The following is a 57113-nucleotide window of genomic DNA, read 5'->3' on the forward strand; positions in this document are numbered from 1 at the left end:
TGCATCGACCGCGTGAATCCGCCTCGGCCGATGCCGACACCAGTTCCCGGTGATCGGCCGACCAATAGTCGTTCGGTGCGTGTCAGCTCGGGGTCAGGTCGGTATCAGTCGGGCTGGCGACAGTACTCCTGTGAACAGCACAGCATTGGCCGCTTCCGGGCTACGGACGGCATACGCGGACAACCTGATCCTCGGTGGCGATTCGGTGCTGCGCGCGGAGTGGCTCGCCCGCGTGGGGCGGTTCCTGCGCGGGGATCACGCGTTCGCGCAGTTGATCCGCTTCGCGCTGGTCGGCGGGGCCAGCAATATCGCCTATGTGCTGCTGTTCCTGGTCATGAACGGGATGGGCACGATGGTCGCCAATATCGCCGGCTCGATCGTGAGCACGGTGATCGCGAACGAACTGCACCGGCAGCTCACTTTCCAGGCGGCTGGGCGGGTCGATTGGTTCACCGCGCAGTGGGAAGGCGGTGGACTGGCTCTGGTCGGCCTGCTGATCAGTACCGCGGCGCTGGCCGGTCTCGAATTCTGGGCGCCAGGTCTCGGTGCACTGGCGCAGACGGGTGCCGTGATCGTCATGATGGCGGCGGTCGGCGGTATTCGGTTCGTGGCGCTGCGTGGTTTCGTCTTCTGAGGTAGGGCGACCCATCCGGGCTGCTGTCGGATCCGAATATCGGGAGGTGCGGAGGATCTTCCGCGGGCAGCGGCGGGCGTTGGTTCCGGGAGGATCGGGAATGTCGGACAGGGTTTCTCGGCGTCGATTGTTGAGCACCGCTTTGGCTGCCGGTGCCGTCGCTTCCGGGGCGGTCGCGAGTGGTTGTGCGCCGGCGTCGACCGAGAGCATCGGCGGTTCCCGTGACCGTAGTGAGTTGCTGGCGCGGGAGTTGCTGGGGGTCGATGAGAATGGTGCCGACCTGACGTTGGCTTATTTGAAGATTCTCATCGACAGCGGTTTACCCGCTACTGATCGGCGTAAGAAGGTCATTGTGGTCGGGGCCGGTCCGGCCGGGTTGAGTGCCGCGAATCTGCTTGCCGAGGCGGGGCATGCGGTTACGGTGTTGGAGGCCAACGGGAATCGCACGGGTGGGCGGGTCAAGACGTTTCGGGGAGTCTTTTCCGACCCCGCTCTGCATGCCGAAGCCGGGGCGATGCGGTTGTCCAGTGTGCATCCGATGGTGTTGGCGTTGGCGGACAAGCTCGGTGTGCGGCGGAGGCCGTTTTACAACTCCGATGTGCTTGCGGAGACGGTGACGCCGTCTACTCCGTCAGTGTTCTACCGGTCGTTCACCGGCGAGGAGTGGTCCAACGGGCCGCGGACGCAGTATGTGGCGCCGCCTTCGGCCGGGCGCAGTTTGCTCAAAGTCAACGGAATGACCGTTACCCGTGGGGAATACGCGGCTGATCCCGGCGTGGTGCACGCGGGCTTCGGTTGCGATCTGCGGGAATCCAGCGGCGCGGTTATGGATACCGTGCTGCGCCAAGCCTCGGCGCTGTCCGATCAGTCGATCGAACGTCAAGTCGAGAGCTGGACCCGATTGCTGGGCAGGTTTGAAAACCATTCCCTGCGTGGATATCTCATCGACCAGGGGTGGACGAAGGAACGCATCGAGGCCGTCGGCACGCTCGAGAATATGACCGCGCGGATGCGGCACAGTGTTGTCTTCCCGCTTGTCGACCACACTTTGATTCCATCCGATGCCACTTATTGGGAGTTGACGGGTGGCATGGCGTCGCTCACCGATGCGCTGGCGCAGCGGCTCGGGCCGTCGATCCTGTTGGGTAAGCGCATGATTCGGCTGGAACAGGCCGGGCACGGGGTGCGGGTCTGGACGACCGCGGAGAGCGGCGACGAAAGCTCAGACGGACGTCCGATCGATCCAGTCGAGTCGTTCGAGGCCGACTACGCGATCGTGGCGATCCCGCTCGCCGCGGCCCGGTTCTGCGCTTTCGAGCCGCCGCTGTCGTATGACAAGCGGTGGGCCATCATCGAGATGCACCACGATGCGGCGACAAAAGTGTTGCTGGAGTTCAGAAGTCGGTTCTGGGAGCAAGGAGAGAACGGATTTCGCGGTGGGCGCTGCACCGTCGATCTGCCGAGCCGGTCCATGTATTTCCCCTCGCACGTCGAGGGCTCGGACGGCGGTGTGGTGCTGGCTTCCTACACCCTGGCCGAGGATGCGATGCGGTGGGATTCGCTCACCGAGGGCGAGCGGGTCCATTTCGCGTTGGCCGGCATGCGCGAGTTGTTCGGCCCGCAGGTCGACACCGAATTCACCGGAGTCGGCATCACCCAAAGCTGGGTGCGCGCACGGTATGCGCTCGGCGAGGCGGCCATGCCGACTCCCGGCCAATTGCACGACCATCATCTCGCGACCCGCGCGGTCGAGGGCCGGGTCCATTTCGCCGGCGATCACACCAGTCTGAATACCGCTTGGATCGAGGGTGCGCTGGAAAGCGGAGTCCGCTCGGCCCTCGAGGTCCATCAGCGCTGATTCCCACGGCCGCCCTGCATTACCGAGTTTTCCCGATCCACATCGAAGTACGCCACCGACGGTTCGCCCTGGGGTCGAATACCGCGGGTGGTCGGCTCGCGGTCAGGGATCAGCTGGAGCGTTCTACGCGGGTGAGCCATTCGGTGATTAGGGCGCGCAGGACGTCTGGTTGTTCGTGGGGGAGGGCGTGGCCGGCGTCGTCGATCACGGCTAGGGAGGCGTGGGGGTAGTGGTTGATCAGGTCGGTGGCGGCGGCGTAGCCGACGGTGGCGTCGAGGCGGCCGGCGACGATTACGGTCGGGCCGGCGAAGGGGGGCTCGTCAGTGGTGGTGAGGGACCATTGTTCGCCGATTCGGTCTAGGGCCGCGTGGTCGAAGAGTTCGGCGCCGGGGATTACGTAGCGTTCGTATCGGTCGAGCATTTCCGGGGTTTGGATGACGAAGTAGCCGCGGAATTCGTCGTCGCCGAGGTCGCCCGATCCGACGACTACGCGGTGCTCGGGGAGGTCGCGGGATTCCGGCAGCAATGGGCAGATGAGCGCCAGGCCAGCGACTTGCGCGGGGCGTTTCGCGGTCATTCCTTGGGCGAAGTACGCGCCTGCGGAGTGGCCGATCAGCAACGGTGCGGAGCCGGCGCTGACCTCGTCGGCGAATCCGAGGAGGGTGTCGACGACATCGTCGGCGCTGCGCAGTGATTCGGGGGCGGGCGTCCGGCCCATCCCCGGGAGGTCCGGATAGATCCGCCGAAACCCTTCCGTGCCGTCGAAGGCCTGCTCGAAGCAAGCCTCGGACTCGCGGTGATCGACACCGGCGCCGTGCAAAATAACAACAGGTCGGCCGGTCCCGTGCGCTACGTAATGCACCGTCACCTGGCCCACTCGGGTTTCCATGTCCGCAAGCTACCTCGCCGTAAGCGTTTGCTGCCAACGGAATTTCCGTTGGCAGCAAATCTGGGGTGTCGGCGAGGTATGCGGTCCGGGCCGGTAGCGCGGGTCGCGCCCGCGCTACCGGCGTGCTCCGCTGAGGACTAGTTCATTCCGGTGATGAACTCGCTGAACAAACGGTTCGCCGAACCGGATTCGAACAGGCGCTTGAAGTCTGCTCGGGCGATCTGGTGCCGGAACTCGCCCTGATAGGAAACGTCGCCGGCGTTGTGCACCAATTCGGTCCACCAGGCGGCGAATGCTTGGTAGTTCCATACGTGATCGAGGCACGTCGACGAGTAACCGTCGAGCAGGCTCGAATCGTGATCGTTGGCTTGGTAATGGACCAGCGCTTCGGCGAGTACCTCGGCGTCGTGCAAGGCAAGGTGCATTCCTTTCGCGCTCATCGGCGGGACGATGTGCGCGGCGTCGCCGAGCAGATACAGCCGCCCGTAACTCATCGGGCTGTACACCACACTGCGTAGCGGCACCAGTTGCGTATCGACGATCCGGCCCTTGTTCGCGACGGGTTCGCCGAAGCGGGTTTCGAGCTCGGCCCAGATGTTCTCGTCGGTCCACTGTGCCGTGGAAGTGTCGAGCGGGCACTGCAAATAGAATCGACTCGCGTGTGGGCCGCGCGCGAATTGCCCCGCGAATCCTCGCGCATGCAGCGACATCATGGACTGGTGCGTTGGCGGGACCTCGGCCAAGATGGTCAGCCACGCGTATCCGTATTCGTGGGCGTATCGCGTGAGCGCCGCGCGCGGGATGGCCGCCCGGCTGACGCCGCGGTCACCGTCGCAACCTGCGATGAACTCGCAGGTGATCGCGTGGTCTGTGCCTGCGCTGTCACGATAGTGAACGCGTGGATGTTCGTCGATGTTCTCGACGGAGACATCGGCATCGAAACGCAGATCGCCGCCGTCGCTGACGAAGACGTCGATGAGGTTGCGCACAAGGACCTGCTGCGGGCAGAAACGCCCGTCGTTGTAGTCATCCGCGGCGAATTCGAGCGGTCGTGTCTCGCCGTCGATGCGGAAGTTCATCACGAGTTGCAATGGCGCGCCGCCGAGCACGCGGTCTTCGAGCCCCCACTTGCGGAACATACGTACTCCGCGAGTGTCGACGACCCCGGCACGTTGTCGCTGTTCGACGTATTCGCGACTGCGCTTTTCCACGATGACGCAATCGATTCCGCTGCGCAGCAGGAAGTTTCCGAGTGCCAGCCCGGAGACTCCCGCTCCGATGATCACTACGGTGGTGTTCTCGTCCGCTATGGACATTATGGGGTTCTCCTCGATGTAAGCATGGCGCTATTCGCAATCGGCCGTGGCGCGAAAGTTTCTGCGAATCAATGGGATTCGACGCGGCGGAATACCAATACGGTATGCGCGCACCGGGCCTGCTCACCACCGGCATCCTGTCACCTGATACCGGAAACCCGCCAAGTTCTAGCGCGCCGCCCGTTGTAGATCGCTCTGGTAGCGGCCGGGAGTCTGGCCGACGATGGCGGTGAACGCCTCGATGAAGCTGGTCGGGTTGGACCAGCCGCAGGCCAGCGCGGTGCTGGAGACCGACCGTCCGTCCAGCAGATGCACCAGCGCGTGCTGGATGCGCAGCAGCGTTCGCCACTGTTGGAAGCTCATGCCGAGCTCGGCTTGGAACAGGCGGCTGAGCGTGCGTTCGCTGGCGCCTGCCGTGCGTCCCAGCTCGGCCAGTGTGGCGGTGCTGCCCGGGTCGGCGTGCAGCAGGTCGGTGACGGTACGTAGCCGGTCATCGCGTGGTTCGGGCAGGTATACGAACTGTTCGGGGATGTCGGTCAGTTCGTCGATCACGATGTGGCGCAACCGTTCTCGCGCGCCGGGCTGGAACGGGCGGTCGGTGGTGAGGGCGACCAGCGCTTCCCGCAGCAAAGGAGTCACCGCGAAGACGGTCGGTCGATCCGGCAGCCTGCCGCACAATTCACGGGGCAGGTGGAGAATGCGGATCTCGGTTTCGCCGTGGGCGCGATGGCTGTGCGCGAAACCTGCCGGGGTCCAGGTGAGGCGATCCGCCGGCGATACCCAGGTGCCGAATTCGGTGGTGGTAGCGAGCACGCCGGTCGACGGGTAGAGCAGCTGTCCCTGGCGGTGCCGGTGCACGGCGACATGCGTGCCGTGACCCATCCAGCCCCGCTTCGTCGAGGTGAATTCGAGGTCGGCAGATATCTGGCGGGTTTCCGGCATCTCGCGCCAAGTTACCAGAATTGCGTTCGCGCAGAAGTTCTGGGCGAGGGTGTTATTGCGGAGCGGGTCCGTCCGGCCGTGGCGAATCGGAGTCGCCGGAGTCGTTGCTGGGTCCGATTCTGCGCGGCCTGCCTCGGCGCCGAATACCCGCGGCCGGGGAATCGTCGCGGGCTCGTTTGCGCCGCACCGCGCCGAGATCGATGACGCTTCCGTCGTGCTCCAGATCCGGCACCTGGTCGGGATCGGCCGTCCACCACCCGGTGTCTTGCTGGAGTTCCGAGCGCAGCACGGGCCTGGTCGGCGGCGCCTCGTGGATGGCGTCGCCTTCCGTGCGCCAGGTTTTGCGGGGACGCTCGCCGGGTTCTTCGGTCATGCGCCGCGGGCTGCGCGGCAGCCGGGTGAGTTTCGCTGCGCCCTGATCCGCCTCGGGGGAACCGGCCTCGGCAGCCTTGAGACCTTCCAGCTTCCTACGTAACCGTTCCACCGCATCGAATCTGTTCCCGCCGGACCCCGGCACTATCGCGTCACTCACGTCCGCATTCTCCCTCAGGACGTTTACACGTGCGCCGTCGCCCACGTGACGAGTCAACGATAACCGGCGAGATCAGCGTCATACAGGTGGGCTGCCGAGCATGGTCGTGCCGTTCAGGTGATGAGGTCGGCGAGTCTCATGATTTCGTCGAGGTCGTCATGGGCGCACGTGCACATGGCTGAACATGCCGACCGCACCGCGATCGGGGTTGCGGGATATACGGGACTGGCTCGTCCTGGCCGCGCTCGCGGATGGGAAGCAGGCGAATCAGCGGGGGCTAACGACTACTGCGGAGGCGCTGGCGGAGGAAGAGTGCTGCGCGGTCCAGGGCTTCGTCGGCCTCGTCGAGGACGCCGGCGAAGGACTGGAAGATGTGGGGGACGTCGGCGGTGATGTCCAGGATGACGTCTACGCCGGCCTCGCGGGCGCGGGTGGCCAGGCGGGTGGTGTCGTCGAGGATCATTTCGTTGGTGCCTGCTTGCAGGAGCAGCGGGGGGAAGCCGGTGAGGTCGGCGAGGATCGCGGGGCTGAGCAGGGGTTGGTTCGGGTCTTGGCCGGCCAGGTACATGGCGCCGGTGCGGTCGAGGCTTTCGCGGGTGAACAGCGGGTCGAGATCCGCTTTGGTGTCCATGCTTTCGCCGGAGCGGGTCTGGTCGAGGCCGGGGGAGAAGGCGACGACCGCGGCGGGCATGGGGAGGTCCGCGTCGCGGGCGGCGAGGCAGGCGGTGACGGCCAGTCCGCCGCCTGCGGAGTCGCCGGCGAACGCGATGGACGAGGGGTGTTCGCCGTTGTCGAGCAGGGCTCGGTAGGCGTTCAGTGTGTCGTCGATGGCGGCCGGGAACGGGTGTTCGGGGGCGAGCCGGTAGTCGAGTGAGTAGGCGCGGAATCCGGTGCGGGTCACCAGGTTTGCGGTGAGTGGCAGCGCGGTGTCGGGGGAGCCGTAGACGAATCCGCCGCCGTGGAAGTAGAGGATGGTCCCAGCGCGTGGGTTGTTGTCCGGTTCCACGAGCACGGCGGGCCGATTGCCCAATGTTGTGGTCTGAGTGCGGATTTCGGTCGGCACGTGCATCTGGGCCATCAGCGCGCGGAATCCTGCTCGGATCTCCGCGACTGTTCCGGAACCGGCGGGACGCGGCTGCCGTAGTAGTGCGTCGATCTTCGTGCGTTGCTCCCTGCTCATAATCCACCTTCCTGAGAAGTATCTTCCGGTACACTATATGCCATGGCATATAAATCTGTCGATCTGCCGAGCTTGTTCGCCGATCTCGTCCGATGCGAGACGCGGCTGTACAACGCGCTCAGCGATCGCCTGCGCGAACGGCACGGGATCGTCGCCTCGCAGTTCGAATCCCTGCGCTTCCTGCGGGATCACCCGGCGGCGCGGGTGGCGGATCTGGCCAGCGAGTTCGCCGCGGGCGTCGGGGCGATGAGTAAAGGGGTCGACCGCTTGGAGAAGCAGGGATGGGTGGTGCGGCAACCGAACCCCGCGGATCGCCGGTCGTCGGTACTGGCGTTGACCGAGGACGGTGCGCGGCTCGTGGAAGCGGCGGAGGAGACCTTTACCGAGCGGTTGACCGAATTGCTCGGCACTGCTTCTTCGTTATCGATTGTCGCGCAAACTCTTTCGCAGTTGCGGCAGGTGCTCGAGCGTGATCAGGTCGGTCTGCCCGCGGGCTGAGCGGACTTGTGGATTCGAGCGCGCGTTATCGCAGGTCGGCTGCGTATGCGCCTGGTCTGAGTCAGGTCCGGCGCATGAATGCCATGGTGTAGTAGACGTGCTGGATGTTCCGTTCGAGCACGGTGACCAGCTGCCAGCCCTGCGATTCGAGCAGTTCGATGCCGTTGACCAGGTGCACGACCGGTTCGAAGATCGCCCGCTGGAAGCCGTCGGCGTGGTACGAGTAGCCGCTCGTTTGCGGCGAACTCAAAACGAGGTTGCGGCCTGGATACGAGCTCAGGTCCACTACGCCGTTCAACACGGCGATCACGTCGAAGATGGGTCCGGGTGCGGGAGCATTCACGTTCCCATCGTCGTGCATGCCCGGCCCGCTCGGCACAATCGGGCTTGCGTCTCCCTCTAGGGGAGACAGGAGGGTTGGGGAATGGACGACGACACGCTCTTCACGATCGGGGCCCTGGCCGAATGGACCGGGTTGACGGTCAAGACGATTCGGTTCTACTCCGACAAGGGGATCGTGCCGCCGACCGAGTACAGCCCCGGCGGGTACCGGCTCTACGACGCCGACGCCGCAGCACGACTGGAACTGGTACGCACACTGCGCGAACTCGGCATCGACCTGCCCACGGTGGCGCGGGTGCTGGCGCACGAGACGTCGGTGACCGCCGTCGCCACGGCGCATGCCGACGCACTCGACGTACAGATCCGGATCCTGCGCACGCGGCGCGCGGTACTGCGAGCGGTAGCCGAACGGGGTTCCCAGCGAACGGAGATGGACCTCATGCACAACCTGATGCGCATGTCGGAGGCCGAACGGCACCGGCTGATCAACGATTTCGCCGACGCGGCGTACGGCGGCGTCGACGCGAACCCGGCCATGGTGGAGCTGGTACGCACCAGCATGCCCGAGCTGCCGGACGATCCGACGACCGAGCAGATCACGGCGTGGATGGAACTCGTCGAGTTGGTGCAGGACAACGACTTCCGCGAGGCGGTTCGGGCGATGGCCGAGTATCAGGCGCGGGAACGGGCCGATGGTGATACCACCGGCTTGCATCACGGGCTAACCGAGGCCGTTCGGACCGAAGTCGGCCAGGCGATCGCCGACGGCGTCGAAGCCGAATCCGCCGCGGCCGCTGTGGTTGTCGACGCATTGAGCGCTCGGTATGCCGAGACGTTCGGAAAGCCCGACGACTCGCGATTGCGTCGCTGGATGCTCGAGCGGCTCGAGGTCGCGAATGATCCTCGCGTGGAACGCTATTGGCGTCTGGTTTCGGCGATCAACGGCTGGCCCGAAATGCCTGATCTAGCACCAGTATTCACCTGGTTCACCGCTGCGTTGCGTGCCCATCGGGGTGGCTGAATCATCCGGTACTCGCTTGGTGGGGCAGCGTAAGCCACGCGGAAGGTGTGGCAGCGGCACGGAATTCCCGCCGGGTGCGGAGCGCCTGGTCGAGCCGTTCGGGTTCTGGCGGCAGTGCTTCAGGCGCTGCCGCCGGATCGACGTGGCCTCCGTGTACTCGTCGAAGAGCTTGTGCGGCAACGTCGGTCTTGTGGCCGAGGCCTGCAACGTCGAGCCGGTTACGGATTCTTGTGGGGGAGGGTCGGGGTGATTCGGGTGTTGCGGACGTGTTCGTAGACGACGGAGGTGCGGACGTCGGCTACTTCGGGGCGTTCGGTGAGTTTGTCGATGACGAAGGCGTAGAGGCTGTCGTTGTCGGGGACGGCGACGTGGATCAGGAAGTCCTCGGTGCCGGTGGTGACGAAGACGCCGAGTGTGTCGGGGAGGCTGCAGACCCATTGGCGGAAGCCTTCGATCATGCGCCGGGAGGGGGGTCTGATCCGGACGGCGATCAGTGCCTGCACCGGGCGGCCGATGGCGGGGAGGTCGACATCGAGCAGCGCGCCGCGGATCACTCCGCGCCGGCTCAGGCCGCGGGTGCGTTCGAGCGCGGTGGTGGGGGAGACGCCGACCGCGGCGGCGATGTCGCGATTGGTGCGCCGTGCATCCGACTGCAATTCCCGCAGGATCGCCTTATCAAGTTCGTCCATGTCCACCGAAACACTCCTCGAGCCGAACTAAATACGGAGATGATTGCAGCTCATTGAACCATTGCGTACCTTCCATCGAATCAGCCGTATGAAGTTGGGAAGGTGTGGCGAATGTCGGATCAAGCGAACACAGCGGTGGGTTTCGCACCGGAGGAGGTCAGGATCGATGAACCGACTCGCGCGGCCCGCCTGAAGTGGGTGGTGATCGTCGACGCGGACCTGCCGCCGGGACGGGCGATCAACGCGGCGGTATGCGTCGCGGCGGCGACCGGTGCGGCGGTCTCCGGTTTGCTCGGACCCGACGGGAAAGACGGTGCCGGCCAAGTACATCCCGGTCTGCCGTGGGCGGGGTGCACCATCTTGGCCGCCGGGAGCGCCGAACTCCGCGCGCTGCGCGATCGAGCCGCCGCGGGTGACGGCACATTCGTCGTCGACATGCCGAGCCAGGCCCAGCACACCCGCGTGTACGGCGAATACCTGGACGCACTCGCCAACGCCGAACAAGAGCGCATGGAGTACTACGCGGTCGGGATCATCGGACCGCGAAACCGCATCGACAAACTCGTCAAGAAGCTTCCGCTGGCCGCATAACTCGCCTCCGCCACACCGACCTGCTGATCCTCGTCGCACGTGTCGGTGGGTATCGGTAGCGTCTGGTGCTGTGGAAACAGGGGAACGTATCCAAGAGCTCGCGGAGCGCATCGTGGCGCTGCGCGACGCCTACTACCAGGGCTCGCCGTTGGTCGCCGACGCGGACTACGACGCGATCGAGGACGAGCTGCGCGGTTTGATCGAGGCGCATCCGGACCTCGCGCCCGATCCGAATCCGCTGGAGCAGGTCGGTGCGCCCGCGGTGCTGCACGCGCCGATCCGGCATGCGCGGCCGATGTTGTCGCTGGAGAAGGCGACCAAGCCGGAGCAGGTCGAGGCGTTCTTCAACCGCTTCCCCGGACAGTCGGTGGTGGTGATGCCGAAGCTCGACGGCCTGTCCCTGTCTCTGGTTTTCGAGGACGGACGGCTGGTGCGAGCCGTGACCCGCGGTGACGGCACCACCGGTGACGACGTGACCATGCTGGTGCGCGCGCTGGTCGACGGCGTTCCGGACCGTATCGATGTCCCCGGGCGGGTGGAGGTGCGCGGTGAGGCGGTGATGCTGCGATCGACGTTCGTCGCCTACAACACCGCGCATCCGGACAAGCCGCTGATCAACCCGCGCAACGCCGCGGCGGGCACGCTGCGGGCGAAGGATCCGGCCACGGTCGCCGAACGGCGCTTGCAGTTCTTCGGATTCGACTTGGACGCCGCCGACGATCACGCTGCCGACGATCTGGAAGAGGGCCTGCGGGCGCTCGGGATCGCGGGCGCGCAGATGCGGCACTGCGCCGACGCCGCGCAGGCGCAGGCGGCGATCACCGCGATCGAGCAGGGCCGCAACGACTTGGACTACGACCTCGACGGCGCGGTGCTGCGCCTCGCCGACCGAGAGGCCTACGCGGCGGCCGGAACTCGCTCGAACTCCCCGCGCGGCGCACTGGCGTTCAAGTTCGCCGCCGAGGAGAAGACCACGCTGCTGCGTGAGGTGATCTGGGACGTCGGCAAGACCGGCAAGATCGTGCCGGTCGCCTGGCTGGAGCCGGTGTTCGTCGGCGGCACCACGGTCACCAAGGCGACGCTGGCCAACCAAGAGGTGATCAAGGCGCGCGACATCAAGGTCGGCGACACCGTGCTGGTGCGCCGCGCCGGCGACGTGATCCCGTTCGTGGCCGGCGTCCTCGATGCCGCCAAACGCACGGGCGAGGAGCGCGAGATCGTGTCGCCCACCGTCTGTCCGTCGTGCGAGCAGCCGGTGACCGAGCAGGGCAACAGCCGAGAACTGTTCTGCACCAACGTTTCCTGCCCCGCGCAGACGGTGCGCAGGCTGATCCACTGGGCGTCGCGGTCGGCGGCCGATATCGACGCCATCGGTGGCGTGTGGATCGAACGCCTTGCCGAGGCGGGCATTCTGGAGAACCCCTCGGACTTCTACACGCTCACCAAGGAACGCCTGCTCGAGTTCGACCGCATCGGCGAGATCTCCGCCGCCCGGATGATCGAGTCGATCGATGCGAGCCGTCAGGTCGGCCTGCGCCGCGCGCTGATCGGGTTGGCCATCCCGATGGCTTCGGACGGAACCGCCGCCCGCCTGGCCCGCGCCGGATTCGGCTCCCTCGAAGAGGTCGCCGACGCGGGGGAGGAGCGACTCGTCGCGGTCGACGATATCGGCGCGAAGGTCGCTGCCTCCCTGATCGCGCACCTCACTCGCCTGCGCCCGGAGCTCGAGCGGTTGCGCGCGGCGGGTGTCTCTCTGGACGTGCGCGCCGAAGACCTGCCGCCGGTCGTCGCGGCCGGTGCGCCCCTGGCCGGCAAGACCGTAGTGATCACCGGTGCGATCAGCGACCCACGCTCCGGCGAGAAGGTCGCCCGCCCGACCTTCCAGCGCCTGTGCGAAAAGGCCGGCGCGACAGCGGCTTCCTCGGTCTCGGCGAACACCGACATGCTGATCACCGGTGCCGGAGTCGGTGACAGCAAGTTGACCAAAGCGGAGAAACTCGGCGTCGAGGTCATCGATCAAGGCGAGATCTGGACCCTGCTGATCGCCGCCAACATCGTCTGACCGCGGCGACTGCTCAGGCGGTCTCGGCCTGAAGGGCGGGCCCGAGGAGTAGTCCACCGTCGATGACGTACTCCGACCCTGTGACGAACGACGCCTCCGAGGACGTGAGGAACAGGAGAAGCCGGGTGACGTCGGTCGGCTCGCCGAGCCGGGGGATGGCGAACGGCTCGGGTGAGTAGAAGTCGGAGATTGGCGCGGTGGCGCCGGCTGCTGGTTCGTGGATGAAGGGGGTCGCGATCACGCCGGGGTGGATGGTGTTCACCCGGATGTGGTCGCGGCCGAGCTCGAGTGCTGCGGTTCGGGTGAGGCCGCGCACGGCCCACTTGCTGGCGACGTACGGCGCGTAGTGCGCCGTGCCGCCCAGACCCATGATCGAGGCGATGTTGACGATGGCTCCCCCTCCGGCGCGGCGCAGAGCGGGGGCCGCGACCTTGATGCCGAGGAATGTCCCGGTGAGATTGACGTCGAGGATGCGCGACCACGTTGCCTGGTCCGTGTATTCGATTGTGGCAGGCGGGTTCTGCACGCCCGCGTTGTTGACGAGCACGTTCAGGGCGCCGAAGGCACTTTCGGCGAATTGCACACCGGCGGACCACGAGCTCTCGTCGGTGACGTCGAGGCGGACGAAGCGAGCGCGGGTCCCGAGCTCGTCGGCCAGCGCGGCGCCGCGTTCGGCGTCGATGCCCCCGATCACCACGTTCGCTCCCTCCGCGTGAAAGGCGCGCACGTGGCTCGAGCCCTGGCCGCCGGCCCCACCGGTCACGAGCACGGTCTGGTTGTCGAAACGGGACATCAGATGTTCCTCCGGTACATGGATGAATGACCGGGATCATCAGTGATGAACGGCGGCCAGTGGTGAGCCGGTCGACTCACCATCGCTCCGACAGTAGGTCGGCGGCGATGGTGAGTCAAGCCACTCATCTCGTATGCTTGGCCCATGAACAGTGTCGTGACGACGTATCACCAGCGCGTTGCCCAGGAGAAGCGCGCGCTGATCGTGACGGCCGCGACCGAACTGTTTCTCGAGTTGGGCTACGACCGGACGTCGCTGGCGCGGATCGCGGAGCGCTCGGGCGTTTCGCGGGCCACCTTGTTCAAGCAGTTTCCGACCAAAGCGGCCCTGTTCGACGCCATCGTGACCGAGTCCTGGTCGACCGCCGACGACGACGATCCGCCGCCGGCCGGCAACGTCGTCGACGGGCTCGGCATCATCGGTCGCCGTTACGCCGAGCTGTTAGGCCGTGCCCAGATGACCGACCTTTTCCGGATCGTCATCGCCGAGCTGCCGCGGTTCCCCGAGCTGGCCCAAGCCCAGTTCTCGAACGGGAAGATGCCTTACTTCGAATCCGTACGCAGCTACCTCTTGGCCGAGCACGCCGCGGGTACGGTGCGGGTCGAGGACGCGGAGCTTGCGGCCACCCAGTTCCTGGGCATGATCTCCAACTACGTCTTCTGGCCTGCCCTCCTGGTGCCGGGCTGGAAGGTCAGCGCCGAACGCGTCGCTCAGGTAGTCGACGAGGCTGTTCGCACCATCGCCGCCCGGTACGCTGTGATCGGACCAGGGGAGTCCACCGACGAGTGAGTCCGCAACCGGATCACGCGGAGGGCGTGAGCGCAATCCGGCCGAAAACCTCGCTTGCTTCGACCTTTTGGTGGGCCAGCGCAGCCTCCTCCAGCGGGAGCACCTCGTGCACCACCGCTTCCAACTCACCACGACCGGCGGCAGCGAACAATTCAGCGGTCCCTGCGCGTTGATCGGCGACGGGCACGGTGTCGGCGCTGAAAGTGATGAACGACAGGGACTTCCGGAACGCCGCGATCATCGGCATCGCGAAGTCCGGCGCCGGGAACCCCGCCATCGCGCCGACCACGACCATCCGCCCGTTCGGCGCGAGCTTGGTGAAGAACGAGGGCAGGTCGGCACCGGCCACAATGTCGAAGATGATGTCGTATGCCGCCGGAGCGTCCTCGTCGCCTGCGCCGGCGCGGTCGAGCACGTGCGTCGCGCCGAGCTTGCGCAGCCGAGCGCCGCGCTCGGCCGACGACGTGGTCACCGCGACCGCCGAGGCGCCACCCCGGACCGCGAGTTGTACCGCCATGACGCCGATCCCGCCGGCCGCGCCGCGCACCAGCACCGACTCGCCGCCGGCGAAATGGCCGTGGCGCAACGCGAAGTGGGCCACCACGCCGGAACTGCCGAGCGTCACCGCGTCGACGGCCGACAGGCTGTCCGGCAACGGAACGAGCGCCGTCTCCGCGACAACGGCCCGTTCGGCGTAACCACCGGTCCCGTCGGTCAATGCCCACACCCGCCGACCGACCCACGCGGCGTCGACGCCCTCGCCGACCGCGGTCACCACGCCTGCGACTTCGCTGCCGGCGATATGACCGGCGGTCTCGCCGTACGCGGCCAGTGTGCCGCTGCGCCGCAGCACATCGACACCGCCGACACCGATCGCCTCCGTGGCGATCAGCGCCTGCCCGGCGGCGGGCCTCGGGTCGGGAAGGTCGACGACCGTGAGAACCTCAGGGCCGCCGTATGTTTGGACCTGCACTGCCTTCACTGATATCTCCGTTTTCTGTTCGATCGACCATCGGACCGTAACGGACGCCCCCGTCCGTTTAGCTAAAGTGAGAGCGGTGACCCCTCGTTTGTCTCACACTCTGCGTGCCGACGCGCAGGACAACCGCGAACGCATCCTCGACGCGGCCCGCGCGGTATTCGTCGCCGAGGGACTGAACGTGCCGATGCGCGCGATCGCCCGCCGCGCCGAGGTCGGTCCCGCCACCCTCTACCGGCATTTCCCGACCAAGGAGCTGCTGGTCACCGAGGCGTTCACCGACCAGATGCGCGCTTGCCAGACCATCGTGAACGAAGGGCTCGCCGACCCGGATCCGTGGCACGGCCTCTGCGTCGCGGTCGAGCGACTCTGCGAACTGCAAGCCCAGGACAAAGGTATTACCGCGGCATTCATGTCCACCTTTCCGCACGCGATGGACTTCGCCACGATTCGCGCGGCGTCGCTGACCGGCGCGGCCGAACTGATCCGCCGCGCCAAGGCCACCGGCCGCTTGCGTCCCGACGTCGTGCTGGACGACTTCCTGCTCACGATCATGGCCAACAGCGGCATTCAAGCGGCGACCCCGGCCGCCCGCACCGCGGCCTCGCGACGTTTCGCCGCGCTGATGATCCGGGCGTTCCAAACCTCGTCCGAGTCCGCGCCCTTACCACCTGTGCCCCGGCTGATGCCGTTTACCTGGCCGGATCACTGATGAGATGGTGGTAGGCGGTGTCGAGCGGAATGTCGACCGCGTACCAGGCCGCGGGGCGCTCGTTGTCGTGCGGACACCAGGCGGCCGCGATGCACAGCCGGGCCACCTGCGTGGAGTTGAGGCCGGGCAGGTGCCAGCCGATTCGGGCCGGATCGTCATAGCGCACACCGTATTCGGCGGCTTCGTCGTCGCTGGTCGGCAGCAGGCGGGCCCAGCTGGTCGGCATCAGCCGGCCGTCGGCGGCCTGCAGGGAGAGCAGTTCGGAATCCGGGCCGCCGATCGAGACCATGAAGTCCTCGTTCTCGATGCTCACCGCGGCGAGGCATTCGCCGGAATCGCGGCCGCCGTAGGCATTGCCGGGGATGTCGGTCAGCTCGGCCGAGATCACCAGCCGGGGCAGCTTAGCTCGCGACTGCACCTGCCAGATGCCGGCCCACACCGGGACCGGCGCGCCGCCGTCCCAGGCCGGTACGTCGATGCTGCCGATCAGCAGATCGACCGCCGCGTCGCGATGCCGCCACTGGTGCAGATGCGAGCCGTTCGGCAAGCGCCACAAGGTATCCGACTCGGTCGCCAGCACGTCGGATCCGAGGGTGACGGAGAAGCCGATCGTGCCGAGGGGGGTGTCGATCACAGCTGGGCGACGGTCTGCCTGGGCCAGGTGGTCGGTAGGGAGCATGCGCCCATCATGCAGGGTGGTATTCGCGGGGAAATGACGGACCGGGCTCTTGCTGGCGGCCTGTTCTGCCGGTCGGCAGGATGGCAGCCATGACTGCCATTCCCGAGAAGTCTGCCGCGGCCGTGGAAAACGACTACGACAGCTTCGCCGAGGGGTACACAGCCGAGACCGAAACCAACCTGATCAACGGCTATTACGCGCGGCCGGCGATCGTGGACCTGGCGGGGGAGGTGGCTGGCCGGCGGATCCTCGACGCAGGCTGTGGCTCCGGTCCGATCTTCGCGACGCTGCGCGAGCGGGGCGCCCTCGTGACCGGCTTCGATGCCAGCGCCAAGATGGTGGAGCTGGCCCGGCAGCGGCTCGGGGTCGACGCGGACCTGCGTGTCGCCGCCATCGGCAGCCCGCTGCCATTTCCCGACGGCGAGTTCGACGACGCCATCGCATCCCTTGTTCTGCACTACCTGGAGGACTGGACCGCGCCACTGGCCGAGCTGCGCCGCGTGCTGAAACCCGGTGGCCGGCTGATCATCTCCGTCAATCACCCCTTCATCTACAAGTTGATCAATCCGGCCGCCGACTATTTCGCGACCACCAAGCACTCCGAGGAATACACCTTCGACGGTCAGCAGGCTGTCCTCACCTACTGGCACCGCCCCCTGCACGCAATGACCGACGCCTTCGTGGCAGCCGGTTTCCGCACAACCGTCATCAGCGAACCACCCCCGGCCCAGGGTGCCCGCGAACTGTTCCCCGACATGGTCGGCAAATCCCCATCGGGAGCGTTCCTGAGCTTCCTGTTCTTCGTCCTGGAGGCCGTCGAAGAATCCTGAACCCATTGCGCCACAAGTACTACTGATCGTAGTATTGGGCGATCGCAGGGGAGGGCTTACGTGGAAACCATCACCATCGAACGATTCATCGCGGCACCGGTCGGGGAGGTCTTCGAGTGGCTCGCTGATGCGCGCAATTATCCGCGGGCGACGTGGGTTGTCTTGCGTCAAAGGTTGGTTGCGCCAGGCGAAGGCGCGTTCTACGGGCGTGGCGCGGTTCGGCAGTTGGTCTGGGTGGTGGGGTGGTTTCGGGAGCGGATCACCTCGTACGACCCGCCGCATGAGTTCGGTTATCTGGTCGAGCGGAGTTTTCCGCCGTCGCGTCACGAGGGTGGGAAGTTGACCTTCACCGAGGTGGCCGGCGGGACGCGAGTGGAGTGGACGACGACCGCCGAGGTGCGACTTCCGTTCGCGGCGGCCATTACTCGTGCCTTGGTCCGTCCCGGGGTGACCTACATCTTCGGCAAGGTGCTGGATGCTGCAGCAGCGGAACTGGCGAAAGCTCCTGCGTGAGTGCGGAATTCGATGCGGTCGTCGGTGTAGAGCAGGGTGCTGAGGTGCTACGAGAGTGATCGTTCTGGTTCGGGAGTCAGCGATGCTACCGGTCGAGTGAGCATGGCGATGCCGTGCAAGATGGCCCAGATCAGCACCGGGAATGCCGCGAGACGCTCCCACAACCCGAACATCTCCGCGCCGCCGACCTTGGCCATCGTCGCGACGAAACTGGCAATCGCAATGACTCCCAACGCGATTCCGATTCGTCCGAGGGCAGGCGTCCGGCCGTCGGCGATCATTGCCGCCGCAGTGAGCACGACGGCTACCGCGCCGCCCGCGATGGCGACGATCGCGCCGATGGTGTGCGGGGCGATCCTGGTGTCTTCGGGATTGAAACCGACCATCACCAGCCCGATGCCGGCCGCGGCATACAGCGCGAATCCCACGCGCGCCAGCCGGTTCCGCCCGTAGATCCGCGCCGCCAGCAGCGCACCGACGGCCAGGCACAGGCCGCTGAGAATCCAGGAAATATTGGCCAAGACATGCCACGGCGAACAGACCCAGGTATCAACGTGTTCGCTCTGAAAACAGGTATCCGCCCCCAGATCGCTGATCGCATTGCGCGTCCAGCTATATGGCGTGGTCCACCGCGATTGGACCACGACCAATATGACGAAATACTGCACGGTCGACACCCACGCCAGACCGGCGATCGAAGCGATCCGTGAATTACTCACCATGTCCCTTTCCTTCGAGCACAGCCCTACCCTGACGATGCGATATCGAATACAGCCTGATCGAGCGCGCCGGCGATCGAACTCGGCTTCCCGCACGACGTGCTCGCCCGCGCCACCACCCTCGCCTTGACTAGGGGATCGAGGCCCGTCCCTGTCGCGGGTAGGGCAGTCAGTTGCGCTTCAAGCTGCCGACGCTGAGCGATCCCCGCACCGGAGTGCGGACCTCGTTCTCCACCTCACGGACGTAATCGGCGGGATCCTTGTCCACGGGCTGCACCCCGGCATAGTTGCGGGCCTCGAAGGCGGCGAACTCGACGGCCAGCTTATGGCGGCGCGGCAGCCCGGCCAGGCGGCGGAAGTCGGTGAGGCCCTCGCGTTCCTCCTCGGCCATGTGATCGCTGTTGGCCAGATTCGCTGCCGCGACGGCGGCGTACCAATCGTCGGTGCCGACCCGATGGCGCGCCACCTCGGCGATCGCGTCCCGGATCTCGTTGTGGTCGTGGATGGCGTCGAGGGTCTCGTCCTCCACCGTGTCCTTGCGCCGCGCCGCGATACCTACCTGGAGCAGCGCGGGGTAGAAGATCTCCTCCTCCGCGAGTGCGTGCAGCTCGAGGAAGGACGCCAGCCTGCCCCAGATCGCGGACAGCACTTCGGTTTCGGCGCGATCGATCTGCTCCAGGATGGCGAACAGGCGCCGCTGCTCATGGTGATCATCGAGAATCAGCTCGGCAATGTCCACAATTCCTCCCTGATGCTTCAGGTGGGCAGGCGGTTGGTCGCAGACCTCAGAGGACCGACGATAGCGCACCGGCATGAGCTGCCGGGTCGTGTGCGGGTTGATCGGGGAGTTATGTTGCCGGTTCCGCGAGTTTTCGCAGGGCGCGTTCGGAGCCGGGTTCGGCTTGGTAGATCCACAGTTGCAGCTCGGGATGGTCGGGGAGGGTCAGCACATGCTGGTGGAGTGTGAGGCGGCCGGCGCTCCGATGGTGAAAGTGCTTGACCGCGCTGCCTTTTCGGTGAATATCGTGGCGGGCCCACAGCTGACGGAACTTGTCGCTGCGCAATGACAGTTCGCCGATGAGTTCGATCAGCTGCGGCGGGTGCGGTTGTGGTCCGGCGGCGGCCCGCAGCGTCGCGACGGTGCATCGGGCGAGTTGGTCGGGGTCTTCGACGAAGTGGGTTATCTCGTCGTCGAGGAAAGCCATTCGGGCCAGGTTGTCCCGTAGCGGTAGTCCGTCGTAGAGGGCATCGGCGGGCTGATTGCGGGCGGTGACGTCCAGCCAGGGGGTGACGAGCATCGCCGGGGTGGTGATCTGCTGTAGCAGGTTGGCGAGGGTATCTCCGAGGTGCTGATCCACCCGCCCCGCGGGTGCGCTGGGAGCAGTCAGGGAACGTAGATAGGTGTGGGCGTCGTAGTCGAGTTGCAGTACTCGGGCCAACGCGTCCAGAACCTGCGTCGAGGGATGTTTCTCGCGACCTTGCTCCAGGTGAGCATAATAATCGGTGCTGACGCCGGCCAGCATTGCGAGTTCTTCCCGGCGTAGGCCTGGGACCTGCCGGGCCGCGCCGGGGACGAGTCCGACCTGCTCCGGGCGCACGAGCGCGCGCCGCGCTCGCAGGAATTCGGCCAGGGCACCTGGGTTCGTCGCCACCGTGTCCAGATTACGGTCGCGGGCTGGTTCGGGGTGGGTGCGTCAGCACTACCCGGTGTGCGCGGACCGCTCCTACCGTCGGCCATCGAGAGACGGCACCTGCCGTCGCGGAGGGAGATCGATGTTCGTGGTGACCGGAGCGACCGGACGTACCGGGCGGGTGGTGGTCGAGGAGTTACTTCGGGCGGGCCGCACGGTGCGCGCGATCGGACGCAACCGCGCAGGGTTGGCATCGCTGGAAGCTGTTGGAGCGCAGGCGTTCACGGCCGAGCCGACCGGCCGTGCGGCACTCGCCGACGCGTTCGCCGGTGCCGAGGGTGTCTACGTGATGGTCCAGCCGAACTATATTCCGGACAGCCCGGACTTCCTGGCGCATCAACGCGCCATCGCCGATGCGATGACCACGGCACTGGCAACCGCCGGAGTCAGGCGAGTAGTGACCTTGAGTAGTTGGGGTGCGGACAAACCCGCCGGCACCGGGCCGGTTGCTGGACTGCACTACCTCGAGCAGCGGATCGACACCCTGGATGCCGTGGTGACGCACCTGCGGGCAGGCTACTTCATGGAGAACCTGCTCGGCCAAATCGAGAACATCCGGGCCGGTGTCGTCGCCGCGCCGTTCGATCCCGATATCGCCATGCCTTTCATCAACACGGCCGATATCGGCCGCGCCGCCGCGCATAGCCTGCTCACCCCGACCCCCGCCTTGGACGTGCTCGAGCTGCACGGTGAACGCGACCTGAGCATGGCCGACGTCACCGAGGTCATCGGCAGGATCGCCGATCTGCCGGAACTGCGCTATGTGCAGCAGTCGATCGACGAATTCGCGGCGACTCAGCGCCGCGCCGGAGTGTCGGAGAATGTCACCGGTCTCATGGTCGAGGTGGCGCACGCGATCAACTCGCGGCACACCGCGACGCTGCAAGCACGCTCACCACGCACCACTACCCCGACCAGTATCGAGTCGTTCGTAGCCGAAATGCTTGTGCCGCAACTGCATACGGAACTTGCAACAGGCTGACGGTGGGGATCACGGCAGAACCGGGCGCGACCGACGGCGGGCGCGGTCCTAGCCCGCCTTCTACGTGCGCCGGACACCCAGAGCCTGCGCGGGCCGCTTCAAACGCCTGATGACCAGCGCCGCCGGGTCCACGCAAGCGCGGTGTACGTGTCATGACAGCGCCCGATGTGAGCCTGAGGACGTGCATCAGGAAGAACTAGCAGGAGCCATCACGTCCACTCCGGTCACGATCATCGGTGCGGGACTCGCCGGCCTCACCTTGGCCCGGGTTCTGCACGTCCACGGCATCCCGGCCACCGTCTATGAGGCGGAGGCCGCCCCGACCGCGCGGACTCAGGGCGGCATGCTCGACATTCATGAATACAACGGTCAGCTCGCCATCGAGGCGGCCGGGCTCATGGACGAGTTCCGCAGCCTGGCTCTGGCTGGTCACCAGGCGACGCGGATCCTTGACCCGCAGGGAACTGTCTTGTGGGACAAGGCCGATGACGGCACGGGTGGCCGTCCCGAGGTACAGCGCGGCGAGCTGCGCCGGATGCTGCTCGACTCACTCCCGCCCGAAACCGTCCGCTGGGGTCATAAAGTCAGCAGTGTTCGCAGCTTGGGAGAGGGCTGTCACGAGGTGACGTTCGCCAACGGCAGCACGATCAGCACCGGTCTACTGGTCGGCGCCGACGGCGCGTGGTCGCGCATCCGCCCGCTGCTGTCCGATGCCGTCCCCGAGTACACCGGCGAATCCTTCGTCGAGACTTGGCTTTACGCGAGCGACGACTGGCACCCCGCCGCCGCGAAGGCGGTCGGCGCCGGGTCGTTGATCGCGACCACACCGGACCGATCGATCAACGCTCAACGCGAACGCGGCGGGACCCTGCACACCTACGTGATCCTGACCAGGCCGCAAGACTGGTTCGCCACAATAGATTTCACCGACCCCGACGCGGCCACCGCCCGCATCGCGCGCGAATTCGACGACTGGGCACCAGAACTCACCGCCCTGATCACCGAAACCGACACCCCACCCGTGCTACGCCCCAGCTTCACCCTGCCGATAGGACACCGCTGGGACCGGCATCCAGGCGCAACCCTCATCGGCGACGCCGCCCACCTCATGCCCCCCGACGGCGAAGGCGCCAACAACGCGATGCTCGACGGCGCCGAACTCGGCAACGCCCTCGCCACACACCCCACCGACCCCGAAACCGCCCTCGCCGAATTCGAACAGTCGATGTTCACTCGCACCACCACCCCCACCAACGGCGCCGAATTCATCGAACACCTCTTCGGCGACAACCCACCTCAGAAACTGCTCGACCTGTTCATCGGCCCCGACCCGAAGTTGCCGTAGTGATTGAAAGCGAGGTTCGGGGGTAGTGCCGTGGGATGAGGGCCCGCCGGTGTTGCCGGGATCCCGACATCGATCGATCGGTGCATTCCGCAGGGGAAGGAACGGACTCAATGACAGATACCCTCGTCGATCTCACCCCAGACGGTCGGGTTGCGCGACCCGCTGCTCGGCTGCCCGCGCGCAACGGTCGTGGCACGAGTGCCGCGAGTGTTTGGCGTGACGCCAAAACCGTTCTGGTGACGCGGGTTACCGGGCCGCGGCAGCTCACCGCGGTGCCGCGGCTGGTCATTCCGGTCGGCGATATCCAGCTTGCCTTCCGCGTGTCGTCGCGGTCGGACGAAGCCGAGGAATTGGCGCGGGACGGGCGGGTGCTGGTCCAGCCCGGCGACCGGCGCGGCAACCCTGCGCTCGGCTCGCACCAGTGCCAAGGCCAAGCCCAGTTGGTGACCGCGGGATCGCTGCTGCCCCATGTGGAGTCGGAGATCGCGGCGAAGTACCGGTGGCGAATTCCGGTGGCGCGCTTCGCCCATCGCCTCGGCCACCGGGATGCCCCCTACGCGGATGTCGTGGTGCTGGTGACCGTGGCCGAACCCAGCCCGACACCCATGCTGCCGCGCTGAGAACGTTCGGCTCGGTCAGCTGGGGCGGTGCAGCGGGCCGCCGGGGCGTAGTACTCGTCAGGACTCGGCGGCGGTCGCTGCCTTCATGTCGATGTTCAGGTGGTGCAACATCAATGCCTAGAGCACCCGGTCGAACTCGTCGTCGGGGTAGGGCAACTCCAGGGAGTAGCCGATATCGAAGCGGATCGGACCACGGCATGGTGCTACGACCGCGCTTTGAGCATGGTGTGTCGGACCGCCAGACCGGCGCGGCGGCAACCCATCATGAAGGCATGGCGAATGACGAGATCCCCCAGCCGACGGACGCCGAGATCGCGGCCGCACTACGCCCCATCTACGAACCGACGCGTGAACGTGCGCGCATGGCCGAGATCGCCGAACGCCTGCGCCACACCACCGACCCGGACGAACTCGCCGAGCGGAATCGTGCCGGCGCCCGGCTGGCCGTGCTGGACCGCCAGATCTGCGTCATGTCGCGGGATGCGCTCGACCGAATCGGGTTGTGGCATGCGGCCGGGATGATCGACGCGGCGCTCGAGGCGGCCGACGACGCGCAGCGCGACGCCGACGAGGTGTTGCCGGGCTCCGACTGAACCTGCCTTGTCACCTTTCGGCCCGGGAAATGGTCATGGCGGTATGGCAATTGCGCACACCTGGCCCGGATGGGTCGCGACCGGTTTCCTGTGGTTCCTCGCCTTCGAATTCATGATGGGCGCAGCGACCAAATTCTGGCCTGGGCCAACGTTTTTCGGCCCGGCGTACGCGATCAAGTTCGCGGACTGGGGCTGGCCCAGCTGGTTCCGGTTCGTCGTCGGCGGGATCGAGGGCATGTGCGCTCTGCTGCTGGCGATTCCGTATCCCGAGGCGCGATTCCTCGGTGCCGCGGTGCTGATCCTGGTGCTGACCGGCGCCGTGGTCACGCACATCATCAACCACCACGGGGCCAAGGAAAGCTGCGCGGCGCCGGTGCATTTGATCATCATGGTCGTGGTCGCGCTGGCCACTTGGCCGACGCAGTGGATGGACGTGCTTCGCCCCGGTCAGTGGTCGTAGCCGCGGGTTCCGGCAGCTCGTCGACCGCAGTGGATCGTGCCGACCGTGTGCCATGGGTCGTTACAGTCGTCGACGACGCCCTCGAGCATCCGTACCCGACTTTCGCTGGAAAGCTGGCACATGACCGCCGAATTGCGTGACCTCACTGTCCATATCGACACCGGCCGATGGAGCGCGACGGTGCTCACCGCGGTCGATCTGGTTGTGCCGCGCGGCCAGATCACGGCCGTGCTCGGCGAGCCGGGTGCCGGGAAGACGATGGTCGCCCGGGCGCTTACGGGACGGTTGCCTGCTACCGCGCGGCATCGAGGGCAGGTTCTGGTCAACGGTGAGGTTGTCGATGATCGGCAGTGGTCGCTGCTGCGCGGGAGCGTTGTCGGTTACGTGCCGCAGGAGGGCGTGACCGCGTTCGAACCGGAAACAACGGTCGGCACCCAGCTGCGGGCGCTGGAGTTGCACGATCGAGCGTGGAGTATCGAGCGAGCCTGTGCCGCAGCGCATTACCCGGCCTACGCCCTGGACCTGCTCCCGCAGCAGAATTCCGGTGGCCAGATCCAGCGCGCCGCACTCGCCGCGGCCCTGCTGCCCGCACCGCCGGTCCTCATCGCGGACGGACCCACCAACTCCCTCGATCTGGAAACCGCATATGCGGTATGGAAGTCGTTGCGCGACTACGCGGATTCCGGTGCCGCCGTACTGGTGATCAGCAACGAGATACGGATGCTGACCGCCGGCGGCCTCGCCGACCGAATGGTGATCATTCGCGAAGGTCGGATCCTCGCCGCGGGCTCGGCCGTGCAACTGTCCGAGTCGGCCGACGGTTACGTGCGCGCACTGCTCGAGTCGAGCTCACAGAGCTGAATACCGCTCGGCCATAACATGATCCGGCAACACCCGGCAACCCCTGAATAGCACCGGCACGCGTGGCGCGGGTGAAACCTTGCGGAACCGAATGGCAAGTGTAAAAATCTATTGGATCCTGGATCCAATTTACAAATCGGTTGGTATGCAGGGCAATCCGACCACCCCCGTCCCGACGTTGAACACTGCGTTGAGGCGTGACCGAAGGGGGGAACCTGTGGACATCGACGCTTTTCTGTCCGAACCAGGGCGTAGCGACGCAACCAACGACGTTCGAAAGCTGATCGACAAGCTCGACATTCAGTACATCTACGTGCAATTCGTGTCGGTCACCGGCCGGGTCGTCGGCAAAGGCATGCCCGCCTCGAGATGGGAAGACCTGGCCGCCCGCGGCGTCCAGATGGTGTATGGGGCGGTGGCCAATGTCGCCACCGACCGGCGCGGCCGCTACCTGGGTTACGGCCCCGAGGCCTCGGAGCTGATCGCGATACCGGAACCGGAGACGTTCGCCCAACTGCCCTGGGACGGCCGGGTCGCGCGGGTGTTCGCCCGGCTGTTCCGCAACCGGGAGGAGGACGAAAACCCCGGCGCCGCACTGTCTTCGGACTGCCGCGGCAACCTGGCCCAGCAGCACGCGGCCTTCGCCGACCGGCACGACATGCGACTGCGGGTCGGCACCGAACCCGAGATGATGTGGCTGCGCCGCAACGCCGACAACGAACTGGTCGGCGTGTCCAAACCGTACTGCTACCACGTGGATCAGCTCGAAGAGCTGCGCGACATCAGCATGCGCGTGCTGACCTACGGCCGGGCACTGGGATTGGACATGATCCAGGGCGATCACGAGGACGCACCGGGCCAGCTCGAGTTGAATTTCCGGTTCGACGACCCGCTGCGCAATGCCGACCGGCTGATCACCTATCGGCAGATCTGCCGTCAGGTCGCGCGGGAATTCGGCGTGATCGCCTGTTTCATGACCAAGCCGTTCCCCGGTCTGTCGGCGTCGGGTTGCCATCACAACCTGTCGCTCTGGCGCGGTGGCGACGACGAGACGGTCCCGATGGAAACCGAGACCACCGTGCCCGGCGTGCGGCACTATCGCACCGGTGGGGTGAACCTGCTGACCGAAGACCGTGCTGCGGGTGCAAATCCGTTGCAGCTCAACGATATCGGCCGCCGAATGGTGGGCGGGGTGGTCACCCATCTGCCCGCGCTCACCGCGCTGGCCGCCTCGACGGTGCATTCCTACCGTCGCCTGTGGGACACCGGGTTCTGGGCGCCGCTGACCGCGGGCTGGGGTTTCCAGAATCGGACCTCCGCGGTCCGGGTGTCGGCGCCCGACCGGGTCGAGTACCGCACGGCCGATTCGATGGTCAACCCGTACCTGATGGCCGCGGGCCTGCTCGCCGCGATGGACGACGGCCTGACCGGCAACCTGGATCCGGGCCCACCGTCGAGCGCCAACAGCTACGACAGCACGCCGGACCCGCGACCGACGCTGCCGATGAATCTCGGTGCGGCACTGACGGCATTGGACCGGGACGAGGTGCTGCGCGCGGCGCTGCCCGGCGACATGTACCGCGTCTACACCGCGCACAAACGCGACGAATGGGAACGATTTCTGGCCACGACCAGCGAGTGGGATTTCGACTTCTATCTCGACTACGTGTCGTGACCTGCGAACAGAGCAGAGGATTACCATGACGCCTTCAATTCAGACCGAACTCTTCGGCACGCTGCCCGTCGATCGCTTCACCGACGATCCGGTCGTCATGCTGCCCGGCCGGTCGACGGCGGATCTCCCGCCGGATATCGTCGCCGGATTGTCCGAACTGGCCGTGGATTTCGATGATCTGGCCGACGACCGCTGGCTGCAAACGGAATATTCCTTCCGGAAACGCCGCTTCAGCCTTTTCTCGGTGGACACCGTCGAGCGCCGGATCGAGCAGCTCGAGCACCGGGCCTTCTATCAGGAGGAGACGGTCAATCCGTACGCGGGCGGATTCGAGCGAAAATTCGAGCCGCTGGCCGAGCGAACGACCGGGAACCCCTTCCTGCATCAGCTGATGTGGGACGTTCTCGCGGTGCTTCCGCAGGCGCGGGTGAGCGCGGCCCGGCACTGGGAGATCGGGGTGCATCTGATCCGGATCGTGGCGTTGCCGGACAAGCCGGGATATCCGGCGCCGGAGGGGATGCATCACGACGGGCACGCCTTTACCTCGATTTCCTTGATCAATCGGGTCGACGTCGCGGGCGGGCGCAGCCTGTTCGCCGATCTGGATCGCGTGGTCTATCGCAAGCTCGAATTGGAGACGCCGATCGACACGGTGGTGTTCGAGGATCCGCGCTGCCTGCACGACGTGACCCCGGTGACCGTGGCCGGCGAGGCCACCTTCGCCAGCCGCGACGTCTGCGGCTTCTCGCTGAACCCGCTGGCCCGATGACCGAAATGGCCACCGCCCCCACACCACAGCTGCGGGCGGCGGGGACCCATCTGCTCGTCGATCTGATCGGGGCGAGCCGCCTCGACGACCCCGCGCTGACCGAGCGGGTGCTGCGCGAATGCGTCCGGGTCACGAATGCCACGCTGCTGTATGTCTATGTGCACCATTTCGGTGGCGCCGGCGGGGTGACCGGGATCGCGGTGCTCGCGGAATCGCATATCAGCATTCACAGCTGGCCCGAGCACGACTTCGCCGCTGTGGACATTTTCACCTGCGGCAGCACCGACCCGGAAATTGCGATTCCGGTGCTCGAAGCCAACTTTCGGCCGAAACGGGTCACCGTGCAATGGTTGAAACGTGGTCGTTCGGCGTTCACGGCCGACGGCCGGTATTCGAAGGAGACATCGTGACAGAGACCGGAAATCGCCGCGAAATCATGCGACATGTGTACGTGGACATCTGGATCGGCGAACTCTGGAACAAGGGCGACCCGGCGGGCAGCCGGATACTGTCGGAGAATTTCTTCGACCATCGCCCGATCGACGACTTTCCGAATACCAAGCAGGGCCACGTGGACATGGCGATCGACTGGCATCAGGCCTTTCCCGACCTCACCTTCGATATCGAGGAAGTGCTCGTCGACGGCGACAAACTCGTTGCCCGATACAACTCTTCGGGAACCCACACCGGTGTGCTGTCGGGAATTGCCGCGACCGGTCGCCCGGTGTCGCTGTCCGGGATCGACATCATGCGCTTCGACGCGGATAACCGGCTCGCGGAGTGGTGGCACAACGAGGACATGTTCGGCTTGATGCAGCAAATAACGGAGTAGCACATGGAGCAGCGCCGATACTTCGAACAGCTCGACGCCGTCGATCCACTGCGGAACATCCGGGCGCAGTTCGATCTGCACGACGACCGCATCTTCTTCAACGGGAATTCGCTGGGGCCGCCGCCGCTGGGCACCGCGAAGCGGCTCGAGGAGGCCATGCGCCGGTGGCGCGACGATATGAACGCCGGCTGGTGGGACCACCGGTGGTTGCAGCTCCCGACGCTGACCGGCGATCGCATCGGCGGCATCATCGGCGCGGCGCCGGGTCAGGTCGTGGTGGGCGAGTCCACCTCGGTCAACCTGTTCAAATTGCTGTGTGGCGCTGTGGAATTGCAGTCCGGGAGCGAGCGGTCGGTGATCCTCACCGACCGTGACAACTTCCCCAGCGACCTGTACATCGCCGATGGCATCACGCGCTATGTCCACCGGCAGGCGACCGTGCGCCGGGTACCTGTCGACGAGATCATCGACCAAATCGACTCGGACGTCGCTGTGGTGACGCTCAGCCACGTGGATTACCGCACCGCGCAACTGCTTCCGATGCGCCGGATCAACGAGCGGGCACACGAAGCCGGAGCGCTTGTGCTGTGGGATCTTTCGCACAGCGCGGGCGTCGTCCCGCTCGAATTGGACGCCGCCGGTACCGATCTGGCGGTCGGCTGCGGTTACAAATATCTCAACGGCGGCCCTGGTGCGCCCGGGTACATGTACGTCGCCCACCGGCTGCTGCCGCGCTTCGAACAACCCATCACCGGTTGGCTGGGGCACACCCGGCCGTTCGACTTCACCGGCGACTATCAACCGGATCCGGGCATCGCCCGGCTGACCACCGGCTGCCCGCCGCTGCTGAGCCTGCTCGCCTTGGACGAGGGCGTCACGCTCACCGCCCAGGCCGACCCGGCGGCGGTACGCGCCAAATCGGTTGCGCTCAGCGAGGAGTTCATTGCTTTGGCCGGCGCCCGGCTGGCCCGCTACGGTGTCGAGGTGACCGGACCCGTCGACAGCGCGCAGCGCGGTAGCCATGTGTCCCTGCACAGCGAAGCGGCCGAGCCCCTGGCGAAAGGCCTGGCGGCGCGCGGTTTCCACCTCGAACTACGCCCGCCGGACCTGCTGCGTTTCGGGCTGGCGCCGCTCTACATCCGGCACGTCGACGTCTTCGACTGCGTCGCCGCGATGGAACAACTGCTAGCCGAGGAGACCGCCGACAGCGCCCCGCGGCAGTGACGGCGCCGCCGGAGCGGATCCCCACGACGCCGGCCGGGGGAGTCGCGACCCTCCCCGGTTCCCGGCGGCGCTGGCTGGCGCTTGCCGTCGTCCTGACCGGGCAGTTCATGGCCTCGATGGACACCACGGTCGGCAATATCGCCGCGCCGTCGATCCAGCAGGATCTGCGGATCGAACCGGGCACCGCCGCGCTGGCGGTCGCGGCTTACACGCTGATGTACGCGAGCCTGCTGATCACCGGCGCGCGACTGGGTTCCGATCGCGGCCGGCGACGGCTGTTCTTGATCGGGATCACCGTGTTCACGGTGAGTTCCGTCGCGATCGGCCTGGCGCCCAACGCGATCGTGCTGATCGGTGCCCGCGCCGTGCAGGGTGCGGGGGCGGCGATGGCTGTCCCGCAGGCGATCTCGTTCATCCAGGCGGACTTCACCGGAACCGCGCGCACGCGGGCCCTGGCCGCCTACGGTGCGATGATCTCCTTCGGCGCCACCGCCGGACTTGCCCTGGGCGGCGCGCTGATCAGCCTCGATCTGTTCGGACTCGGTTGGCGGATCGTCTTTTTGATCAATCTGCCGGTGGGTATCGCCGTGCTGCTCGGCGCCGCCCGGCTGTTACCCGAGATCGGTGTCTCCGCACGGCAACTCGACCTGGCCGGAGTCGGTCTGCTGACCGTCGGCGCGGCCTCGATCACCGGCGCGCTCGCGCTCGGCCCAGACACCGGTTGGACCTGGCTCGGCTCGGCGGTCGCGGCCCTGGGTGTCGCGGTGCTGGCGGTGTTCGTCGCGTGGCAGCGGATTCAACTGCGGCGCAACGGTGCTCCGCTGCTGGACCTGCGCATCCTGGCGGTGCCCGGCATGCGGCCGGGGCTGGTCGCATTGCTGCTGTCGGGGACGACGTACACCGGGGTGCTGTTCTGTGTGGCCGCCGACCTCCAGGACCAGCACGGGCGCAGTGCCGCGGCGGCGGGAATCGCGCTGGTGCCCTTCGCGATCGGGTTCGGCGTCGGCTCGGCGCCGGGATCGCTGGTACCGCATCGGCGGCACCTCACCCTCACGATCGCCGGACTCGCGGTGCTCGGGGGCAGCCTTATCCTGCTCGGCACGATCGAGCGCGGTGACGGCCTGCCTACCGCGGCGGCCGTAATGCTGCTGGCGGCGGCCGGTTTCGGTTACGGCGCCTGCTTCACGCCGCTGCTCGGATTGACCGTGGCGCACGTTCGCGCCGACCAGGTGCCGGACGCGACGGGGATCGCCACCACCACATTCCAATTCAGTTTCGTGCTCGGCGTCGCGGTCTTCGGCAGTCTGTACACCGCTACCTCCCTCGCGTACGCGCTCGCGATAATGGGTGCGCTGGCGTGCGTCGCGATCGTCCCGGCGGCAATGATCCGGCCCATAAATAACTTTGGGAGACAAACGAACAACGCATGACGATGCGGAAATGTTGCCCGCCCGGGCCGGGAGTGTTAGAAAATAACTGGATCATGGATCCACATGCGGCGAACACTCCAGCATAGGTAGGCGGCACCGTTCGGATGAGCGCACGACACAGACCGATCATGGCTGCGCTGGGGCACATATCGGTACCGCAGACGCATTCCCGGTCGATTATCGAGTCGACGCTCGCCGAAGCAATTCTGAATGGAACCATCAGCCCGGGAACGCCGCTGCGGCAAGAGGAGCTCGCCGAGGTTTTCGGGGTGAGCCGGATGCCGGTGCGCGAGGCTTTGATTCAGCTGGAGGGAAAAGGGCTCGTCCGGTTGCAGGCGGGCAAGGGCGCCATCGCGGTGAACCTCGACCCCGCCGACCTCATGGAGACATATGACGTCCGGCTGATCATCGAACCCGCCGCGCTGCACTCATCGATTCCGAATCTCACCGAGACCGATATCGAGGAAATCCGAAGCCACGTCCGGCACCTGGCCTCGGAAACCGATCCGGCCGCCGTGGGACGCCTGAATACCGAGTTCCACATGGCACTCTGCCGGCGAGCCACCAACTATCGATTGCTGAAGCTGGTCCGCGCGGCCCTGGAAGAGGAGGAGCAGATCATCCGGCTCCACCTGGCCGCGCTCGGGGCCGATGCCCTCGGTCAGCCCGATCACCACGCGCTCGCCGATGCGGCCGCCGCCCGAGATGCGGTGGTGGCCACCGAGATTCTGCATCGGCACATCACCGCTGCCGCGGACACGTTGCGGGACTACTTGAGCGCGCGTGAGGGTGTCGGCAATCGGGCTGTTCCGGTGGCCCTTTCGCGCAAGTAGCGATCACTTCTCCAGCGCGTCGAGCACCATGGTCGTCAAGACCTTTGCCGCAGTTCCGAGTTCCCGGTCCCGCGGCGCGGCCAGGCACATGCGCCAGGTGAGGCCGCTGCTCGCGGTGAGGGCGAGGGACCGGACGATCGAGTCCGCCCGCGCGTACGCCTCCGGCACGATCGCGATGCCGAGCCCCTGCCGCACGTAGTCGGCGACGACGCTGCCATCGCCGACTTCGATGGAAACACTCCTGGTCAGGTCCGCCGCGGCGAACGCGCGGTCGACCACGGCCCGGCTGCCGAAGCCCTGCGGCAGGTCCACGAATGTCTCGCCCTCCAGTTCTTCCAGTCGCGCGGAACGTCTTTCGGCGAGCGAATGGGTGGCCGGGACGAGCAGGCGCATCGGGAAGGATCGCAGTTCGGTCAGCCGGAGCTTGCGGCCGAACGGGCCGGGATCGGAGAGGATCGCCAGGTCCAGTTCGCCCGCGACCACGGCGGCGGCGAGTTCCTGTGAGCCGCCGGCGCGGTGGCTCGAGCGCAGCCGCACCTCGGGGTGTTCGGCGTGCATCCGGCCGAGCACGGCGGGCAGGTCCAGCCAGGGCACCGACGCCATCAAACCCAGCCGGATCTCGCCGCCGATCGTGCCGCGGACACCGTCGATCGCGTCGATCGTCTCGCGCACGCTGTCCAGGATCGTCCGCGCGCGGGGGAGCAGGACGGTCCCGGCTTCGGTGAGGGCGACCTCGCGCGAAGTGCGCCGGAGAATCTCGGTGCGGAGTTCGCGTTCCAGCGTCTTGATCGCCGCCGAGACCGCCGACTGCACCACGTGCAGTCGCGCGGCCGCCCTGGTGAAACTGCGTTCCTCGGCGACCGCGACGAAGTACTCGAGATGCCTGAGCTCCATCGGTCAACTATCTCAGAAAGTGATAGCTGGAAGAAGAATGAATCGTTGGACGTGAACGTTCGCGGGCTCGACGATGGAATCGGCGGGCCGGCCGGGCCGCCGCGATTCCGCAGAAAGAGTGCAATGCGATGACGACTGTGCCCCTCGACCACCGGACCAGGCCCGCCGAGCAGCAGGACTCCGGCTGGCACAACACCGGCTTCTGGCTGGTTACCGTGGCCTTCTGCGCGGCGATGGCGTTCTCGACGGTGCCGACGCCGCTGTATCCGCTCTACGCGCGGCAACTCGGATTGTCTCCGTTGACACTCACGATCGTCTTCGCGGTCTACGGCGTCGGCGTGATCTTCAGTCTGTGCATGGTCGGGCACGTGTCGGACTGGATCGGCAGGCGGCGAGTGCTCACGCTCGCGCTTTCTATGGAGGTGCTGGCGGCCGTGGTGTTCATCCTGCCGCCGCAGTTGCCGCTGCTGATCGCGGGGCGGCTGATCACCGGGTTGGGCGTCGGTGCGATCACCGCGACGGCTACCGCGTATCTGCACGAGCTGCATGTGCTCGCGCGGCCGCGGGACGGTGCGAAGCGCTTCGAAATCGCTTCTCCGGCAGCCAATATCGGCGGGCTCGGGGTCGGCGCGCTGGTGGCGGGCGTGCTCGCGGAGTGGGCGCCGTGGCCGTTGCGGACGTCGTATGTGGCGTTCGCGGTGTTCATAGTCCTGGTGATCGTGGTGCTGATCAGGTTCGTTCCGGAGACCGTGTCCGTGCCGCGGTCGTTGCGACCGGCTTACCGTCCGCAGCGGGTGTCGATCGTCGGATCCAAGCTCGGCTGGGCGGTGGCGGCGGGCAGTACCTTCGCGGCGTTCGGGGCGTTCGGTCTATTCGCTTCGCTGGCACCGGTTTTCCTCGCCGAGACGCTGGGGCAGACCTCGAGGCTGCTGGCGGGTGGGGTGGTGTTTCTGGTGTTCGCCAGCGCGCCCGTCGCTCAGCATGCGGCCATGGCGTTGCCGGTGTTGACCCGGCTGGTGACGGGGTTGCTCGGCGCCGTTGTCGGGCTGGGTGCGTTGGTCGTCGCTATGCTTACCGGGAATCTGGTGCTGTTCCTGGTCGCCGGGGTGGTGAGTGGTGCGGGAGCCGGTGTCCTGATCCAATCCGCTGTCGCCCGGACAGTGCGTGCCGCCGCCGCGACTAACCGCGGTGAGGCGGTGGCCGGGTTGTTCCTCATCGGCAACGCGGGGTTGATCATTCCGGTGGTCGGCATGGGCGTCGCCACCCAATTCGTCGACACCCGAATCGCGATGGCCGGTTTCGCGGGCGTGCTCATCGCCTTGTTGATCTGTCTCGCCGCGGGGACTCGTGGAATGCGCGGTGCCGCAGCATGATCGCGGGACCTTTCGGCGGTGCCGACCTCGACGCGATCGGCGTTGGGCCGGAACATCTTTGACCGACCGTGGGGAGTCCGACGCGCCGCCCCGGCCTGCCAGTACCGGCAGGCCGGGGCGGTCGTGCGTCAGGCGGTCCGACGCCTCGACGTCACTTCAGGTGCCGGGCGAAGAACCGGTTCGCTTCCTCCCCGGCGAACGCCGGAACGCCGGTGTGCCCACCGAGGTTGGCGTGCAACGTCTTCTGCTTGGAGCCGAAGGCGTCGAACAGATCCAGCGCCATCTGCCGGTCGTTTCCTTCGTCGTCCCACTGCAACAGGACGTGCAGCGGAATGGTGACCTGCCGGGCCTCCTCGAACATGCTGCGCGGCACGTAACTTCCGGCGAACAGCACGGCGGCGGAGATGCGTGGCTCGACCACCGCCAGCCGGACGCCGATGGCGATCACCCCGCCCGAGAACCCGACCGGTCCGCCGATCTCGGGCAGCGTGAGGAGAGCGTCCAGGGTTGCCCGCCATTCCGAAACCGCCTGATCGGCCAGCGGAAGAATGAGCCGGTTGACGATATCGTCGGTGACCGGCTCACCGGCCCCGATCGCCCGACGCAGGTCGGCGCGGGCCTGCTCGGCGTCGGCGGACTTGGGTCGATCACCGCTCCACGGGAGTTCGATGGTGGCCGAGGCATAGCCCTCCGCCGCCGCATGCCGAGCCCGGCCCGCCAGTCGGGGATGCATCTTGTCCAGTCCGCCGGGATGGCCCATCAGGATCAGCGGTGCGGGTGCGGATCCGGGCGTCCACAGGATGCCGGGGACCTCGCCGAGCGTGAATTCGCGCTCGACAACGCCGTCATCGAGAAGCTTTTCAGAAGTGAATTCCATGGTCGTGCCTTTCGGGAATGCGCGTGAACGGCGCTCCCGGACGACCTATCGCCCTACCGTGGCCCCAGCGGGGAGCACCCATGTAGAAACTGCCTTCACAGGTACCACCTCCTCGTTCTCCAGCCCGGTCCCCAGAAAACTAGCAGCGGGCACCCCAGTCCGCCAACGGATTTAATGAAGGCGCCGTGGGGGACCTGCCGCCGAGGCTGCGATGGTGAGGCTTGCGCTGCCGAAAGGCACTGCGACGCATGGCTTTCCAGGGTGCCTTACCGAAACGGAATTGACGGTCGAGGGTTTACTTGCGCTCGACGCGGTGCGCTAGTCCGTCCAGGATTAGGTTCAGGCCCTCCTCGAAGGCTGACTCGTGGTCGATCTGTGGGATGTCTGCCGAGGGTTCATCGAGTCCGGTGTCGGCCTGCTCTTCCAGGACGGCGCCGACGGTGAAGCGGCTCGCGGTCAGCATCGCGATCTGCGCTTCGCGTTCGGGTAGGCCGGACTCGAGGAGGAACGCCATTTTGTGGAACAGCTGGTCGAGGCTTTCCCCGCCCGGCCGGCTGCCGGAGTGCAGGCGGGCACCGTCGCGGCGCAGTAGCAGTGTGCGCCGGAAGCTGCGGGTGTTCTCGAGGAACCAGTCGCGCCAGTCGTCGCCGGGCTTCGGGAGCGGGGCCGTGGCGTGTGGTGCCATCGCGGCCTCGGCCATGGCGCTGAGCAGATCTTCCTTTTTGCGGAAGTGCCAGTAGAGCGACGGCTGCTCGACGCCGAGTCGTTTCGCGAGCTGCCGGGTGCTGACGGCGTCGAGGCCGACCTCGTCGAGCAGATCGAGCGCTTCGGCGATGACGGTGTCCCGGTTGAGCTTGGCCATATTGACAATCTATCAGTGATAGGTGATCGTGGATATTGCCTATCACCGATAGATTGGACTGAGGACATGGCAACTGCATCGGAATCCCTGGAAATCCTCATCTGCGGCGGCGGGGTCGCCGGGCAGGCGCTGGCCTACTGGCTTGCGCGCGGCGGGCACCGGGTGGTGGTCGTCGAACGCTTTCCGGCGCTGCGAGCCACGGGTGCGCAGGTCGACCTGCGCGGTCAGGGCATCGAGGCGATCGAGCGGATGGGCCTGCTCGATGCGGTCAAGAGCAAGCTCGTGGACGAGGCCGGCGTCGCCTTCGTCAACGGACAGGGCAAGCCGCGCGGCACGATCATGGCCAACACCTCCGGTCAGGGCCGGCAGACTCTGACCTCGGAGTACGAGATCATGCGCGGCGACCTGGTGCGCCTGCTACACGACGTGACGAAGGACGACGTGGACTACGTCTTCGGCATGAGCGTCGACCGTTTCGAGCGGGTCGGCGAACGCATCGTCGCCCACTTCTCCGACGGCACGTCCGGCGAATACGACCTGCTGGTCGGCGCGGACGGGCAGGGTTCGCGCATCCGCCGGGCCATCCTGCCGTACGGTTCGCCGGATCCGTACTGGCCGGTGGGCATTCATATGGCCTACTGGTTCGTGCCGCGGATTGCCTCCGACAGCAGCATCCGCGACACCTATCACGCCCCGCGTGGCCGAATGATCATGCGCCGCAGCCACAATCCGACCGAGACACAGGTCTACTTCATGCTGCGCGAAACCTCGGCGGAGGCGTCGGCCATCCATCGCGCGCCGGTCGAACAGCAGAAGTTGTTCTGGGCCGACCGTTTTCGCGACGCGGGCTGGCAGACTGATCGGTTCCTCGACGGCATGCGGACCGCCGAGACCTTCTACTCCCAGGAAGCCTTGCAGGTTCGCACGGACACCTGGTCGAAGGGCCGCGTGGTCCTGGTCGGCGACGCCGCACATTGCGCCTCGCCTTACAGCGGCATGGGTATCTCCGGCGCGCTGATCGGCGCCTACGTCCTGGCCGGCGAAATCAACCGCAACCCGGACGACTTGCCCACCGCCCTGGCCGATTACGACACCACGCTGCGCCCGTTCGTCGACGAGATCCAGGCCACGGTGAAACCGCGTCTCCTGCGCCTGGGCATGCCCACCCACCAACTCGGCATCGACCTGTTCCACACGCTGACCGCCACGGCCTGCTTCCTCCGCATTCCCGAAATCCTCGCGAAGCGGTCGAAAGCGGACCGCGGCGGCGACTGGCAGATCCCGGAGTACCCGGAATTCGCCGAAGCCCGCTGACGGACTACGGCTTTCGCCGTTCACGCAACGAGATCCGATTGCCGTCCGGGTCCGCCGCCTCGATCCGGACCCCGAACGGATAGTCCTCGGGTTCGGCCTGCTCGAAGGCGACGCCGCGCTCGCGCATCGCCTCGAAATCCTTTCGCAGATCATCGGATTCGAGAATGATCGGACCGGGCGCGGCGCGCCCCTCCAACTCGGCCGGCTGCCCCGCGGCCGCCGCGTGCGACCACAGAATGATCTCCACCGGGCTTCCGGGAACACCGACGGTAAGGAACCGCCCGTCGGGTCCCGTAACGTCGATCCGCTGCTCCAGTCCGAGCGCCTCGGTATAGAACCGCAGCGCCCGATCCTGATCGGTGACATAGACCGTCACGTACATGATGCTGCTCAGCATCCCGTCCTCCACTCCAGTCATAGATGCGACGACCGTTCGTATTTCGGTCGTCGCACCTATGACGAGTGCCGACGGGAGAAGGTAACGACTCAGAGGGAGATGCGCGAGATTTCGAGCCACTTCTGTGCGTCTTCGCCGACCGCGGTGAGGGTGGTCTTGGCGAGGGGGCGGCGTTGGGTGACACGGAGGCAGAAGTCGAGGGCGGTGCCTTGGACTCGTTGGGCGGCGTCTTCCGGGCCCCAGGCCCAGGGATCGCCGTCGGGGCCGGTCAGTTCGATGCGGAACGGCTCTGCCGGAGTGGGTAGTTCGGCGGCGTAGAAGGACAGTTCTCGTCCGAGGATGCCCAGGTAGGCGATGTGCCGGAGGCGGCTTGTCGGGTGGTGCGAGACGCCGACCGCGTCGAAGATGTCTTGCCCGTGTGCCCAGGTTTCCAGCAGCCGAAGCGGCACCATGAGCGCCGCGGTCAAGTCCGAGTCGTACCACGGAAACGATTGGCCCGGTGCGAGATCGCGCAGCGCCGCCGCGACCTCGATTCGGCCGGCCCGCCACTGTTCCAGCAGTTCCGTGCGCGGTGTGGCCGCGCCCGCGGCGGCGTCGAGATCTCGGTATCGGGGACCCTCGGCTTCAGCGTGCTTCAAGACGGCGTCGAACGCCTCCGGGGTGCGGATCGCGATGAGCAGGTTCTCGTCGGCCGAGGCGAGATGGGCGATCTGGTGGGCGATCGTCCATCCCACCGCCGGTGTGTCCCTGGACCAGTCGGCTTGCGCCGATACCAGCGCGTCGAGTTCATATCCTTCGGACACCAGGTCGGGCAGAGCGACCTCGAGCTCTACGCCGGACATATCGAAGCCGTAGTCCACCATCCAGTAACACCTTCACCCGCGTCGACGGCGACAGGCTTGCCTGTCCGGCCTCCGAGCCTAGGACCGCCGACTAGGGCCCGCAAACATGCTGACCTGCGCGGTTACGGAAAACTGACACTCGCTCAACCACACAGCGCCAGCTGGACGAACGCCTGAAGCGCATGGTCGATGGGATGCGGCTGTGGCCGCTGCGTGGCATCGATGCGATTCCACCGTTGCAGGTTCACCGCGACGGACATCTGCCGCCTGCCGTCCGCGCTGGTCATGGACATCGCGCCACCACCCCAGACGGACCCGTCGTGCCCCCAGAAGACGCCGTGCCCGGGCATCGTCAGCTTGTGCAGCCCGAGACCGTAGTCGATGGTCTTGCCCTCGAACGAGATGACCGGACCCGTGCGCTGCATCTCGGAAAGCGCTGAGCGGCTGATGATTTCACCGGCCAGCAGCAGGCCGAAGAAACGGTTCAGCTCGGTGACGGTCGAGATCAGCGACGCCGCGGGCCCCACCCAGGACATGTCGAAAACGCTGAAATCGCATGGCGGCTCGAACATCCCGAACCACGACTCGTAGTGCAGCGAGTGGGGTCCGGTGAGATCCGGTCCGGCGGGAAGCTCGGTGTCGCGTAGTCCGGCTCGCTCGATGACGTTACGAGTGATGCAGTCCTCCGCGGACGTACCGGTCACCAACTCCAGAAGTTGGCACAGGAGAAGGTAATTGGTGTTCGAGTACACGCCGGGTGCGCCACCGGGAGTCCCGGTGGCCGGCGCCGCGACGCCCAACTCGATCAGCTCGGCCGGATGAAACTTGGTGAACCGGTTGTCCTCCAAGCTCTTCGGTGTAGTTTTCGCCACGTCGGGAAACGCCGCGAGCGACGGATAGGCATACGGAAGGTACTCGGCGAGCCCACTGGTGTGGTTGATCAACATCCGCACCGTGATCGCCGCACCCCGGTCGCCAGGAACGAGCTGCGGCAGGTAATGGCCGATCGGTGTGTCGAGCGCGATCTCGCCGTTGTCGACCTGCTGCAGCACAGCGGCGGCGGTGAACGTCTTGGTGACGCTGCCGACGCGATGCCGCATATCCACCGTGACCGGCCGCCCGGTGGCCACATCGGCGAGTCCGGCTGCGCCGCGCCAGATTTCATCGCCGTCGCGGACTTCGGCGAACGCTCCGGGTATGCCCGCGTGCCGGAGGTTCTCCAGTGCGGTCTGTAATTTCGCGGGATCGAGGGTATCGGTCACAGCGGGTGTCCTCTCACTGCTGACGGGTGCCTATTCGCACCCGAAGTGACACCACTATCGACCGGCCGCACCCGCCCGGTATTGGAAAAATTTCCCCCACGCCTGGTACCGATGCTGGGCGATCATCGGCAGGTAATGCGCGGTCAGCGCCCCGGGCGCCCGGTCGGCGAAGATCGTCACGTCCCGGCTCAGATGCGCCTGATCGGTGTACCCGCAGTCCGCCGCGACCTCGGCGGCGGGCCGTCCAGCCAGCAGGCCGTCGACCGCGGACCGGAACCGGACCAGCATCGCCGCCCGCTTGGGCGCCAGACCGATCTGCGATTCGAACCGGGTCAACAGCCGCTTATGACTCCACCCGACGGACTCGGCGAGCGCCCCGATTCGCACCTGACCGCCCGAGGTGAGTATGCGATCCCAGCCCGCGAGCACCTCCGGGTCAGGCACCCGCATCGGCCGGTCGCATTGCGCCAGAAACGATTTCGTCAACCCGAACCGCTCGTCCCAGGTCCGGGCGTCCGCGAGCTGCGCACGCAACCGCCGAGCCCGCACTCCCCACAGATCCTCCAGATCGACCGCGCCCCGCCCCAAATCGGTTGGGGCGATACCTAATAGCGAATACGCCTGAATCGGCGACAACCGAACCTCGATGCACGCCGCCCGCTCGCCACGTACCCGCATCGCCTCGAGCGGAAGCCCGACCACGAACCCGCCGAGCGTCCGCCGCCCGGACGCATCGTCGACGACCAGCCCACGACCCCCGAACTCGATCAGAACGGTGATCGCCGCGGCCCCGGCCACCCGAAGATCTACCCCGTCACCACCCGCGTTGCGGTACCCGATCATCGCGCCACCCACCGGCGCGGCCGCTACCGGACCCGCGAAATCCCACTCCGCGTCACGCCCGATATCCACAGCTCCCACCCGTCCAGGCTACGTAACCGGAACCACCCCGCACGAGCGCGTTTCCCCCGCGCGCGAGCTGTTCGGAAACCCATACGGATCAGACCCCGACTGTGACCTGTCCCGCATATGGCGATCGAGTGCCCGTTCCGGTGTCTGCACCGCTTAACGTCGCCAAGGCACGACAGTTGGAGGGAAGGTGGCGGCGAGCGTGGTTGAAACCCAGGCGAAGCTCGATGAATTGGTCAAGATCCTGGCGATCGCTACGGAACCGGCAGGTGAGGCCGGTATTGCCAAGCGGGAGAAGAAGGGCATCCCGAGTGTTCGCGAGCGCGTGCACCTGCTGCTCGACCCCGGGACGTTCGTCGAGACCAGTGCGCTGGCTCGTCAGCCCGATCAGAAGGACGCCCTCTACGGCGACGGACTGGTCACCGGCCGCGGATTGATCGCCGGCCGTCCGGTGGTGGTGATCGCCCACGATCAGACCGTGTACGGCGGGTCGGTCGGCATCACCTCCGCGCGCAAGTTCATGCGGGCGCTGCAACTCGCGTTCGACAATGCCTGCCCGGTCGTCACGATCAACGATTCCGGCGGCGCGCGCATCCAGGACGCGGTCGGCTCGATCGCCTCGTTCGGTGACATCTCCAGGGTGCTGGAGAAGCTGTCCGGCTATGTGCCGCAGGTGTCGATCATTCTCGGCAAGTGCGCCGCGGGTTCGGTGTACGGGCCGATCAACACCGATGTGCTGATCGGCACCAAGGATTCCTACATGTTCGTCACCGGCCCGGAGGTGATCAAAGCCGTCAACGGCGAGGACATCTCCGCGGAGGCGCTCGGTGGCGCCGAGGTGCAGGCCAAGCGCGGCACCCTGCATCACGTGGCCGACACCGAGCAGGAGGCCTACGACTGGGCCCGCCGGTACCTGAGCTACATGCCGACCAGCTGCCTCGAGCAGCCGACGATCGTGAATCCCGGCCTGGAGCCGGAGATCACCGCCACCGATCGGGAGCTGGAGAAGATCGTCCCGGACTCCGATCGGACCGGATACGACATGCACGAGATCCTGCTGCGGATCTTCGACGACGGTGAGTTCCACGAGGTTCGCGAGGCGATGGCGCAGAACCTGATCACCGGATTCGCGCGGGTCGACGGCTATCCGGTCGGCGTGATCGCCAATCAGCCACTGGTGCTCGGCGGTTCGATCGACGCGGACTGCTCGGACAAGTCGACCTACTTCATCCGGCTCTGCGACGCGTTCAACATTCCGCTGGTGTTCGTCGTCGACACCCCGGGCGTGCTGCCGGGTCTCGAGCAGGAAGCCAACGGCGTGATCATCCGCGGCGGCCGGGTTCCGCGCGCGATCATCGAGGCCACCGTGCCGATCATCAACCTCGTGGTGCGCAAGTCCTACGGCGGCGCCTACGGCATGATGGCGGCCCGGCAGGTGGGCGCGGACATCAGTTTCGCCTGGCCGACCGCCCGGATCGCGGTGATCGGCGCGGAGAGCGCGGTCGACCTCATCGGCAAGCGGCAGCTGGCGGCGGTGCCGGCCGAGCAGCGGGCGGCCGCGCGCGAGTTCATGGTCAACCACTACAACGAGACCATCGCGACGCCGTGGATCGCGGCCGAGCGCGGCTACATCGATGCCGTCATCGAACCCGCGCGCACCCGCCTGGAGATCCGGCACGCGCTGCGGTTGCTGCGCGACAAGCCGCCGGTCAAGCCAGAATTCAATCCGCGTAAGCACCCGGTGTACCCGATGTGAGTGCGGGGCCGACCGCGCCAGGTGTCGTTACCTGGCGCGGTCTGTCCTACTCGACCTCGGTGTGCCTGGGCAGGAAGAACATCAAGCCCCACATCACCGCGAAGACGCCGCCGACCCACCAGAGCACGCCGGTGAACGCCTCGCGGTTGGCCGCGCCGTCGGGTGTGCCGCCGGTGGCCGCGAAGAACACCAACGCGGTCATGGCGATGCCGAGGGCGTAGCCCAGCTGTAATGCGGTGTTGAACAGGCCCGAAGCCGAACCGGCGTGCTCGTGCGGAACCTTCGCGAGCGTCAGATCGGCGATGGGTCCGCCGATCATGCCGAGGCCGAACCCGAGCAGCACCACGGGGACGGCCATCGCGAGCAAGGTCACCTCGTCGTTCCCGCCGCTGACCTGGATCCCGTAGGCCGTCATCGCGGCGAGGGCGATCAGGGCTCCGGTCTGGGGCAGGCGGCGGGCGAACCGTCCCGCGGTCTTCGTCGCGGCGATCGCTCCGGCCAGCTCGCCGAGCGCGAGCATCATGAAGGCCAGGGCGGCCATCAGCGGACTCATGCGCAGGCCGTGTTGCAGATACAGCGTCCAGGTCATGAAGAACAGGCCGCACATCAGGCCCAGCATCAGCTGCGCCGACAGACCTCCGGTGAACTGCCTGTCCTTGAACAGCGACAGCGCGACCAGCGGGGCATCTTTGCGGCGCTGCTGCTGGCGCAGGAAGACGCCGAGTACCAGCAGACCGCAGGCGAGCATGGCGAAGCACCACAGCGGCCAACCGTGGGCCTGTCCTTCGGTGAGCGGGAAGAGAATCAGCACCATGGCCGCGGCGGACAGCAGCATGCCGACGAGGTCGAGCCGGTCGGCCTTCGTCGCGGTCGACTCGGTGATGAACCTGCGTCCGAGGACGATCACGGCGAGGCCGATGGGCACGTTGATCAGGAAGATCGGTCGCCAAGCGAGGCCGAACAGGTCGGCTTCGGTCAGTGTGCCGCCCAGGACCGGACCCAGGACGCTGCCCATCGACAGGACGGCCCCGTAGAGACCGAAGGCGCGGCTGCGGTTTTCGCCGTCGAAGATGACGTGCACGGTCGCCAGGACCTGCGGGATCATCACGGCGGCGGCACCGCCCTGGAGCACGCGGGCGGCGATCAGCATGCCGGGGCCGGCCGCGACGCCGCACAGCAGCGAGGCGAGGGTGAACCCGGCGGTGCCGAGCAGGAAGACCTTGCGCCGGCCGAAGATGTCGCCCAGCCTGCCGCCGGTGATCAGCCCGAGCGCGAAGGTCAGCACGTAGCCCGCGGTCACCCACTGCAACGCGGCCGGTCCGGCGCCGAGCGACTGTTGCAGGGTGGGCAGCGCGGTGACGACGACCGAATCGTCGAGGATGTTCATGAGTTCGCCGGTCAGCAGGACCGCCAGGGCGATCTTGGCGGCCGCCGTCATCGTCGATGACGTACGAGCAGGGGAGTTCACGGTAGGACTCCTGATTCAGGAATCGGGGAGCTCACCGCCGCCCCGGCCCGGAAACAAGAAATCCCGGGGCAGCCGGCAGAGCCGCACCCGGGAAAGGACAGATGGGTGACGCAACTCAGGCCTATGCGACGTCCGGTCCCATGCACGCTGAACGTGGGGACTGCGGACGACTACACGACCTGGGAGATACGTCACCACCTCGAATCCACTACCGAAGGAACAGGGAGTCCGAACCGCCGAAGGATTCTTCGAGGCAGGGACTCGACCACGATACGGCACTGGCCGAACCCTGCGGGCGCGGATATGTGTGCAGGTCCGTCACCCGGGTGTCGGGTGTGATCCGAAAGCGGCGGAGCCGCACCGCCTTCCGATCGGGGCCGGGGCGGATTACGGTGGCAATCGTGCTCTACGACACACGCCACCGGAGCAAGGTAGCCCGCGTTTGCGGCGGGGACCCCGACGACGTGGGAGTACGGACGAGATGACGAACCGCTGGGTCGGCGTGACGGTCGACTGTGTCGATGTGGAGCGGGTTGCGGGCTTCTGGAGCGCGCTGCTCGATCGGCCGCGTGGACCGTCTCGATCAGGATGGGTGTACCTCGGTGAGCGCGGCGATCCGCAGCCCCGTCTGGTGTTTCAACCCGTGGCCGAGCCGAAGCGCGGCAAGGTCCGTCTGCATCTGGACGTCGCGGTCGACGATATCGATGCGGGCATCGCTCAGGTCGTCGCGCTCGGTGGCCGGCCCACCGGAGAACGGCACGACTACGACCAAGGCGTGGTGGTTGTCATGACCGATCCCGAGGGGCACGAATTCTGCCTGGTCCAATACTACTGAACGGGCCTATTCGGTTGCCGGAGCGGTAGTTTCGTGAACCAACCGCCACAGGTACCCGTGGTCTGCGCTGAGCAGGATCGCGGTGACCAGGCGTCGGCTGCGGACCTCGCCCTGCCGGTTCTCCGCGGTGAAACGCACGGTGAGAATGGTGCCGCTCTGCGCGACCTCTTCGATGTCGCTGATCTCGATGGTGAACCCCGGCTGCGCATTTCGCGCCGACCACACGCCCGCCAGCAGTGTGTCCCGATCGATGACCTGCCCGACCGTGGTCACCGAGGAGAAATCGTCGTGCAGCGCATTGGCGAACCGGTCGAACACCTTGGGTGGCGCGTTCGAACCCATCCACTCGGCCAGGTCCGAGTGCAGCGCCTCGATCACGTCGGCGAGGTCGGGGTGTTCAGGCATAGCGGCAATCTCGGTCTCGGTCGGCGTAATCGGCCCGTGCCGAAGATCATATCCAGGCGCCGCTACCCATAGAATCGTCGAGGTGGCGGGAGACGAAAAATCTGAAAGTGGCATGACCAACCGGCGTTCGATCATCGTCCGGTCCGCGGCGGCCGTCGCCGGAATCGGGATCGGGGTGGGGGCCACGAAGGTCACCGAAGCAGACCCGGACACGTCGACCGTGGCGGGTTCGTTCACGGTGGTCGATCGTCGCGGCAAGCAGCGCTTCCGGCTGGACCCGGAGAAGTCGCCGATCATCCTGGGCGGCAAGACATATCCGGCGGCGGAGCGGAGCGGTCCGGACGGCTCGTACCTGACCTTCAACGACGAGAACGGCGACGAGAAGGGTGGCATCATCGCCGCCAGCAGCGGGGCACTGGTCGCGCTCGACTACCCCAACGGCGACGCCATTCACCTGCAGACCAAGTGGGAGGACAAGATTGGCGGCGCCGCGCTGACCATGACCCACATCGGCGATCCGACGACGCCGCTCGATGACGCGAAACATCCGCTGGGCGTGTAGCTTTCCGTCGACATCGACAGCGGAACCGCACTGACGCTGTGTGATCCCCAGGGGCGCCCGCGAATTCAGCTCCGCGTCGCGATGGACGGCACCCCTTCCATCGCGATGCTCGATGAGAACGGCGTCGTCGTCAAACAACTGTGAGCGCGAGTGGGATTGCCACCGGCGGGCCGAGCCGATGGCAATCTCACTCCACCCCGGATATCAAGCAGTGCAGTTCTTCTGGGCGTCGGTGCGTACCTTGCGACCGGTGAACTCCTCGAGAATCGAGATGTTCTCCGGCGCGTAGTTCTTCTCGGTGATCTTGTCGGCGTTGGGGCTGCCGAGTTTGCCGGAGTACGGCGCGGACTTCTCCAACCAGTAAGCGGTGCGCAGGAATTGGGTCAGTGCCCAGTCGCGCAGCTTCGGCTCGTTCTTGATCTTCGCCCAGTAGTCGGGGTGCTTGTCCTTGGCCACGCGCAAGTACAGCAGCAGATACCGGAGGTTGGTCGCGGCGATATCCCGGGAATTACTGGCGCCGATGCCCTTGATGTACTCCTGCACCACGGTGACCGCGGGCAAACCCATCAGTCCGGCGTTCAATTCCGCTGTCACGCCTTGCAAGTGGTAGTCGCCCTGCTGCTTGTCCCGCAGATAGATGCCGTCCATGTCGTCGCTGAGCTTGTCCTTGATCAACGGCAGGATTTCCTTGCGCGGGAAACCGGCGTACAGCGGGATGTTCGTCATCTGCTGGCCGGCGTTGATCCAGGACGCGGTGTACTTGTCCCACTCGGTGCGCGACCCGTCCAGGTCCCACATGTGGGTTTCCTCGTGAATCGCCACCATCATCGACTCGGCGAACGCCTCGAAACTGCTCGTCTCCACGAACTGATTCCAGTACTGATCCTTGGCCTGCGCGATCGCCAATTTCTGCCCGCTCGGCCAACGCCGCTGGTACATGGCTTGCAGGGTCGGCATCCAGTTCGACCGGTTGAAGCGCGCCTTCAGGTCGCTGATGTCGGCCTGCGGGGTGGATGGTTCTTCGTAGCAGAAGGGCGCGGCCGCAACCGGATCCGCGGTCTGGGCCTCCGGTGCCGCCACCGCCACCGAGCCCGGTCCGATCGACAGGACCAAGCAGGCGGTGACTATGGGTAATAGACGTTTACGGTTCATGAGAATCTCGCTCGGGGTGTGCAGGGGTAGGGCGGGTGCTGAACAGCAGGACGAACCCGATACCGCTGCGCTGGGCACTTTTACAATTGCTCGCCGAGACCGCTGGGCATCCGAACAAGAACCGAGATCTGTTGCGCGAGAGGCTGTCCCAGCGAACGGCTGCGCGGTACGCCGCCATTTCTGAACAACTGTTTGAATAGTGACATGAAAGACATCACCCAGTTCTCCCCAGTGGAAGTGGGGAGAATTGCGAGAATTTACTGTTGAATTATTCCGCACCGCCGACCGGCCCGGCGAACGCGAACTTGCGTAGGCCCAATGCCGAACCCCGCCAGGGCATCTGCGGCACTGCGCTACGGTGGCTTGGTGAATTTCGGAGAGCGGGCCTCGGTACTCGATCAGCGTGCACTGACCGGCTGGAGCCGGACGGCGTCGACGGTCGCGCGGGTGTTGTCCACGCCGGATATCGACACGGTCGCGAAGAGCGTGCGCGAGGCAGGGCCGCGCGGTGTCATCGCCCGCGGACTCGGCCGCAGCTACGGCGATCCGGCACAGAACGGCGGCGGTCTCGTCATCGATATGACGGTGTTCGATCGTGTGCACAGTGTCGATCCGGACAGCGGGGTGGTCGATGTCGACGCTGGTGTCAGCCTCGACGCACTGATGCGCGCCGTATTGCCGTCCGGCCTGTGGGTTCCGGTGCTGCCGGGCACCCGGCAGGTGACGGTCGGCGGGGCGATCGCCTCCGACATCCACGGCAAGAACCATCACTCGCACGGCAGTTTCGGCAACCACGTGCTGTCGATGGACCTGCTGACCGCCGACGGTTCGGTGCGCACGATCACCCCGGAAGGCGTTGACGCGGAACTGTTCTGGGCCACGGTCGGCGGAATGGGCTTGACCGGCATCATCGTTCGGGCCCGGGTGCGGATGAAGCACACCGAGACCGCGTATTTCATCGTGGACAACGATCGCACCGACAACCTCGACGCGACGATGGAACTGCTGACCGGCGGTTCCGACGAGGGCTACGAGTACTCGATGTCGGTGCCGGACACGATCAGCACCGGCGCCCGAGTCGGCCGCGCGGCGTTCAGTCGCGGCTCGCTGGCCAAGCTCGATCAGCTGCCGGTCAAATTGCGCCGGGATCCGCTGAAATTCGATGCGCCGCAACTGTTCACCGTGCCGGACATCTTCCCGAACGGGATGGTCAACAACGTCACCTCCCGGATCGCCGCCGAAGCCGCCTACCGGGTGTACCCGCAGAAGGCGCGCGGCCGGATCCAGAACCTGACGCAGTTCTATCATCCGCTGGATCTGCTGGGGGAGTGGAACCGCGCCTACGGTCGCCGCGGCTTCATGCAGTACCAGTTCTCGATGCCGTTCGGCGCCGAAGATCAGCTCGCCGACACGGTGCGCGCGATCGCGCACTCGGGGCACCGGTCGTTCCTCAACGTGTTCAAGCGCATGGGCCCGGGCAACCGGGCGCCGCTGTCCTGGCCGCACCCCGGTTTCATGCTCAGCTTGGACTTCCCGCTCAAATCCGGCCTCGGCGAGTTCTGCTCGGACCTCGATCGACGGGTCCTGGCCGCGGGCGGACGGCTCTATTTCGCGAAGGATTCGCGCACGACCCCGGAAATGGTCCGGGCGATGTATCCGCGGCTCGACGAGTGGCGGCGGATTCGCGATCTTGCCGACCCGGAGCGGGTCTTCGTCTCCGACCTGGCCCGTCGTCTTCGCCTGGTCAGTGACGAGGTCGTCGGTCGATGATCCCGTACCGGGCGAACGGAACTGCTCGCCCGGTCAAGGCGGATTGTTAACGTCCGGAACCGCTTTCGAGGAATTCACGGACGAAGCAGAGTGGGCAAATGGGGTCGAACGGAGCCGTGATCGTGGCTGCGGATACCGCCGGTGCGGCTGCGGCGACCGCGGGCTGCACGGCGATTGCCAGAGAAATGGCTCCGGCGGCAAGAACATTCAGCATGGGACGGTTCAACAGATCCTCCACAGTGATGAGATGAGTCGCGAGGGTAACACCGCAACGGACACCTCAGGCCGCAGACGCACGCCTTTTGACATCCGCACGCGTGTCAGGGCGGCAAGTCTCCGTGCGGGAAATCAGAAGGTGTGCGTCTGCGGTCGGCAGGGCGCTAGACGAGTGCGTGCTGCTCGATCGGCGCGCTGATGTTCGTGCCGTTGAGATCGAGGTACAGCGAGCGTTCGGTGACGGACAGGGTGGCGGTATTGCGGCGGTCGATCGCAGCGACGGCGGCATCGATGAAGTCGCGGTCGAAGCTGTAGAGCGGGATGTCCTCGGCCCGGTGAATACGCTTGCCGGCGAGCTGCGCCAGCACCTTCGCCGGGTCGCGATGGGTGTAGATGGCCGCACGCCCGGCCAGCTTGCTGCCGCGGTGCAGCCGCTCGGCGTCCGGCGCACCGACCTCGATCCAGGCCGTGATCCGTCCGGTCATATCCCGGACCAGCACCGCGGGCTCATCGGTGGAGGAGACCCCACCCTCACTGAACGCGATGCCTTCCCGGTACTCGAGGCAGTAGGCGAGCAGCCGGGTGATCATGAACTCGGCGGTCTCGGACGGGTGGCGCGCGACCCGCAACTCCAGATCCTGGTACACCTCGCGATCGACGTCGGCCAGCTGGACGGCGAAGTTGTGCAGTGTTGCGGGAAGGGCCATAAGACCAGCAGCTTAGGTCAACCTCGCTGCTGGTCTCGCAGGCGGCAGTGCCGCGCGACCTCGGTCAGGGGATGAACCGGGTGTCCGGATGCCGCGGACTGTTCCCGTCGAACAGGTCCGTGCCGATCTGCTTCAGGTGCAGATCGAAGAACGCCGCGATGTAATCCTGCTGCGCGTCCACCGAGCGAGCCGGATGAATCGTGCCGACTCCTTGCTCGCGCAGCTTCGGCGTCAGCAGGCCGGCGCATTGCGGCACCGCGACCTGCAAGTCGGTGAAGCTCATGTGCGCGGCGCCGTCGAAGTGCAGGTCCCGCTTCCACCCCGGCTGGTTGGCCCAGAACTGACCCCAACTCGGGTCGAAATCGTCCACGTGCGAGTGCTCGAATTTGCGCCCCGTCTGCGGGTTCACGCCGTCCGCGCCCACCAGCATGAACGGCCGATCCACGCCGTGCTGGGTGACCTCGCCGAGCTTGCCGACGCTCATGCTGCCGTCGAAGTTGATCCCCGCGCCGATGCGCCGATCGTGATACATCGCCTCGCCCGCGGTGTAGCCGCCCAGCGAATGACCGAACATGCCGACCTTCGTCAGGTCCAGCGCACCCGCCAACCCCGCTGGGAGCGTGCGGTTTTCGGCATCCGGGTGCTCGCCCCGTTGCAGCCGGTCCAGCTGGTCGAGCACGAATCGCGTGTCCGCGACCCGGGTGTCCATCGAGGTCGCGAGGAAGGCCGGGTCCGGCTTCGCGTCGCTGGTGACCATGCGCCCACCGGGGAACTCGACCGTCTGCGCGTCGTAGGTATGCGCGATGGACACGACGACGTAGCCGTGACTGGCCAGGTCGTCGGTGCGCACCGAATTGAGCTCGCGCACCACCCCGAAGCCGTGCGAGAACAGCACGACGGGCCAGGCGCCGCCCGTGCGATCCACCTCGACCGAGTTGCTCGCCAGGCGTTTGGTGCCGCCCCAATCGATGGTGCCGGGCGTCAGCCCCTGCTCGGGATCCGCGGTCGCCATCCGATCGATCGCGGCCGCCATGCCCGGCGACATCCAGGCGGCGCGGTCTCCGGCGCGCTTCGCGGGGTAGCTCACGGTGACCATCAGTTCCCGCTTGTCGGCCGGATGCCACGGATCCTGGCGCGAATCCACCAGATGCAGGTCCGTCGTCCCGACCGGGTAGCGCCCGCTCAGCGGCGGCAGGGTGATCTTCGCCGCGGTGGTGATGGTCGGCTCGGTCTTGTCCTGCCCGCACGCGGTGAGCAGGACGGTCGCGGCCAGGGCGGCGGTCAGCGCCAGCGCGCAGCGGCGCAATGTGAACACTTCGGTGGTCCTCCTCGACGTTCGGCTCGGCGCCATCATGGCAAAACCCGCCTCACCTGCGCGTCACCCCGACGGAGGAGTCGATGTACCCCGGGATGCGTAGGGGAGTACCCCCAGAGGACCAAGCCGCTGTGGACGCGTCCCCTTAGACTGGCGAACGAGAGGAAAGGACACCTGATGAAGCGAAACCTGAACTGCCCCTGCGGAGAAGCCATCGTCGGCACCGACGAGGACGATCTTGTGGCCAAGACACAGGCCCACCTGGCCGAGAATCATCCGGGTCACGACTACTCGCGCGACGAGATCTTGTTCATCGCTTACTGATTCGGCTATCGGTTCAGCTCCGGCCAGAGCACCTGATCCGGCTGGCACAGGCTGGCCGAGCGGGTGGTGGGCACCGGGCCGGTGCCGGGGGTGAAGACCCACTGGGAGATCGGCCCGGCCGCCTTCCAGCGCAGCGCGCCCGACGCGTCCGAGACCACCTCGTACACCGACTCGCTGCCGCCCACGAGCTGGGTGCCGACGCAGTAGTCGGTGTATTCGGTGCCGGGCTGCTGAGCGCCCGCACTGAAGTTTCCGGTCGGTGCGCCGGTGGCGCCGGGGTTCGCGACGGTGCTCGGAGTGCGGGCGTCCGCGCCCCGGACCCAGCGCGGTGCGCCGAGTTGATCTGTGGCACAGGTGAATGCGCGGCCGCCGGCCGTGACCGCCGTGCCCTGCGCGTAACCCGTTCCCGCCCAGAGGCAATCGCCGGCGGGTGCGGCGCTCGCGCTGCCCGCGGTCGCGCCGACCAGACCCGCGGCGGCGACCGCGGCCACGGCGAGGGCCAGCCCGCCGCGCCACCGAGTGGAACGCCCGGAGACGTTGTGAGCAGCTGATTCGCGTTCGTTGTCGATCATGTCTCGACCCTAGAAATCGGTTGCCTGACTGAGCATCACGCCGCAGCGCTATTTGCCGTCGGTACCGCAGTGCTAGGGGTGATTCCGCATCGAGGGGCGTTCGGACTCAGGGTGTAGCGGGTCCGCCCGCGGTGTCCGATCAGGCCAGTGATGTGTTGTGTCACAAGGACGCCGACGCTGTGCTGTGCGGTTGCACGGCCGGAATCCGGCGCGACCTCGGCGATCGGCCCACTGACAAGTTTTCGGTCGCGCCGACCGCATATCGCCGAAACATGCTCTGCTGTATGGTCTCTCGCAGGGTGGGGGGACCCGGAGTATTTCGTCCGTCGCCCTGCTCGGTGGGAGGTCCGATGATAGGATGGGTCGGAACTGAGGGATGTTCGGGCAGATGAGTTCCTCGGCTGAAATCGTTGAGAACAAGGCGGGCTCCGCCTTGTTCTTCGTGTGCGAGAGGGGACTTGGACACGTACTCCCAATTGGTGTGCCTGAGGCACGTGGTGTAGGTCGAACGGTTATTCCTTCGGTCAGGAATGCCGTCGGTTTGTTGTGTCCGGATTCGAATTGTTCGCCGATTTCATTTGTTGTCATCGTGGCGACTGGTCGGTCGTCGCGCTTCGGGACTTGATCACGCCATATATGGTGGCGTACAAGCATGTCCGGCATCGCCTTCGTGGCCGGCGTCGAAGTCCAACTCTTAAGCGTATCCGCGCTGCTGCCTGTTTCGGGCTGGAACTGGTAGGTTCCGAAATGTTTCCGAAAGGTGACGCGTTTGATCTCGGGGTTAACACCATTCACAAATAACGCCACGAATCACGCTGGCGATCCGCAGATTGCGAATGCAGGGGGCTTTCGACACCGTATCGTTGCCGGAACTCTGCCAATGTGAAATATTGCTGTCCGCGCTAGTTAGTCACTGCTGACCCGGCACAGCGCCGTGCCTACCGCATCGATTCGTCCCGCTTGTTGTGGTGGTTCGGATCGGTACTGGCAGCGGGGCGAAGTGTGCTACGGAATGATCTCGGCTTCGACGCAGGAGTACCGCCGTGAGTGAACACAGGTTGAACGTGGACGACGATGCGAGAGTCGGAGTTGCCGACGTAGTCATCGAGATTCCTATCGAGTCGATAGACATCAGCGGCGCACTGCGCGTGCGTGCTGAGGACTCGGCGCATACGCAGGTGCTAGCGACGACGGAGGCGGAACTGCCGCCGATCCTGGTGCATCGAGAAACCATGCGGCTGATCGACGGCGTGCACCGTCTGAAGGCCGCGAAATTGAAGGGGGACACCGTCATCCGGGCACAATTCTTCGACGGCACCGAGGAGGAGGCGTTCGTGCTCGCGGTGCAGGCCAACATCGCGCACGGCCTGCCGCTGTCGATTCTCGATCGCAAAGCCGCCTCGCTGCGGATCATGCGGATGTATCCGCTGTGGTCGGATCGCAAGGTCGCCGAAGTCGCCGGGCTGGACCACAAGACGGTCGGCGCGGTGCGCAGGCAGTCGTCTGGGGATGTTCCCCAGACGAGGCACCGACTAGGGCGCGACGGCCGGATGCGCCGGGTGCGTCGTCCGGACGTCGAACACCAGCGCCGGAAAAAGCCCTGCGACGGCAGCGACGGAGCGCCGCTCGCACCCGATCCGGCGCCGCCCGAACGGGTTTGCCCCTCCTCGGTCTTACAGAGCCTGCGGCGCGATCCGTCGCTGCGGCTGACCGAGACCGGACGAACGGTGCTGCGCTGGCTCGACGCCAGTCCGCGGACACCCACGCAATCGCTCGATCTGGCCGATCGCATCCCGGAACACTGTTTGAATCTCGTGCTGGATATGGCCCGGCAGAACGCGGCGAACTGGCAGGACTTCGCGACCCGAATCGGCGATCGGCTGCACAGTAAATGACGACGGATTTTACCTCGGGAGACGGTGCGTGACTTGCGAATCGAATTAATTTGCAGGTCGCGCACCGACGAGGCTTCGGTACCGCGATTCACCTCGCCGGCGCTTCCGAGCGTCGGCGTTTTTTCGGCCCGGCGTACACCCGCTCGGGCGGCGCGCGTCGATCGCGGGGCCGAAGGCCTGTCGGCGGGCACCGTCGCGGGGTGCTGTCCCGGTGGCGTCGATACGGCTCGGCGGCCGCACAATTCGTCGCACTTGCGCCGAAAGGCGGGTTGCCCGAGCGCACGTGCGGGACACTTCGCCGGATTAGCGCTACGGGCTAATTAATTAACCCGTGATACGAACTCCCCAGTATCTCCCCAGTCGAAAATATCGCCCGCGGTGTGTTTCTACTTGGATATGAAACACCCACATCGAAGGGCGGCTCGCTTCACCGCTACCGCGGTGTTCGTTTTAGCGGCAACGGCTTTCACGACCAGCTCCGGTGCCCTCGCCCAGCCAACGACAACCACACCGCCGGCAACCCCTTCGACGTCGTCGCCGACCACCACGCCGACCGATCCGTCGACCACTACGCCGACCGATCCCTCGACGCTGTCGCCGACCACCGCGACGACCGACACATCGCCGACCACCACGTATACCGCTCCGTCGACGACGTTTTCCCCGACGACCGAGCCGACGACATCGGCGCCGACCACACCTCCGTCGCCGACCACGTCGACGACCACCACCCCGCCGACCGCGACGACCGTCGTTCCGACGTCGCCCACCACGCCCGGCATCTTCGAACTCCCGACCCTGCCGAAGAATCCGTTCACCGATCCCGACGGGATCATCGCGCAGGTCATCTTCAAGAACCCGCTGCCGAAGCCGTCGGGCACCCCGTCCGAGGCCCCAGCGATCGCGCAGGCGCAAGCGCAGACCGTCCAGCAGGCCTTCGGCGCCGAAACGGTCGGCAGCCTCGTGGTGGACAAGGCGTTCCAGGCCGGCCAGGGCGCCACGGTCCGGCTGCGGCAGCAGATCGACTCGGTGCCGGTCTTCGGCGCGACGGTCGCGCAATCGCTGGCCGCTGACGGCTCGCTCACCTCGGCCAGTGGCGCACTGACGCACAAGGTTCAGGGCAAGTACCCGGCCGGGGTGAGCACGCCGCCCGCCGCGGTCGCCGCCACCGCGCTGCGCACGCTCGCCACCGAGACCAAGCAGTCACGGGACAAGTTGGCCGTCGGCGCGACGGTCGCCATGTGGTACGACCCGAAACTGGCGGCCAGGAGCTCCGCTGCCGGCGTGGCGGTCCCCGCATACAAGGTCACGGTCAAAAGCCAAGGTGCGCAGGGTAAGCAGCCTGTGCAGTGGGTCGTGTTCGTCGACGCCAACAACACCGGACGCGTGCTGGACGGCTGGCGCGAATCCGAGCATCCCGATCGCGACGTGTGCGAGGCCGGACGTACACCGGCCGATCCCGACGGCAGGCCGGAAACCCTGGCGTCGCGCTGCCGCCGCTGAACGTGTGCCGCCCGGCGGCGCATTGGTTTACGGGCATTCGGACGGCGGTGTGCGCCGTCCGAATGCCCGGCAGTACCTGCGGGATGCCGAGTTGGCATTGCCCGCAGTCGATTACAGATCCGTTCGGGCTTCGACACGTGCGCGCGACCCAGCTCGGTCCCCGGATCGCCTACCACAAGAGGTTGTGCACCATGCGAATTCAGAAATGGTCTGACAGAGGCAATCCGATTCCCGTCGCGCTCAGAGCCCGGCCGGTCGCGGTGTCCGCGTTGGCGCTAGCGTTGAGTCTCACGGCCGGCGTGGCCGCGGTGGCTGCGGCACCGCCGGATTCGCCGAACGGGGCGGCGGCCAGCGCGGCCGATCCGACGCCGGGCTCCGACGGACTGGGCGATCCGTATTACCCGAAGGACGGCAACGGCGGTTACGACGCGACGCATTACGACGTCGCCATCGACTACAACCCGCCGACGCACAACCTCAAGGGCAAGGCCACCATCACGGCCAATGCCACGCAGAACCTCTCGGCCTTCAATCTCGACTACGCCGGTCCGGCCGTCAGTGCCGTGGCCGTCAACGGTCAGACCGCCACCTTCCGCAAGACCGGCGAGCACGAACTCGTGGTGACCCCGAAAGCGGCACTGCCGCAGGGACAATCGTTCACCGTCGTGGTCGACTACGCGGGCACCTTGCCGAACAGCAACGGCAACGGGTGGACCTACTCGCCGTCCGGCGGCGCCTTCGCCGCGGGCGAACCGCATTCCGCGACAACGTGGTATCCGCTCAACGACACCCCGCTGGACAAGGTCACGTTCACCGTGAAGGCCACCGTGCCGACCGGCTGGGATGTGGCGTCGAACGGGGTGCGCGCGTCGGACGTGCCCGCCGGTACGGGCAAGCACACCGTCACCTGGGAAGCCAAGGATCCGATCGTCGGGTATCTGACGACGATCGCGATCGACAAGTTCACCCGGCTGAATCAGCGGGCCGGGAACACGCCGCTGGAGAGTTTCTTCGCACCGGGCGGCGCGCAGCAGAAGAAGGACCTGGAGAAGAAGCTGCCGGGCGTGCTCGCGTTCGAAGAGGGGCTGTACGGTCCCTATCCGCTAGAGGCCGGCGGCGGAATCTATGTGGATACCAACCTGCAATTCTCGCTGGAGACGCAGACCCGGCCCATCTACGCGCCGTGGACGGACCTCAACACGCTGATTCACGAGAACGCCCACCAGTGGTGGGGTGATTCGGTCTCGGTCAAGGATTGGCGCGATGTCTGCCTGAACGAATGCTTCGCCAGCTACACCGCCGACATCCTGTACCCCGAGCGGGTCAATCACCAGAACGCCGACCAGATCTATCGGCGCGCACTTGCCAGCGCAGATCAGCAAGGCGTCTGGTCCACCCCGCTCTACGATCCCGGCAAGGGCAACGAATTCACCGTGGTCTACAGCCGCGGGCCGCTGTTCCTGCACGCGCTGCGTCGCTACATCGGTGACGACGTATTCTTCGCCGCCGTCAAGGATTTCGCGCAGGGGCACAAGGGTGGGAACGCGTCGATTCCGGAGTTCCGGCAGTTCGTCCAGTCGCGCACCAGCAAGAATCTGAACGGGTTCTTCGATGCGTGGTTGAACGGGCGGAAGCGGCCTGCCAGCGAGTACCTGTACCCGGGCAGCCTCAGCAACCAGGGGCTTCAGGAAGCTCCTGAGGCGCCGGGGACCGACGCCTGGCCGTTCGGTCGCGGGGATCGGAAATGACGCCCGTCTCCACGAAAGCTGAGTTACCGCAGCGGATCCGGACGTTCGTCGGTGCGGCAGCCCTCGCCCCGTTGATCGTGGCCGCCTTGCATGCGGCGCCGAACCAGGACGCGCGCGGGCACATCTCCTCGCCGCACAGCCGGCTGGCGAAATGTGCTCAGGTGAATCCGCTCGAATCCCTGCCGCGGCACGCGGAAGGGGCGGTGGGACAGCGTAATTGCAGTGCCGGCCACTGGGCCGATACCGGCAATGGCACCGTCACTGCCGCGGGC

General features: G+C 66.3%; 60 protein-coding genes (1 of these 60 running past the window's edge). 34 read left to right on the forward strand and 26 right to left on the reverse strand.

The window, feature by feature from the left end; all coding sequences use genetic code 11:
* The first annotated feature begins 187 nt into the window (after positions 1-187).
* Positions 188-634, forward strand: a complete 447-nt coding sequence (locus F3087_RS27100) for a GtrA family protein (RefSeq protein ID WP_449583803.1) — start codon at positions 188-190, stop codon at positions 632-634.
* 295 nt (positions 635-929) lie between these two features.
* Entirely contained in the window at positions 930-2492 is a 1563-nt protein-coding gene (locus tag F3087_RS27105; RefSeq protein ID WP_223885372.1) for a flavin monoamine oxidase family protein, read from the forward strand.
* A gap of 109 nt (positions 2493-2601) precedes the next feature.
* Here the strand turns inward: F3087_RS27105 and F3087_RS27110 are convergent, their stop codons facing one another.
* The 5 genes from F3087_RS27110 to F3087_RS27130 form a co-directional block, all read right to left on the reverse strand.
* Positions 2602-3381 (reverse strand): alpha/beta fold hydrolase, encoded by a 780-nt coding sequence (locus F3087_RS27110; protein ID WP_150404888.1) that lies wholly within the window; start codon positions 3379-3381, stop codon positions 2602-2604.
* 137 nt (positions 3382-3518) lie between these two features.
* Positions 3519-4697, reverse strand: coding sequence for a 4-hydroxybenzoate 3-monooxygenase (locus F3087_RS27115; RefSeq protein WP_150404889.1), 1179 nt, complete (start codon positions 4695-4697; stop codon positions 3519-3521).
* Positions 4698-4865: 168 nt separating this feature from the next.
* On the reverse strand, positions 4866-5639 hold the full coding sequence (locus F3087_RS27120; protein WP_150404890.1) for an AraC family transcriptional regulator: 774 nt from the start codon (positions 5637-5639) through the stop codon (positions 4866-4868).
* 52 nt (positions 5640-5691) lie between these two features.
* On the reverse strand, positions 5692-6171 hold the full coding sequence (locus F3087_RS27125; protein WP_150404891.1) for a hypothetical protein: 480 nt from the start codon (positions 6169-6171) through the stop codon (positions 5692-5694).
* Positions 6172-6448: 277 nt separating this feature from the next.
* The gene (locus tag F3087_RS27130; protein WP_150404892.1) at positions 6449-7351 is read right to left on the reverse strand and encodes an alpha/beta hydrolase; all 903 of its coding nucleotides are present in this window, start codon (positions 7349-7351) and stop codon (positions 6449-6451) included.
* Between the two features lie 42 nt (positions 7352-7393).
* On the opposite strand from F3087_RS27130, the gene F3087_RS27135 reads away from it, so the two are divergent.
* On the forward strand, positions 7394-7849 hold the full coding sequence (locus F3087_RS27135; protein WP_150404893.1) for a MarR family winged helix-turn-helix transcriptional regulator: 456 nt from the start codon (positions 7394-7396) through the stop codon (positions 7847-7849).
* A 61-nt stretch (positions 7850-7910) separates the two neighbouring features.
* Here F3087_RS27135 and F3087_RS27140 read toward each other — a convergent pair whose 3' ends face one another.
* The gene (locus F3087_RS27140) at positions 7911-8192 is read right to left on the reverse strand and encodes a hypothetical protein (RefSeq protein WP_150404894.1); all 282 of its coding nucleotides are present in this window, start codon (positions 8190-8192) and stop codon (positions 7911-7913) included.
* An 81-nt stretch (positions 8193-8273) separates the two neighbouring features.
* Between F3087_RS27140 and F3087_RS27145 the strand changes: the two genes are divergently transcribed.
* The gene (locus F3087_RS27145; protein WP_150404895.1) at positions 8274-9212 is read left to right on the forward strand and encodes a MerR family transcriptional regulator; all 939 of its coding nucleotides are present in this window, start codon (positions 8274-8276) and stop codon (positions 9210-9212) included.
* A 218-nt stretch (positions 9213-9430) separates the two neighbouring features.
* On the opposite strand, the gene F3087_RS27150 is transcribed toward F3087_RS27145, so the two are convergent.
* Positions 9431-9901, reverse strand: a complete 471-nt coding sequence (locus F3087_RS27150) for an Lrp/AsnC family transcriptional regulator (protein ID WP_150404896.1) — start codon at positions 9899-9901, stop codon at positions 9431-9433.
* Positions 9902-10012: 111 nt separating this feature from the next.
* Here F3087_RS27150 and F3087_RS27155 point away from each other — a divergent pair, with 111 nt between their 5' ends.
* Both F3087_RS27155 and ligA read left to right on the forward strand, forming a co-directional pair.
* Positions 10013-10492, forward strand: a complete 480-nt coding sequence (locus F3087_RS27155; RefSeq protein WP_150404897.1) for a DUF2000 domain-containing protein — start codon at positions 10013-10015, stop codon at positions 10490-10492.
* A gap of 70 nt (positions 10493-10562) precedes the next feature.
* On the forward strand, positions 10563-12554 hold the full coding sequence (ligA, locus tag F3087_RS27160; protein WP_150404898.1) for an NAD-dependent DNA ligase LigA: 1992 nt from the start codon (positions 10563-10565) through the stop codon (positions 12552-12554).
* A gap of 13 nt (positions 12555-12567) precedes the next feature.
* On the opposite strand, the gene F3087_RS27165 is transcribed toward ligA, so the two are convergent.
* The gene (locus F3087_RS27165; protein ID WP_150404899.1) at positions 12568-13347 is read right to left on the reverse strand and encodes a glucose 1-dehydrogenase; all 780 of its coding nucleotides are present in this window, start codon (positions 13345-13347) and stop codon (positions 12568-12570) included.
* A gap of 144 nt (positions 13348-13491) precedes the next feature.
* Between F3087_RS27165 and F3087_RS27170 the strand changes: the two genes are divergently transcribed.
* The gene (locus F3087_RS27170; protein WP_150404900.1) at positions 13492-14136 is read left to right on the forward strand and encodes a TetR/AcrR family transcriptional regulator; all 645 of its coding nucleotides are present in this window, start codon (positions 13492-13494) and stop codon (positions 14134-14136) included.
* Between the two features lie 13 nt (positions 14137-14149).
* On the opposite strand, the gene F3087_RS27175 is transcribed toward F3087_RS27170, so the two are convergent.
* Positions 14150-15118 (reverse strand): zinc-binding dehydrogenase, encoded by a 969-nt coding sequence (locus tag F3087_RS27175; protein ID WP_150404901.1) that lies wholly within the window; start codon positions 15116-15118, stop codon positions 14150-14152.
* A gap of 76 nt (positions 15119-15194) precedes the next feature.
* Here F3087_RS27175 and F3087_RS27180 point away from each other — a divergent pair, with 76 nt between their 5' ends.
* Positions 15195-15827 carry a TetR/AcrR family transcriptional regulator gene (locus F3087_RS27180; protein ID WP_191094160.1) on the forward strand — a complete coding sequence of 211 codons (633 nt, stop codon included), beginning with the start codon at positions 15195-15197 and terminating at the stop codon, positions 15825-15827.
* On the opposite strand, the gene F3087_RS27185 is transcribed toward F3087_RS27180, so the two are convergent.
* Entirely contained in the window at positions 15808-16506 is a 699-nt protein-coding gene (locus F3087_RS27185) for a hypothetical protein (protein ID WP_150404903.1), read from the reverse strand. The two genes, F3087_RS27180 and F3087_RS27185, sit on opposite strands and share 20 nt — an antisense overlap.
* A gap of 89 nt (positions 16507-16595) precedes the next feature.
* On the opposite strand from F3087_RS27185, the gene F3087_RS27190 reads away from it, so the two are divergent.
* Both F3087_RS27190 and F3087_RS27195 read left to right on the forward strand, forming a co-directional pair.
* Complete coding sequence (locus tag F3087_RS27190) at positions 16596-17336, forward strand: class I SAM-dependent methyltransferase (protein WP_150404904.1); 741 nt, start codon at positions 16596-16598, stop codon at positions 17334-17336.
* Positions 17337-17396: 60 nt separating this feature from the next.
* Positions 17397-17849: an SRPBCC family protein gene (locus tag F3087_RS27195; protein WP_150404905.1), complete on the forward strand. Its 453-nt coding sequence runs from the start codon at positions 17397-17399 to the stop codon at positions 17847-17849.
* A 47-nt stretch (positions 17850-17896) separates the two neighbouring features.
* Here F3087_RS27195 and F3087_RS27200 read toward each other — a convergent pair whose 3' ends face one another.
* From F3087_RS27200 to F3087_RS27210, 3 genes are all read right to left on the reverse strand, one after another.
* The gene (locus tag F3087_RS27200) at positions 17897-18571 is read right to left on the reverse strand and encodes a DUF998 domain-containing protein (RefSeq protein WP_150404906.1); all 675 of its coding nucleotides are present in this window, start codon (positions 18569-18571) and stop codon (positions 17897-17899) included.
* Between the two features lie 166 nt (positions 18572-18737).
* Positions 18738-19307, reverse strand: a complete 570-nt coding sequence (locus F3087_RS27205) for a hemerythrin domain-containing protein (RefSeq protein WP_150404907.1) — start codon at positions 19305-19307, stop codon at positions 18738-18740.
* Positions 19308-19416: 109 nt separating this feature from the next.
* Complete coding sequence (locus F3087_RS27210) at positions 19417-20220, reverse strand: helix-turn-helix domain-containing protein (protein WP_150404908.1); 804 nt, start codon at positions 20218-20220, stop codon at positions 19417-19419.
* 121 nt (positions 20221-20341) lie between these two features.
* Here F3087_RS27210 and F3087_RS27215 point away from each other — a divergent pair, with 121 nt between their 5' ends.
* The 13 genes from F3087_RS27215 to F3087_RS27275 all read left to right on the forward strand — a co-directional run bounded on the left by F3087_RS27215 (position 20342) and on the right by F3087_RS27275 (position 31883).
* Positions 20342-21241 (forward strand): NmrA family NAD(P)-binding protein, encoded by a 900-nt coding sequence (locus tag F3087_RS27215; protein WP_150404909.1) that lies wholly within the window; start codon positions 20342-20344, stop codon positions 21239-21241.
* 181 nt (positions 21242-21422) lie between these two features.
* Complete coding sequence (locus tag F3087_RS27220; RefSeq protein WP_223885373.1) at positions 21423-22586, forward strand: FAD-dependent oxidoreductase; 1164 nt, start codon at positions 21423-21425, stop codon at positions 22584-22586.
* Between the two features lie 110 nt (positions 22587-22696).
* The gene (locus tag F3087_RS27225) at positions 22697-23206 is read left to right on the forward strand and encodes a hypothetical protein (protein WP_150404911.1); all 510 of its coding nucleotides are present in this window, start codon (positions 22697-22699) and stop codon (positions 23204-23206) included.
* A gap of 272 nt (positions 23207-23478) precedes the next feature.
* Complete coding sequence (locus tag F3087_RS27230) at positions 23479-23799, forward strand: hypothetical protein (protein WP_150404912.1); 321 nt, start codon at positions 23479-23481, stop codon at positions 23797-23799.
* Positions 23800-23842: 43 nt separating this feature from the next.
* Positions 23843-24259: a DoxX family protein gene (locus F3087_RS27235; RefSeq protein WP_150404913.1), complete on the forward strand. Its 417-nt coding sequence runs from the start codon at positions 23843-23845 to the stop codon at positions 24257-24259.
* Positions 24260-24379: 120 nt separating this feature from the next.
* Entirely contained in the window at positions 24380-25120 is a 741-nt protein-coding gene (locus tag F3087_RS27240; protein ID WP_150404914.1) for an ATP-binding cassette domain-containing protein, read from the forward strand.
* A 217-nt stretch (positions 25121-25337) separates the two neighbouring features.
* Positions 25338-26795 carry a glutamine synthetase family protein gene (locus tag F3087_RS27245; RefSeq protein WP_223885374.1) on the forward strand — a complete coding sequence of 486 codons (1458 nt, stop codon included), beginning with the start codon at positions 25338-25340 and terminating at the stop codon, positions 26793-26795.
* A gap of 25 nt (positions 26796-26820) precedes the next feature.
* The gene (locus F3087_RS27250; protein WP_150404916.1) at positions 26821-27564 is read left to right on the forward strand and encodes a 2OG-Fe dioxygenase family protein; all 744 of its coding nucleotides are present in this window, start codon (positions 26821-26823) and stop codon (positions 27562-27564) included.
* Positions 27561-27974, forward strand: a complete 414-nt coding sequence (gene speD / locus F3087_RS27255) for an adenosylmethionine decarboxylase (RefSeq protein WP_150404917.1) — start codon at positions 27561-27563, stop codon at positions 27972-27974. Before F3087_RS27250 ends, speD begins: the two co-directional genes overlap by 4 nt.
* Positions 27971-28396 (forward strand): ester cyclase, encoded by a 426-nt coding sequence (locus F3087_RS27260; protein ID WP_191094161.1) that lies wholly within the window; start codon positions 27971-27973, stop codon positions 28394-28396. Before speD ends, F3087_RS27260 begins: the two co-directional genes overlap by 4 nt.
* A gap of 3 nt (positions 28397-28399) precedes the next feature.
* Positions 28400-29620, forward strand: coding sequence for a kynureninase (locus F3087_RS27265; RefSeq protein WP_150404919.1), 1221 nt, complete (start codon positions 28400-28402; stop codon positions 29618-29620).
* Positions 29617-31050 carry an MFS transporter gene (locus F3087_RS27270; protein WP_150404920.1) on the forward strand — a complete coding sequence of 478 codons (1434 nt, stop codon included), beginning with the start codon at positions 29617-29619 and terminating at the stop codon, positions 31048-31050. Before F3087_RS27265 ends, F3087_RS27270 begins: the two co-directional genes overlap by 4 nt.
* A gap of 128 nt (positions 31051-31178) precedes the next feature.
* Complete coding sequence (locus F3087_RS27275) at positions 31179-31883, forward strand: GntR family transcriptional regulator (protein WP_150404921.1); 705 nt, start codon at positions 31179-31181, stop codon at positions 31881-31883.
* Between the two features lie 3 nt (positions 31884-31886).
* Here F3087_RS27275 and F3087_RS27280 read toward each other — a convergent pair whose 3' ends face one another.
* Positions 31887-32777, reverse strand: a complete 891-nt coding sequence (locus F3087_RS27280) for a LysR family transcriptional regulator (protein ID WP_150404922.1) — start codon at positions 32775-32777, stop codon at positions 31887-31889.
* 128 nt (positions 32778-32905) lie between these two features.
* On the opposite strand from F3087_RS27280, the gene F3087_RS27285 reads away from it, so the two are divergent.
* Entirely contained in the window at positions 32906-34150 is a 1245-nt protein-coding gene (locus F3087_RS27285; protein WP_150404923.1) for an MFS transporter, read from the forward strand.
* A 151-nt stretch (positions 34151-34301) separates the two neighbouring features.
* Here the strand turns inward: F3087_RS27285 and F3087_RS27290 are convergent, their stop codons facing one another.
* Positions 34302-35027, reverse strand: a complete 726-nt coding sequence (locus tag F3087_RS27290; protein WP_150404924.1) for a dienelactone hydrolase family protein — start codon at positions 35025-35027, stop codon at positions 34302-34304.
* Between the two features lie 295 nt (positions 35028-35322).
* Entirely contained in the window at positions 35323-35889 is a 567-nt protein-coding gene (locus F3087_RS27295) for a TetR/AcrR family transcriptional regulator C-terminal domain-containing protein (RefSeq protein WP_150404925.1), read from the reverse strand.
* Between the two features lie 66 nt (positions 35890-35955).
* On the opposite strand from F3087_RS27295, the gene F3087_RS27300 reads away from it, so the two are divergent.
* Positions 35956-37203, forward strand: coding sequence for an FAD-dependent oxidoreductase (locus F3087_RS27300; protein ID WP_150404926.1), 1248 nt, complete (start codon positions 35956-35958; stop codon positions 37201-37203).
* Between the two features lie 4 nt (positions 37204-37207).
* On the opposite strand, the gene F3087_RS27305 is transcribed toward F3087_RS27300, so the two are convergent.
* The 4 genes from F3087_RS27305 to F3087_RS27320 form a co-directional block, all read right to left on the reverse strand.
* Positions 37208-37600, reverse strand: coding sequence for a VOC family protein (locus tag F3087_RS27305; protein WP_150405309.1), 393 nt, complete (start codon positions 37598-37600; stop codon positions 37208-37210).
* A gap of 89 nt (positions 37601-37689) precedes the next feature.
* Positions 37690-38463 carry a TIGR03084 family metal-binding protein gene (locus tag F3087_RS27310; RefSeq protein WP_150404927.1) on the reverse strand — a complete coding sequence of 258 codons (774 nt, stop codon included), beginning with the start codon at positions 38461-38463 and terminating at the stop codon, positions 37690-37692.
* A gap of 122 nt (positions 38464-38585) precedes the next feature.
* Positions 38586-39704 (reverse strand): serine hydrolase domain-containing protein, encoded by a 1119-nt coding sequence (locus tag F3087_RS27315; RefSeq protein ID WP_150404928.1) that lies wholly within the window; start codon positions 39702-39704, stop codon positions 38586-38588.
* A 54-nt stretch (positions 39705-39758) separates the two neighbouring features.
* Entirely contained in the window at positions 39759-40625 is an 867-nt protein-coding gene (locus F3087_RS27320) for a helix-turn-helix domain-containing protein (RefSeq protein ID WP_223885375.1), read from the reverse strand.
* A 190-nt stretch (positions 40626-40815) separates the two neighbouring features.
* On the opposite strand from F3087_RS27320, the gene F3087_RS27325 reads away from it, so the two are divergent.
* Complete coding sequence (locus F3087_RS27325) at positions 40816-42369, forward strand: acyl-CoA carboxylase subunit beta (protein ID WP_150404929.1); 1554 nt, start codon at positions 40816-40818, stop codon at positions 42367-42369.
* Between the two features lie 46 nt (positions 42370-42415).
* On the opposite strand, the gene F3087_RS27330 is transcribed toward F3087_RS27325, so the two are convergent.
* Complete coding sequence (locus tag F3087_RS27330) at positions 42416-43837, reverse strand: MFS transporter (protein WP_223885376.1); 1422 nt, start codon at positions 43835-43837, stop codon at positions 42416-42418.
* Positions 43838-44318: 481 nt separating this feature from the next.
* On the opposite strand from F3087_RS27330, the gene F3087_RS27335 reads away from it, so the two are divergent.
* Positions 44319-44672 carry a VOC family protein gene (locus tag F3087_RS27335; RefSeq protein ID WP_150404930.1) on the forward strand — a complete coding sequence of 118 codons (354 nt, stop codon included), beginning with the start codon at positions 44319-44321 and terminating at the stop codon, positions 44670-44672.
* A gap of 6 nt (positions 44673-44678) precedes the next feature.
* Here F3087_RS27335 and F3087_RS27340 read toward each other — a convergent pair whose 3' ends face one another.
* Positions 44679-45077, reverse strand: coding sequence for a DUF4440 domain-containing protein (locus tag F3087_RS27340; protein ID WP_150404931.1), 399 nt, complete (start codon positions 45075-45077; stop codon positions 44679-44681).
* Positions 45078-45189: 112 nt separating this feature from the next.
* Between F3087_RS27340 and F3087_RS27345 the strand changes: the two genes are divergently transcribed.
* Complete coding sequence (locus F3087_RS27345) at positions 45190-45639, forward strand: hypothetical protein (protein WP_150404932.1); 450 nt, start codon at positions 45190-45192, stop codon at positions 45637-45639.
* A 204-nt stretch (positions 45640-45843) separates the two neighbouring features.
* Here the strand turns inward: F3087_RS27345 and F3087_RS27350 are convergent, their stop codons facing one another.
* Positions 45844-46791 (reverse strand): hypothetical protein, encoded by a 948-nt coding sequence (locus tag F3087_RS27350; protein ID WP_223885377.1) that lies wholly within the window; start codon positions 46789-46791, stop codon positions 45844-45846.
* A gap of 366 nt (positions 46792-47157) precedes the next feature.
* Here F3087_RS27350 and F3087_RS27355 point away from each other — a divergent pair, with 366 nt between their 5' ends.
* A complete protein-coding gene (locus F3087_RS27355; RefSeq protein ID WP_223885378.1) occupies positions 47158-48561 on the forward strand; it encodes an FAD-binding oxidoreductase in 1404 nt (467 codons plus the stop codon).
* A gap of 380 nt (positions 48562-48941) precedes the next feature.
* Here F3087_RS27355 and F3087_RS27360 read toward each other — a convergent pair whose 3' ends face one another.
* The gene (locus F3087_RS27360) at positions 48942-49484 is read right to left on the reverse strand and encodes a YaeQ family protein (RefSeq protein ID WP_150404934.1); all 543 of its coding nucleotides are present in this window, start codon (positions 49482-49484) and stop codon (positions 48942-48944) included.
* 64 nt (positions 49485-49548) lie between these two features.
* The gene (locus tag F3087_RS27365; protein ID WP_223885379.1) at positions 49549-50799 is read right to left on the reverse strand and encodes an alpha/beta hydrolase family protein; all 1251 of its coding nucleotides are present in this window, start codon (positions 50797-50799) and stop codon (positions 49549-49551) included.
* Positions 50800-50976: 177 nt separating this feature from the next.
* Here F3087_RS27365 and F3087_RS27370 point away from each other — a divergent pair, with 177 nt between their 5' ends.
* Positions 50977-51123 (forward strand): DUF1059 domain-containing protein, encoded by a 147-nt coding sequence (locus F3087_RS27370; RefSeq protein WP_150404935.1) that lies wholly within the window; start codon positions 50977-50979, stop codon positions 51121-51123.
* Positions 51124-51128: 5 nt separating this feature from the next.
* Here F3087_RS27370 and F3087_RS27375 read toward each other — a convergent pair whose 3' ends face one another.
* Positions 51129-51695: a hypothetical protein gene (locus tag F3087_RS27375; protein ID WP_150404936.1), complete on the reverse strand. Its 567-nt coding sequence runs from the start codon at positions 51693-51695 to the stop codon at positions 51129-51131.
* Positions 51696-52738: 1043 nt separating this feature from the next.
* Here F3087_RS27375 and F3087_RS27380 point away from each other — a divergent pair.
* The 4 genes from F3087_RS27380 to F3087_RS27395 form a co-directional block, all read left to right on the forward strand.
* Positions 52739-53590 (forward strand): ParB/RepB/Spo0J family partition protein, encoded by an 852-nt coding sequence (locus tag F3087_RS27380; protein WP_150404937.1) that lies wholly within the window; start codon positions 52739-52741, stop codon positions 53588-53590.
* A gap of 396 nt (positions 53591-53986) precedes the next feature.
* Complete coding sequence (locus F3087_RS27385) at positions 53987-55093, forward strand: hypothetical protein (protein WP_191094162.1); 1107 nt, start codon at positions 53987-53989, stop codon at positions 55091-55093.
* Between the two features lie 281 nt (positions 55094-55374).
* Positions 55375-56841, forward strand: a complete 1467-nt coding sequence (locus F3087_RS27390) for a M1 family metallopeptidase (protein WP_223885380.1) — start codon at positions 55375-55377, stop codon at positions 56839-56841.
* On the forward strand, positions 56838-57113 hold the 5' portion of the coding sequence (locus F3087_RS27395) for a hypothetical protein (protein ID WP_150404940.1). The gene runs 45 nt beyond the window's last position; the window shows 276 of its 321 coding nt (coding positions 1-276); its start codon is at positions 56838-56840; its stop codon lies beyond the right edge, outside the window. The genes F3087_RS27390 and F3087_RS27395 overlap by 4 nt, the downstream gene beginning before the upstream one ends.

It is taken from the genome of Nocardia colli (genome assembly GCF_008704205.1).
GTDB classification, from domain to species: domain Bacteria; phylum Actinomycetota; class Actinomycetes; order Mycobacteriales; family Mycobacteriaceae; genus Nocardia; species Nocardia colli.

Bases quoted from the DNA above. Each gene is read 5' to 3' on its own strand.
- F3087_RS27190 (WP_150404904.1), top strand. From the start codon at position 16,596: ATGACTGCCATTCCCGAGAAGTCTGCCGCGGCCGTGGAAAACGACTAC.
- F3087_RS27170 (WP_150404900.1), top strand. From the start codon at position 13,492: ATGAACAGTGTCGTGACGACGTATCACCAGCGCGTTGCCCAGGAGAAG.
- F3087_RS27115 (WP_150404889.1), bottom strand. From the start codon at position 4,697: ATGTCCATAGCGGACGAGAACACCACCGTAGTGATCATCGGAGCGGGA.
- F3087_RS27235 (WP_150404913.1), top strand. From the start codon at position 23,843: ATGGCAATTGCGCACACCTGGCCCGGATGGGTCGCGACCGGTTTCCTG.
- F3087_RS27200 (WP_150404906.1), bottom strand. From the start codon at position 18,571: ATGGTGAGTAATTCACGGATCGCTTCGATCGCCGGTCTGGCGTGGGTG.
- F3087_RS27340 (WP_150404931.1), bottom strand. From the start codon at position 45,077: ATGCCTGAACACCCCGACCTCGCCGACGTGATCGAGGCGCTGCACTCG.
- F3087_RS27385 (WP_191094162.1), top strand. From the start codon at position 53,987: ATGAAACACCCACATCGAAGGGCGGCTCGCTTCACCGCTACCGCGGTG.
- F3087_RS27290 (WP_150404924.1), bottom strand. From the start codon at position 35,027: ATGGAATTCACTTCTGAAAAGCTTCTCGATGACGGCGTTGTCGAGCGC.
- F3087_RS27110 (WP_150404888.1), bottom strand. From the start codon at position 3,381: ATGGAAACCCGAGTGGGCCAGGTGACGGTGCATTACGTAGCGCACGGG.
- F3087_RS27300 (WP_150404926.1), top strand. From the start codon at position 35,956: ATGGCAACTGCATCGGAATCCCTGGAAATCCTCATCTGCGGCGGCGGG.
- F3087_RS27135 (WP_150404893.1), top strand. From the start codon at position 7,394: ATGGCATATAAATCTGTCGATCTGCCGAGCTTGTTCGCCGATCTCGTC.
- F3087_RS27375 (WP_150404936.1), bottom strand. From the start codon at position 51,695: ATGATCGACAACGAACGCGAATCAGCTGCTCACAACGTCTCCGGGCGT.
- F3087_RS27295 (WP_150404925.1), bottom strand. From the start codon at position 35,889: ATGGCCAAGCTCAACCGGGACACCGTCATCGCCGAAGCGCTCGATCTG.
- F3087_RS27310 (WP_150404927.1), bottom strand. From the start codon at position 38,463: ATGGTGGACTACGGCTTCGATATGTCCGGCGTAGAGCTCGAGGTCGCT.
- F3087_RS27155 (WP_150404897.1), top strand. From the start codon at position 10,013: ATGTCGGATCAAGCGAACACAGCGGTGGGTTTCGCACCGGAGGAGGTC.
- F3087_RS27120 (WP_150404890.1), bottom strand. From the start codon at position 5,639: ATGCCGGAAACCCGCCAGATATCTGCCGACCTCGAATTCACCTCGACG.
- F3087_RS27350 (WP_223885377.1), bottom strand. From the start codon at position 46,791: ATGAACCGTAAACGTCTATTACCCATAGTCACCGCCTGCTTGGTCCTG.
- F3087_RS27285 (WP_150404923.1), top strand. From the start codon at position 32,906: ATGACGACTGTGCCCCTCGACCACCGGACCAGGCCCGCCGAGCAGCAG.
- F3087_RS27225 (WP_150404911.1), top strand. From the start codon at position 22,697: ATGACAGATACCCTCGTCGATCTCACCCCAGACGGTCGGGTTGCGCGA.
- F3087_RS27345 (WP_150404932.1), top strand. From the start codon at position 45,190: ATGACCAACCGGCGTTCGATCATCGTCCGGTCCGCGGCGGCCGTCGCC.
- F3087_RS27145 (WP_150404895.1), top strand. From the start codon at position 8,274: ATGGACGACGACACGCTCTTCACGATCGGGGCCCTGGCCGAATGGACC.
- F3087_RS27265 (WP_150404919.1), top strand. From the start codon at position 28,400: ATGGAGCAGCGCCGATACTTCGAACAGCTCGACGCCGTCGATCCACTG.
- F3087_RS27230 (WP_150404912.1), top strand. From the start codon at position 23,479: ATGGCGAATGACGAGATCCCCCAGCCGACGGACGCCGAGATCGCGGCC.
- F3087_RS27305 (WP_150405309.1), bottom strand. From the start codon at position 37,600: ATGCTGAGCAGCATCATGTACGTGACGGTCTATGTCACCGATCAGGAT.
- F3087_RS27360 (WP_150404934.1), bottom strand. From the start codon at position 49,484: ATGGCCCTTCCCGCAACACTGCACAACTTCGCCGTCCAGCTGGCCGAC.
- F3087_RS27240 (WP_150404914.1), top strand. From the start codon at position 24,380: ATGACCGCCGAATTGCGTGACCTCACTGTCCATATCGACACCGGCCGA.
- speD (WP_150404917.1), top strand. From the start codon at position 27,561: ATGACCGAAATGGCCACCGCCCCCACACCACAGCTGCGGGCGGCGGGG.
- F3087_RS27370 (WP_150404935.1), top strand. From the start codon at position 50,977: ATGAAGCGAAACCTGAACTGCCCCTGCGGAGAAGCCATCGTCGGCACC.
- F3087_RS27215 (WP_150404909.1), top strand. From the start codon at position 20,342: ATGTTCGTGGTGACCGGAGCGACCGGACGTACCGGGCGGGTGGTGGTC.
- F3087_RS27250 (WP_150404916.1), top strand. From the start codon at position 26,821: ATGACGCCTTCAATTCAGACCGAACTCTTCGGCACGCTGCCCGTCGAT.
- F3087_RS27130 (WP_150404892.1), bottom strand. From the start codon at position 7,351: ATGAGCAGGGAGCAACGCACGAAGATCGACGCACTACTACGGCAGCCG.
- F3087_RS27150 (WP_150404896.1), bottom strand. From the start codon at position 9,901: ATGGACGAACTTGATAAGGCGATCCTGCGGGAATTGCAGTCGGATGCA.
- F3087_RS27165 (WP_150404899.1), bottom strand. From the start codon at position 13,347: ATGTCCCGTTTCGACAACCAGACCGTGCTCGTGACCGGTGGGGCCGGC.
- F3087_RS27335 (WP_150404930.1), top strand. From the start codon at position 44,319: ATGACGAACCGCTGGGTCGGCGTGACGGTCGACTGTGTCGATGTGGAG.
- F3087_RS27280 (WP_150404922.1), bottom strand. From the start codon at position 32,777: ATGGAGCTCAGGCATCTCGAGTACTTCGTCGCGGTCGCCGAGGAACGC.
- F3087_RS27185 (WP_150404903.1), bottom strand. From the start codon at position 16,506: ATGCTCCCTACCGACCACCTGGCCCAGGCAGACCGTCGCCCAGCTGTG.
- F3087_RS27275 (WP_150404921.1), top strand. From the start codon at position 31,179: ATGGCTGCGCTGGGGCACATATCGGTACCGCAGACGCATTCCCGGTCG.